This window comes from Seonamhaeicola sp. ABD4_340, from assembly GCF_056312135.1.
In genome coordinates, this window is record NZ_CM149981.1 from 2,653,358 (window position 1) to 2,711,028 (window position 57,671).

Genomic DNA, 57,671 nt, shown 5'->3' on the forward strand with positions numbered 1-57,671 from the left:
TTCCGTCTATCAGTACCAAAGTTGTTGAACCATTCAAGTTATTTGCATATTCAATCGCTCCTTTTGAATAATAAGAAGTCGTAATAAAAACTCCTTTATTTGATTGAGCAACAGCTAATGCACCAACAAATTTTTGAATTTCCTCACGTCCGATTGAACTGTCAATTCTGTAACGTTTAGCTTGAATATGAATCCGTCCAAGTCCAAGAACATCCTCTTTTATTATTCCATCAATTCCGCCATCATTCGAAACTTTTGTCACAAGTCCAGAATTTTCAATTTCTCCGCCATACCCCATTTTTTGAAGTAGTAAAACCACTAATTTCTCAAAAGCAGTTGGTGTTTTGGTCAAAATTGTATTTAGAATTTCTGTATAAACAGATTTTCTTATGTTCGAAAATGAAGAGTAAAGTTTTTCTTGTGGCGTAAGTTCTGAAGAAGATTCATCAATTGTTAATTGTTCTTCTGTTGTTTTTTTCTTTTGTCGTGTTGGCTCTCTTTTTTCAAGTTGTTCCTCAATGTATTTATCAACTTTTTCAGGTGTTTTTAATAATTGAATTCCTGAATCATTGATTTTATACATTCCTCGTTTTGGCTTGTCTAAAAGTCCTGCCATATTCAGATAACTCAACGCCCAAGAAATTCGGTCATAAAAAATATGTCCATTTCCAGAAGGATACATTTCGTTAACTTCCTCATCAGTAAGTCCGAAATGTTCAGATAAAGGTTCAATGAAATCTCGAAGTTTCATTGTTCCGTTTTTATTCAATAATTCCATCACTGGAACTCTTATTTTATCGTGTTTTGGTATTGCCATTTAGTTTGGTCTTAAATGCATTACAACGGTTCGTATATGGAAAGTTGCGTGTTTGTGAGCGGCGATTTTCCGGAGGAAAATCGGAAGCAAGCAAACGAGCAACTTCCATTTGTTTAAGGTAAAACTAGCAATTTTTTATATACAATGTTAGTTTTAGTGCTTTTTTTTGATTGAAAATCAGTCGGTAACCAAATCCGCTCAATTTATTTTTTTTATCAGATTTTGATTGGTTAATCCGCAAGGTTTTTCCAATCCGCAAAAAGCTCAAAATCCGATATAATTTTTTTTTATTCAGCAGAGTGGAAGTCCACAGTAAATTTTATTCATAATTTTAGGGTTTCCGCAACGTTTGTCAAAATCCGCACAGTTATTCACTCCAATTTTAGAGTTTTTAATCCGCAAAATTTTGAAACTCGGCAGTAATCTTTTTCGGAATTGTCTATCTTAAAATTCAAAAAAAAAATTCGAATCTAAGCACCAGGCATTTTTCTAACCGCAAACTTGCTCCAGCATTGAAACTAACGGTCTAGTGTATGAAACGTAGCGTGTAAAAATGTACGAACTTTTCGAATTAGCACAGAGCCGAATTTTTATATTTTGTTTTTAATTTATCATTTTTAAAAGCCAAATTAAAAATTTGGCGGTCTTTGCAAATAAGCACAAACCTTTGGGTTAAGCACTTACTAGCTATGTTTTATACACCGTGTTAGCAGTTGTTTTTATTTTCCAAAAAGTCTTGATAAAAAGCCTTTTTTCTTATTTTTTATTACCCAAACTAATTCGGTTGGATGTCTTTCCGTAAATTGATTCGCACCAAACTTTCCCCAAGCAAAACCATCTTTATTTTTTCCCTTTCTCAAGTCAGCAACAGTCCATTCGTCTCCGTCAAATTTTTTCAGAAAATCTCTAAATTCAGGATTTTTATTTTCAAATTCAGTTTTGGATGAACACAAGTTGTTTTCGTCCCAAATTGTCATAACTGTTTTGTCGTGAATTTCATTCATATGGCATTTGTCTGGGCTTTCATAAAATTCCAACAAATGCTTTAGATATTCATTCAAGTTTTGTGAGTGGACAACAAATACCGCTGGGTCGTGACAAGCAAAGAATACTTTATTCGGTTTTCCATTATCATTCAAGTCCAAAATCCAATGATTTCCAAATCCATCGTGTCCAAGTGTAAGAGAATTTGCGGATAATTCCCAAAATCCGAATTGTCCAATTGAGTCGAAATAAACCATTTCAGGTCCATAACCATCCCAACCTTTGGTTTCTTTAAGTATTTCGATTATTTCGCTGTCAATATTTTTATTTGGGAATTGTTCTTTTAGTTGTTCAATTTCCGAATCAGATAATCCATCTTGAAATTCAAGTTGGTATTTTTCTCCATCTTCGTCTGTAAAGGTGGATTCTTTTAATTTTCCTATTATTTCAAGATTTGTCATATCGTTTTTCTCAAATAACTGCTAACGTGTTTGTATATGGTTTGTTGCGTGGTTTAAACACCTAATTTAGCAAATAAAAACCGAATAGAAAATCCGCGAGGATTTTCGTAAGTAGGCTAGAACTAGCAATAAATTATATACGGTGTTAGCCACTGTGTTTTTTATTCAGTTGTAAATTCTTTTATGTGTTCTCGAATATATTTAATTCGTAAATCGCTAATACTTTCTATGTTTCCTAATTCGTAAAATTCATCATCAAGTTTATTCAAAGGATTGTCTTTATAAGATTCACTGAAACTTTCCATAGTTCCATCATCAAATTCTGCAAGTCGCTCTTTATTTTCTGCATAAATATTATTCGCACGAGAAGTTAGTTCCGCATACTTTTTCGCTCCAATTGTTTTAAATCCGATTTCAGCCATTTTTGCGTACTGTCCACTCGAATTAAAATAGAATTGATTAAATCCACCATTATTCACTTCTCCTTCTATAATCCAAGTCGCCCAAAACCCTTGTTGTCCATTAGTCAGTTTTTGGATATTTGAGAGTTCATTTTCGTAATCGTCTCCAATTATTTCGTAAATATTATCGAAAACAGATTGTTCAAGTTCATCGTCAGGAATGGAATCCAATATTTCTTTAGTCAGAACTTTATGTATTTTTCTGTTTTTCCAATCATCCACAGAATTCAATACTTTTTCGATTTCAAGGTCAACTTCAGATTTCTCTTTTTCTTTTTTACAGCCGAAAAAACTTAATATGGAAGATAGAATCATTATCGTTATTATCTTTTTGTTCATTGGATGGTTACATTGTGGCTAACGGTCTCGTATAACCGATAGTTACGGGATTAAAGTTAATGATTTTCGGTTTAGCACTGACGTTAGCAATTCCGAGTGGATTCGGACGTAGTCGAATCCGCCGTAATTGCGGTTATACATTGTTGTGCATAGTTATTTTTTCCATATGCCAAATTCATTTCTTATCAAACTTAAAAGTTCATTGAAATAAATCAGTTCGTCTATGTCTGGATAATATTTTAAATAACTTTCAGGGTTTCCATAATCAAGTTCGTTTGATGTATTTTCCGTTTTAATTTGAACTCGATAACCAATTCCGTCCATTATTTGTTTAGATTTCCACATTAATTGATATTCTCCGTTAACTAATTCAACATTTCCACGCTCTTTCATTTTATATTTTATTTCAGACATATTCGGCAAGAACTCTACATTGGTTCTTAAAATACTATTCCAAACGAATTCCATATCGTTTTCCGATTTCAGGATTCGTTTTTCAGTTCTTAGTTCCGCTTGTCCTTGAACCTTTGCGTAATGCTGATAAAATTCCGCTGTCCATTTTTTAGATTCGTCTTTGAACATTCTAAAAAGTGATGAATAATTGGTTATTCCACCACCTGCATAAATTCGGATTTCAGAGTCCAAATTCAAGGAATCAGATAGTTTTAAATCAGAATTAATTCCGCTTGTATTTTGTGCAGAAATTTCAATCGAAAATAGAAGTATTAGTAAAATCTGGATGTTTTTCATAATTATGCACAACGGGTTTGTATAAGATTAGTTGCGTGGTTTAAGCACTAAAGTTAGCAAATAAATCACAGATAGAAAGTCCGCGAGGACTTTCGTAAGTAAGCTAGAACTAGCAATTAATTTTATACGGTGTTGTGCACAGTATTTTTCTTTTATTTTCTAGCGTTCAATAACCCTCCAAGAATTACGCAAGACATTCCAATTAGGTATGCTGTATGAAATGGCTCATTGAAAAAAACAATCAAAAATATTGAGGACAAAACTGGTGTTAAGAAAACAAATGGTGCTATAAATGAGGCTTCTCCCATTTTGAGAGCTTTAATCCAAAATATATATGAAAGTCCATTCACTAAAAAACCATTTATAAGAATTGGAATTATAGTGTTTATTTCAGGTATTTTAAACCCCGAAAATATGTTCATAGATATAAATGAAGCAACAGTTGCAGTCAAAAAATATATTGTTAATAGTGAATTATCGTCCATTTCGATTTTTTTACTTAAAACAGAAAATAAGGCAAAGGCGAATGCTCCAAAGAATACGATTAAATCAATATTTAAATTTTCAAATTTAAGTTGCTGGAAATTTCCTTTCGTTAACACAATAAAGACTCCAAAAAAGCCTAAAAGAATGGACGTGGTTTTTGGGAAAGTAAGTTTTTCTTTTAAAATGATAAGCGATAATATAGCAATTAAAATAGGCCAAGAATATTGGACGATGAGAACTTCCATTCCTGGTGCATTCGCATAACCTAAATATAGTAGAACGTAATAAAGATAAGTGCCCAAAAAGCCTAATAATATGGCTTTTAGCCATTTTTTTTTAGAAATTTTACCTAAATGGTTTATCTTTTTTTTATAAATGCCTATTCCTAAAAAAAACAATAATGATGATAGACTAGACCAAAAAAGAAATTGATGGTTATCCAATCCATCTTGCCCTAATTTAGATACAACAGGAATTAATGCCCATAAAAACACACAAACTAAAACGTAAAAGATAGATTTGTTCATACTAGAAAACTTAAGGTTTGAATTTTTTACAAATTTCAGTTTTCAGTAGGACTATAAATATGACAATTAAGGATAGTTATGGTATTATTTGGTATTTAAGTTTAATTCAGCCGATTTTCTATATTCTATTGGTGTTTTTTTAAACTGTTTTTTAAAAGCTTTTATAAAATATGAACTATCAGAATAGCCAAGCTCTGCTACTATTTCTTTAATGCTTAAATTGCTATAACGCAGTATTCTAGAGGCTTCATTTAGTATATAGATTTCCAGAAATTTAGCAGGTGTAAGTCCAGTAATGTTACGAATTGCTAGATTAAGTTTTTTTTGAGAAATTGCCAATGTAGAAGTATAAAAGCTCAACTGTTTCTCGTTGGTGTAATGTACCCTAACAAGTTGCACAAATTGCTCCAATAATTTAGTATTATTTGTATGAGATTGTACAGTGCTTTTTTCTTTTATGTTATTAAATGCATTTATTTTGGTTAGAATAATATGCAGATAATTCTGTATTATGCTTGGTGATGTACTTGTGTTTGTTTTTGAATAATGATTTAATAAATTAAATTCGTCATTTAAGAGACTAATTTCATTAGCAGAAACTTTGATATATGCTTTGTCTATGTTATGAAAAAGAAGTGTAGATCTGTTTTGAAACCTGTCTAATAAACTATCGCAAAAACTAACAACATAACCTTGAACGTCTTTATTGTATGTTATTTTGTGTAAGTAATAAGGTGCTAAAAGAAAAATAGTTCCGCTTGTATAATCATACTTTTTGTTCTCTATTATATGCACTCCTGAACCGTTTTCAATCCAGACAATTTGATAAAAAATATGGCGATGTAGTGATGTTCCATCATTATTTAAGGTTTGGTATCTACCATCAATAATTTTGTCTATTACAATTTTTTTATCATACTTCTTAAGTAATTTTTCAAACTCCTTTTTTATCACTTATTGGTGTTTTTATATTGTGCACAACGGTCTCGTATAACCGTCAGTTACGGATAAATATACGAAGTTTTTCGGTTTAGCACTGACGTTAGCAATTCCGAGTGGATTCGGACGTAGTCGAATCCGCCGTAATTGCGGTTATACATTGTTGTAAAACGTTTTTATTCCACAATAATCGCTTTAGGCAATATTCCTCTACTTTCAAACATAAAACCGAAGTTAGGCTTATTTTCAATTCCATTTAATTCCTCAATTATATTCAGTAATAGTTTTTTCGTTTCGTTTATTTTTTTTGTGCTATCAACATTTATACTAATCAGCTTTTTCTCGTTTTTTAGTGAGTAATTCCTATCATTTGTTGGGTTGAAAAGATGATTTTTCAGAGCAAATTTCAAACTATCAATTGGGAATTTTAGGTTGTAATTTACAGTAATACTATCAGTATTTACATAAAGTACTTCTCTTAATTTGTAATCAAATATACTTTCGCAAAATTGTAATGGTTGGATTTTATAAACTTTGTCTTCAGTTTCCAATTTAAACATAGCATATTCACTTAAACAGTCAGTTTCATCCAAAATTTTTATAACTGCATTGTAATTCTTAAGTGTATCAATATCGTATTCAACTAATTCGTTATCGACCAAACGAAAAGTCATAAAACGTTGAATTGGTTTTTCAATCGCAACTCGTTTTTTTCCGTTATTGTTTTGTCCACAAGCAGTCAGCAGAAGAATTAAAATCAGTATGGATAATGTTGCTCTCAAATGTTTTACAACGGTTCGTATATGGAAAGTTGCGTGTTTGTGAGCGGCGATTTTCCGAAGGAAAATCGGAAGCAAGCAAACGAGCAACTTCCATTTGTTTAAGGTAAAACTAGCAATTTTTTATATACAATGTTAGTTTTAGTGCTTTTTTTTGATTGAAAATCAGTCGGTAACCAAATCCGCTCAATTTATTTTTTTTATCAGATTATGATTGGTTAATCCGCAAGGTTTTTTTAATCCACAAAAAGCTCAAAATCCGATATAGTTTTTGTTTATTCAGCAGAGTGGAAGTCCACTGTAAATTTTATTCATAATTTTAGGGTTTCCGCAACGTTTGTCAAAATCCGCACAGTTATTCACTTTAATTTTAGAGTTTTTAATTTGCAAAATTTTGAAACTCGGCAGCAATCTTTTTCGGAATTGTCTATCTTAAAATTCAAAAAAAAAAATCGAATCTAAGCACTAGGCATTTTTCTAACCGCAAACTTGCTCCAGCATTGAAACTAACGTGTTTGTATAAGATTAGTTGCGTGAATTAAATATTAACTTTAAAAATAAGCAATACAAAAGAAGCACGCAATAAGTTTCCAAAGAGGAAATTATTAGCAATTGATTTTATACTGTGTTGTGTGGCGTTATTATTATGGGTTCTTATGATGAGTCAAAAATGTTTTTAAAAAAAACCGATTTTACATTGGATGAGTGGATATTAAAAATGAAAGCTTGTAATTTTACAGAGTCGTCTGCTATTAAATATTATAGTTCAGAAGATGAGCTTACTAATGAATCTTTGCATAATCCGCAGTCAATACATTTGTATTCTCACGAACAGAACTTAATTATTAACGATTTTATGTTATTGTTCTTTGAAATAAATAATCCAGTACAAATTAAAGATTTAGAAAGAGCTTTTGAAATAGTTAAACGTAAAAAGAAATCCAAATAGGTGATTCTGAATTAATATTATCTGTTTTAATAATTTTTTTAGTTAATTTTAGTTCTAAATCAAACTTTTTGGTCGATGTTTTGTAGTCATGCGTATCGAAGTCAGAAATAACATCTATTGCTTCATTCATGTTTTTAAAATACACGCAATATCTATTTTCAATTTCTTTATATTTCTCGTAAACATCAAAATCAAAAGTCAGATTGTCAATCCGTTTTAATTTTTCGTTTTGGCAGAATAAAAAATATTCAATATCTGCTTTTATTTGTTCTTTTCGGCTTATTATTTTCATAAGTTCAAAATGTTATTATTAACGTGTCTTAAATGACACACAACGGTCTCGGCTATGAGTAGTTGCGTGGTTTAGCGGTTAACTTTGCAAGTACACACCAAACTGAAAATCCGCGAGGATTTTCAGAAATAGGCGAGAACAAGCAATTACTTATAGCCATTGTTAGGCAACGTTATTTTGTTTTAATCGGAATCGACAATTCAATATTTGTTCCTACAGCTTTTTTGTCAGCAGTTTTGGTAGGAATAAATTTAGGCAGTGATTCTATTATTTTTTTAATTTCTTTTCTCGCTTGGTTTCCACCTGGAATTGAGTTCAAGGTTTCCACGTTAGTTACATATCCAGTTTTCGCAATGTTTACCTTATATTTTAGGATTCCGTCTTCTTTTGGTGGTTTGATATTTGCAGTTTTCAATTTCTCAATAACATAGGAATGAATAGATTTCATTGTACATTCAGTTATTTTATCCTTATCTGCTTCATTTTCACAACCGACGTATGATAATGGTTGAACAAGTGATTCAGCTTCTTCTTTGTTCGGTAAGCAAATTCCTTTAATCCCTTGTTTGCTTGTTATAGCAACAAGTCCCAATCCTTTTTTGTAATAACGTTTTTCTTTAGTGCCATTTGAGTATTTGTTTTCAACTACAATTAGGTTTTCATAGTTACAATAAGGCGTCTCAAAACTTCCGTCAATTTCGGCAACTTTTCCAGTCTCCCATTTGATTCCTTTTTGAGGTTTTGCAATTAAAAGTATCTGTTCTGTTTTCTTAACCTCGTTATACATAAAAATTGTGTCATTTTGATTTCTCAACAATAGGTCATATACGGTTCCATTTCTAAAATCTTGCTCATATTTGAAATATTCTTTTCCGTCGATTTCTATTTTTTCAGTTACTTTTTCCACATAAAATGCATTTCCCCAAGTGATATGTTTTTCAAATCCGATTTGAAGTGGAAAATAACTTTCTCCGAAACTTTTGTCACAAAATTCGCTTTGTCCGAAAATCAAAATAGGTAGAATTACTAATAATAAAAATATTGTTCTTTTCATTCGTTGATTTGGTTTTAATGTTGCCTAACGGTTAACGGCTAGAAATTCGTTGCGGAAAAATCCGCAGGATTATTCCGCCGTAGAACGAATTTAGTAAAAAGAAATGAATTTTCGGAAGAAAATTCAGTCGCAATGATTTTTAGCCAATGTTGTTTTTAGTAGCGGCCCACAAGAGTGAGCAGAGTCAGTTTGCGTGTCTGTTATTTTATCCGCAGCGTTTATTTAGTCGGCAATTTATTGGTCGGCTACATTTTTTATCCAAAACTTTAATTTTTAGCTTTCAGATTTGTTTTTTTTAAAATCCGCAACAGTAGTTTTTCGCGCAAAATTTTAAGTTTTAAAGAATCCGAGTGATTATCGGTTGCAGTTTTTTTCAGCGTTTTGCTGAAAGTCGGTCGCAGTTGAGTGATCAAGTTTTAACCGGCATTTTGTGAATCGGATTTTTTTTAAAGAGTTCGAGTGAGCGTCGGCCGCTATTGAAAGCAACGGTTACGTATATGAAATGTTGCGTGTTTGAGTGCGAGGATTTTCCGAAGGAAAATCAGACGCTAGAAAACAAAGCAACTTCCATTGGTTAAGCACAAAATAGCAATTTTTTATATACAATGTTGCCAACCGTTTTTTATTTATCAGATTTAATATTATCAATTATGGAATCAGTTTTTAAATTTTTATCAGTTGTTTGGTCATTAGTTTGTTCAAAGGATTTTTGGCTTTCGTTATTTTCTGGTGCATTAGGTTTTTGGTTATCGACTTTATTTTTTTGAAATAAAACACCACCTATGAAACCTAATAAAGCAATTAATAGATATTTTAAAATTCCAAGTTTTATTTCTCGGGATTGTATTAAATATTTTTTAGTTCCCCACTTAAATTTTAATAGTTGAAATGGATTTAGACTTAAATATATTTTTCTCGGTTCGTTATGTTGTCCGATGTAATTCAGAACGTAATTATGTTTTACAGGAACAAACTCGATTGGGTCAGAAGATATTTTTTCTAAATCAAAATCCGATTTGTTTTTGGGATTAGAAGTGTTAAAAATCTGTCGTGAATTAAATTTCACACGTTGCAGTTTTCCATATTCGATTAGGATTTCACAATCTGTAAATCCAACTACGTCTTTTGCATATTTTCCTTTAAATTTCAATTCAGATTACGGTTTTCTCAAATGGTTGGCAACGGTCTCGTATAACCGTCAGTTACGGGTTAAAGTACGCAAATTTTTCGGTTTAGCACAGACGTTAGCAATTCCGAGTGGATTCGGACGTAGTCGAATCCGCCGTAATTGCGGTTATACATTGTTGTGTGTAGTTTTTTTTAATCGGTTAATTATTTTTCTTACTCTACTTTCTACATTTTTCCAATCCCATAATTCTGGGTTCCCGAATTCAGGGTATGTACTTTTCCAACCCTCAGCTCGTTTTTTTGAATTTACAGAAACTCTGCATTCGATTTCGTTCTCTCCTTGTCGCAAGTCAAGTTGAATAAAGATTATAGCCCAACCATCTATTTTATATCGAAAAGTTTTTCCGTTACAATATTTTGGATTAAGCTCTATTTTTGTCGTAAAGAACTTGCCTTTTGATTCAGGGTTATAAATTCCAAACCCAAAATGTTTTTTTCCATTCGTGATTCCATTGTCAAAATAGCTTTGAAATTCAGATGTAGAGTTTATCCGAATAATTTCTTTTTCCATTTCAGAATCAGATTCATAGAATTCGGTTTTTGAGTCCGAAAGAATGTATTCAATCAGTTCAAAAAGTTGGGTTTTATCTATGATATCTGTTCTCTGCATTAGTTTTTCTCAAATTACACACAACGGTTTGTATATGGTTTGTTGCGTGGTAAGGTAACAAATTTAGCAAGTACAAACTTAATAGAAAATCCACAAGGATTTTCGTAAGCAAGCTATAACTAGCAATAAATTATATACGTTGTTACCACACGTTTTTTTATTATAATTCTATTTTAAAAATAACTTTAATTAAATACAAAATCAAAGCAAGAATGACACCTCTAATAATAAGCCACATTTCTTTTGATATAGTTGATTTAGTGCTTCTTTCGAGTATTATTTTCAACCTAGGAAGATTGTACCAACTATCAAAAAAACCTAAACAATCATAAACAAATTCACGTTTACTTATGTCAGTTAAAGATTTAGCCCATTTTTTAAGTCCGACAACACTCGCTTTACGACCTTCAGTCGTTAATGAGTATTTATTTTGTCCGATTTTTTCCGCTAATCCGCACGCAATTAGTTTGTCCATCGATTCCTTTTGTTTTTCGTGCCAAGGTCTTTCTTCTGGAAAACTAGCTTTAGTAAAAGAAAAGTCATATTCTTTTAATTGGTTAAATAATTCTATTACTGTCATTTGTTAAATGTGTGGTAACGGTCTCGTATAACCGTCAGTTACGGTTTTAAAGTTAATAATTTTCGGTTAAGCACAGACGTTAGCAATTCCGAGTGGATTCGGACGTAGTCGAATCCGCCGTAATTGCGGTTATACATTGTTGTAGGTAGTTTTTTATTTTTCATTCAGTTTGTCAAAATATTTTTTCCGATAAAACTTATTCACATCTCTTTTTATAGTGTCTGTTTGTGATTTTACAATATAAAATTCAAAATCAGAGTCAGTTTTCTTAAACAAAGAATCGCCAACATTCAGTTTTTCGTGTATAAAAAAAGGAACTTGTTTTTCCCATTTATTGTCAATTAGAATCGGTCTTGTTCGTCCGTTATCTTTTTCAGGTAATAAGCTTGTTATTTTTCCAGAGTACGAGTTATTTCTGATTTTTTTATATTCTTTTTCAAGAAAGCTTTCCGAATTGTTCTGAATTAATGAGATAGAAATAATTACAATAAAAATTGGAATAAACACCAATGCAAGACTTTTTCGTATTGTCCTTTCTTGTTTTTTCAATTCATTCTTGTTTTCCATTCTCGTTGGTCAAATTACCTACAACGGTTCGTATATGGAAAGTTGCGTGTTCGTGAGCGGCGATTTTCCGAAGGAAAATCGGAAGCAAGCAAACGAGCAATTTCCATATGTTTTAGGTAAAACTAGCAATTTTTTATATACAATGTTGGTTTTAGTGCTTTTTTTTGATTGAAAATCAGTCGGCAATCAAATCGGCACAATTTATTTTTTTTATCAGATTATGATTGGTTAATCCGCAAGGTTTTCCAATCCGTAAAAAGCTCAAAAACCGATTGAATTTTTGTTTATTCCGTAGAGTGGAAGTCCACAGTAAATTTTATTCACAATTTTAGGGTTTCCGCAACGTTTGTCAAAATCCACACAGTTATTCACTCCGATTTTAGAGTTTTTATCTGCAAAATTTTGAAACTCGGCAGCAATCTTTTTCGGAATTATCTATCTTAAAATTCTAAAAAAAATTTCGAATCTAAGCACCAGGCATTTTTCTAACCGCAAACTTGCTTCAGCATTGAAACCAACGGTCTCGGCTATGGTTTCGTTGCGTGAAAATCCGCGAGGATTTTCCGATTAAGAAACCAAGATAGTACAAGTGCGAGGATTTTCGGCAGAAAATCCGAAGCAATGAACTATAGCCATTGTTGTGCATAGTTTTTATTATTTCAATAGTTTTTCAGTTCTATTCATATTTGGATATTCACGAACAAACTTAATCAGAACAGAATCCCCTAATTTGATAGTTTCAAATTTTCTTGAGTCAGGTATTGTCAGACTGGATTTGTAGTTCAATCCATTATAATTAAATCTAGTTATTACGTAAGGCGATGTTTTGGCTCCATATTTTTTTTCAACTACACTTCCATTTGTCAAGATTCCATCGTCGTCAATCCAATTTTGAATTCGGGAAGAGTTGAAATAAAGAATCAGAAAGAAAGATATCGCTATACCTAGCGATAAATTCACTATCAATTTCCTTTTCTTTTTTGGTAATATTTCAGTCAGAATACCGAAAATAATTGCAGTATTCGCTAAATGGCAAATTCCAAGTAAAACAAAGAATTTCATAAATTCCAATTCTTTGTACCAGAAAAAGTATAGAGCTAATTCTAAACTAATTATTATAATTCCGAATACAATTAATACTTTTTTCAATTAGTTCAGGTTTTGATTGGGTCAAATTATGCACAACGGTTCGTATATGGAAAGTTGCGTGTTTGTGAGCGGCGATTTTCCGTAGGAAAATCGGAAGCAAGCAAATGGGCAATTTCCATTTAGTTTAAGTAAAACTAGCAATTTTTTATATACAATGTTAGTTTTAGTGCTTTTTTTTGACTGAAAATCAGTCGGCAACCAAATCCGCTCAATTTATTTTTTTTATCAGATTTTGATTGGTTAATCCGCAAGGTTTTTCCAATCCGCAAAAAGCTCAAAATCCGATATAATTTTTTTTTATTCAGCAGAGTGGAAGTCCACAGTAAATTTTATTCATAATTTTAGGGTTTCCGCAACGTTTGTCAAAATCCGCACAGTTATTCACTCCAATTTTAGAGTTTTTAATCCGCAAAATTTTGAAACTCGGCAGTAATCTTTTTCGGAATTATCTAACTTAAAATTCTAAAAAAATTTCGAATCTAAGCACCAGGCATTTTTCTAACCGCAAACTTGCTCCAGCATTGAAACTAACGGTTTAGGCTATGAGTAGTTGCGTGGGTTAGCACTTAACTTAGCAAGTATACACCAAACTGAAAATCCGCAAGGATTTTCAGAAGTAGGCGAGAACAAGCAATTACTTATAGCCATTGTTGTGCATAGTTTTATTCATTACAATTTGCAATAAGAAATTTCAAATTAGCACTTTCAAAGCAATTTAATACTCTCTTCTCGCCTTTATAGCCATTACTAGAACCAATTATATTAAATTTTTTGTTATTGGTAGAGTAAACGAATTGCATATCTGTAATCAATTTAGAAAAACCCATATTCCAAACTTCTTTTTTAAGTTTGACACTTACTATGATAACAGAATCAGATGGAAAACCAAGATTCTCAGTATAAACAAAATTTCCGTTATGTTTTCTATTAAGTGCGCTAATAGATTCGATGAAAATATCTTTATAGTTCAATTTTTTTCCTTTCCAAAAAGACGCATAACTATCTTTATGATCTCCTCTTTTTTCCGATTTTGCTAAATTACTTTCATTATCCCAAACAAAGTAAACTTTTTTATCACAGTTTACTTGAGACGATAGTCTTCTAATTTCCTTATTTGATTTACATCCTAATAAAAAGATAACAAATAAATATAAAAATGTATTTTTAAGTTTAGTGGCGTTATTCAATGCTATATTAAGTTAAAATTATGAATTACTCTATTATTTAGAATCATATCATTTTATGTGCGATGTATTCAAATTATGCACAACGGTCTTGGCTATGATTAGTACGGGATTAAATTAGCATTTAATTTCGGATTAAGCGATTAGCCAAAACTTTTTATTTTGTTTTATCTTTTTCTGTTTTAAAGCCAAATCAGAAGATTTGGCGGACTCTTTAAAAATACACTAAACTTTAGATTAAAAACCAAAACCCGTATTAATTATAGCCTTTGTTGTAAAACGTATTTTTTCATCCGATGTTATGAATTCGACCTTTCAGTTTACTCCGATTGAATGAACTCACTCTCGTTTGGTCTTGTTTTTTTATAATTCCATATACAATAACAGGGACGAGTAAAAATCCGCCAACAATATAAATCACATAATGATTCCGACTTCCAGAAAATATTGGATTCAAAAAAAAGAACATTAATGGAGTTCCAATTAAAAAAATCAGTCCCGCTCCAATTTGAGCTAATTTTGATTCTTTCGTGTATAATTCGTCAACGTGAAATTCCGTTTTGATTCCGCAATTTTTACAATTCAGAGTTTTCTTTTCTCCATCTTGCATTGCGAATTCAACTCTCGTATTCGCAATTGTCGAGTATCCAATTTCAGTTTTACATTTTTCACATTTTCCGTAAACTTTCATTTGTTTTCGAGTTCGGTTTTATATGTTTTACAACGGTTCGTATATGGAAAGTTGCGTGTTTGTGAGCGGCGATTTTCCGGAGGAAAATCGGAAGCAAGCAAAGGAGCAATTTCCATATGTTTTAGGTAAAACTAGCAATTTTTTATATACAATGTTGGTTTTAGTGCTTTTTTTTGATTGAAAATCAGTCGGTAACCAAACCCGCTCAATTTATTTTTTTATCAGATTATGATTGGTTAATCCGCAAGGTTTTTTTAATCCACAAAAAGCTCAAAATCCGATTAATTTTTTTTATTCAGCAGAGTAGAAGTCCACTGTAAATTTTATTCATAATTTTAGGGTTTCCGCAACGTTTGTCAAAATCCGCACAGTTATTCACTCCAATTTTAGAGTTTTTAATCCGCAAAATTTTGAAACTCGACAGCAATCTTTTTCGGAATTATTTATCTTAAAATTCTAAAAAAAAAATTCGAATCTAAGCACCAGGCATTTTTCTAACCGCAAACTTGCTTCAGCATTGAAACCAACGGTTCGTATATGGAAAGTTGCGTGTTTGTGAGCGGCGATTTTCCGAAGGAAAATCGGAAGCAAGCAAACGGGAAATTTCCATTTGATTTAGGTAAAACTAGCAATTTTTTATATACAATGTTGGCAATAGTTTTATTCTTCGATTAGTGAATTTCTGTAATTTTTTCTACTTATTCCATTACCTATTTTCCATTTTCCATTAATTTTATAACAGGATTTTAAATGGATTTTATAATCTATATAATCGTATGTGAATTTTAAATAAATCTGAGCTCGTTCAACTTTGTTAAATTTATCATATTCGAAGTCAATATAATTTAGATTACATTTTGTTAAATCAATATTTTTTTTGTCAAAATAGTCAATCGTATATTTATAACTTTTTTTCAAATCAATAATACTATTATCATAGTTTTCTGTAAAATATCTAATTTTTGAAACCTTTCTTTTGGTTGGCCAATCTGAGTTCTCATAAACGTCTACATAATCTTTATATTTAGGAGAATATTTCAAAATACTATCTAAATTTTTAGTCTGTAGAAGTTTAAATATTTTCTCACCAAATTTTTCAATATTTTCATTTCCAAACGTTATTTTTTGTTCTTGTTTTTGGTCCGGGTTAGTATTTTGTTTGTCATAGTTACAAGATATTATTAATGATGTTAAAAGTAGGATTGTTAATTTTTTCATTGTTTTTGTTTAATTATTGCCAACGGTCTCGTATAACCGTCAGTTACGGATAAATATACGAAGTTTTTCGGTTTAGCACAGACGTTAGCAATTCCGAGTGGATTCGGACGTAGTCGAATCCGCCGTAATTGCGGTTATACATTGTTGGCAAACGTTTTATTTAAATTCATTATGAGTTTTTAGTACATTAGATTTTCGATATTCACCAATTTTCAGGAAATAATTGCCATTCGGTTTAATTATCACGAAACCGCCGTTGAGTCCGTCATATTTGAAAAATAATTCCCTGATTAAGTTATTTTTATCAACAATCCAATTAATTTTATTTCCGTGGTAATAGTGCAAGTCTTTAACTCTTTTGTTTATAATCCAAAAGTGATTAGATTGACCAAATTTAGCCAAATCATTTTCCATATTTCCGTAAAAGATGTCCCAAGGAACTTGATAGTTTTTTTTGTGTATTCTTGGGTCATTGTCAATGAAGTTTATGATAATTTTTTTGTCAAAATCTATTTCCTTGTCAGAAATATTATTTAGGTGATTTTTTAGGGTTTCATAATCCTCATTAACAAGTCTGTCAGTCAAATGACTTTTTACTTTAATTTGTGAGCCGTCAGGATTTTTTATTGTGTATAAATATGGTTCTTTCTCAATCAAACTATTAGAAGAAGAACATCCCATCATTGATATAATTAGGAAAATTTGTAGTAAGTTTTTCATAATGTTTGCCAACGGTTTTGTATATGAAAAGTAGCGGATTTTTTAACACGAACTTTTCGAATTATAACTGACCTTAAATTTATAAAATTCATTTTCGTTTAAGCCCTAAAACCGCTATTTTTTATATACGTTGTTGTGTTTTCGTACTTTATTTTCCGTTCTGCTGATAGCGTTGGCAAAGACATACTCTTTTGCAATTTTTGGCTTGTGTGTTGGCTGTAGCGAATTGCAAATGTGTATGGCTTTTAGCGTTGGCTTATTTCAGGTATATTTCGTCTTTCACATAACTTGCGTTTAACCAAAAACAATGTTTTGTGTATTCAGTCAATCCCGTTAATTTATCTGCAACAGGTAATTCATAAGTATCTGCTGCATTTCTTGCGTGTGGTCTAACGTGACTCACTTTATTTTCAGTTTTCTTTGGGAAATAAGTTTTCCTTACACCACTTTCAGTTACTTCTTTTACGATTTCTCCGTTTGAAACTGTTTTTACCATTTCTTCCCAAACATTTTTTGCTTCAAGAATATCAGAGTAAGGCATATTCCAAAATTTCACTTTTCTTAAAATTAAATTCTCTCCCTCAAATTGATAAAACACGAAGAAAAATTTACTTTCCAAAATGTTCTTAAAATCTGAATCTTCCCAATCTGTTTCTACAAGTTCTTGATATTCAAATGTAGGAAACGAAATATCTTCTTTTGGTAAGTCATTTTCTTTAAGTCGAATAGTTTTGACTTGAATATCGGCTTTTTCAAATTCCTCAATTTTTTGACCGAGTTGAAGACCAAGAATTGCATTTGTAAGATTTGCAAAATAACTTTTGGCTTTTTGATTTAATTCTAAACCTAATTCTTTTTCAATTTGTTCTGCGGATTTTCCATAAAATGGATGAAACTTTAGAATGACTATTTCTTCTATTGAGCGTACTTTTTCTAAAATTTCAGGTCGTTCAATTATTTTTCCATAAACAGCACTTTCCTCTTGAGCAATATTTGCAATTATGTGATTTACATAACCTTGTTTTAAAGAATAGGCTCTTTGTTTCGCTTTTTCTTCATTAAAGGGTTGATCTCTGAACGATTTTAAAGCGGTTGATCCTTTAGTACAAGCACCAAGATAAAAAGTGTCTCCTTCTGATAATTCGTGAGCTTTTCCATCTTTAATTTTTTGATTGATAAATTCCCAATCTTGCTTTATGATTTTTAAATCTTCATTTGGATACTGCCAACCGTCAACTAACTTTATTAAGTAGTCAAGTAAATCTAAATTTCTGTCGTGTAGATAGAATACTAACAGCAAATGTGCATTTTTCTTCCAAAAAGAACTAGTTTCAAACTCTTCTTTGTGAACTTCTAAATAGTTTATAATATTTAAAACAAGTCTTTCTTTTGAACGATATTCTCCATTTTTTAAAGTTTTTAAAGGACTTGATTTTAGTTCAATTCCTGCTTCTCTAAAATCTGGTTCTGCATCAGAATTGGGTTCGTAACCAAAATAGAATTTCTCTAAAATCTGACCAAAATTTCCCTTTCCTTTATAACCGTGTTTTTCAATTTCAACTCCACAAGCTTGTCTTAAAGTTTGGTTTTTAAGTTGTTTTGCAAATTCAATTATTGAATCTGCCGAAGTTATATCAAGCATATTCAAATTGGTTTATTTGTTTATAAAGTTCTTCTCCAATTTTTTCAATTATACCTACAACTAATGCATTTCCCATAAAAAAGGCTCGTTTAGTATCTGTAATTCCTTCCAATTTGGTGTGATTATCTGGAAACATATTTAATCTCTCTAATTCAATTGGTGTCAATCTTCTTAAACCTCTATCAGAAACAACTACGTGTTTAAACCTTGAAGGTGATTTTCCACCTTCTCCTGTTATTATTGTTCTTGAAGCATTATCTAGAGCATCAGGATAAATCATTCCGCCTTCACTATAATTGTATTCAAAACCTTCTTTTGTTTTTCTTTTTTCTTTTTTAGCACCTTTTAAATATTCCCATTTTGGTTTGTCGTTTTCATCAATGAAAAATTCAGGTGTTACTTCTCCGTTTTGTAATACGTCTGCTAAAACAGTTTTCTTTCCATCATAATTTGGCTCTGTTTTAGTTGTGTAAACTTTACCTTTTACGAGTAAACCTGTATTTTGAAAAGGTGATAATTTTCCATCTTTATTGAAATTATTGGTTATTTCTACTAAATCTCCTTTCAATTCAACTTCTTGAATTGAATTTGTTTTTGAAACAGGAAAAGCATTTGCAATTGTTCCTTCTTCTGTTAACCAATTTATTTTTTTTGATTTTTGAAGTCTTTTGTAAACTTCAGTTGATTTATGATAACCAATAAAGAAAACTCTACGTCTTCTTTGTGGCATTCCATATTCAGCTGCATTTATAACTCGCCATTCTACTGCATAACCTAAATCATTTAAACTTTGTAACATAACAGCAAAATCACGACCTCTTTGTTTTGCTGGTGATTTTAAAAGTCTATCAACATTTTCTAAAAACAGATATTTTGGCTTGTTCTTTTTGTTCTCTAAAATTTTATGAATTGACCACCAAAGAACACCTTTTTTACCTTTTAAACCTTTTGAATTATGCAATGTTGTGGCAACTGAATAATCTTGACAAGGAAAACCACCAACTAATAAATCGTGATCTGGAATTTCTTCTACATTTCTTGTTACTACTTCGTTTATATCTTCGTTAGAATGATTTTCATTTCCAAAGCGAGCTTCATAAACCATTGATGCGTGTTGCGTTTTGGTTGACGGTTCCCATTGATTACTCCAAACAACTTCGTAATTGCTTTTTTCAAGTCCAAGACGAAATCCTCCAACTCCTGCAAATAATTCTGCAACTTTCATTTTCTTATTTTCCATTTTCTTGAGCTTTATAATAGTTAATTTTTTCTTCTGCTACTTTTAATATTTCGGAAGTCGATTCCGTGTATTTTAGTTCGTCTGCAATTTTTTCCGAATACCAATTAATGATAAGTTCATTTTCGGGAAGTCCATAAAACTTTGCAAGTCTTACGATTTGTTCCATTGTCGGTTTTCTTTCGTTTTTCTCGAATTTGCTAATCAGAGATTGGTCAATATCTACTTCAGCCGCAACTTTTCGCAGTATTAATTCTTTTTCCTCTCTAGCACATTTTAAAGTGTCACCTAATGTTTTCATTGGTCAAAATTGTTTTAGACAAATATTGTCCAAATTTATAAAAACATTTTGGATATACAATTTTTAATTCAGATTATTTCGAGCGTTGGGAAATTTTAGCTCTTTTGGTTTTTAGAGCGTTGGAAATTAGGGTTGGCAAAAACCAAAAGTGCTAAAATATGCGGCTGGGTCAGTATGAAACACAACGGTTAACGGCTAGAAATTCGTTGCGGAAAAATCCGCAGGATTATTCCGCCGTATAACGAATTTAGTAAAAAGAAATGAATTTTCGGAAGAAAATTCAGTCGCAATGATTTTTAGCCAATGTTGTTTTTAGTAGCGGCCCACAAGAGTGAGCAGAGTCAGTTTGCGTGTCTGTTATTTTATCCGCAGCGTTTATTTAGTCGGCAATTTATTGGTCGGCTAAATTTTTATCCAAAACGTTAATTTTTAGCTTTCAGAATTAATTTTTTTTTTTTAATCCGCAACAGTAGTTTTTCGAGCAAAGTTTTAAATTTTAAAGAATCCGAGTGATTATCGGTTGCAGTTTTTTTTCAGCGTTTTGCTGAAAGTCGGTCGCAGTTGAGTGATCAAGTTTTAACCGGCATTTTGTGAATCGGATTTTTTTAAAGAGTTCGAGTGAGCGTCGGCCGCTATTGAAAGCAACGGTTTGGGCTATGGTTTCGTTGCGGAATGATTCGGCAGAATTATTCCGCCGTAAACCAGACATTGCAAACACGCAGGAATTTCCGCGAGGAAATTCCGCCGCAATGAACTATAGCCGTTGTTGTGTTTTAGTGCTTTTTTTATTTATAAGTTGTTTTAATTCAGTCCATTTTTTATCCATAAAATGAAAATTCGGCAATTTCAATTTCGATTCAATTCCGTTTGTCTCGTATAAAATCCGATTTCTTTTTATTCCAGTAATTTTGTCCAACTCAATTCGTTCAATTCCGTTTTTCAGATAAATATAGTTTTCGTCAAATTCAATTTCGTTTGGTTTGTCAAAAGTCCTTTTCATTAGAATCAGGACATAAACCACAAATAATGAACAGAATATAATCGCTCCAATTTTTTGAGTCCAAATGCTATAAATCAGAAATCCGATAACGACTATTAAACCGAATCGAGCTCCTAAATATTGAGCATAATGTAAACTTGTGTCAATTCGTTTTTTTGTCATTATTCTTTTTCGCTATAGTTTTTTCAGCATTAAACACAACTTATTTATATAAAGAACTTTTTTCCTACTTCAATAACCATTTGGTGTGCTATGCGGAATTTTTGGGTCTTTTTGTTACTTTTATATTTCCTCATTTTTAAAGGTGAAAATTCTTATATTAATGCAATGTAAGAATCATTTATAAATTATCAAACGGATTTTTAATGTTTCTAATACTAGTTTCAGAAACATGAGTGTAAATCATGGTTGTTTTTGGACTGCTATGGCCTAAAAGCTCTTGTATATATCTTATATCTGTGCCTTCTTCTAGTAAATGTGTAGCAAAACTATGCCTTAGCGTGTGTAGTGTTATTGGTTTTGTAATTCCAGATTTATATGCGGCCGATTTTAATATTTTTTGTGCACTTGAACTTGTATACTGCTGTCCGCTACTGCCTTCAAATAAATAATATGATGGTTTGTATTGTTGGTAATAAAGCCTTAATAATTCTAAAAAAGATGCTGATAATAGGGTATACCTGTCTTTTTTTCCTTTGGCACTTTTTATGTGTATTAACATGCGTTTACTGTCTATATCATTAACTTTTAAGTTGATGGCTTCACCTATGCGTAAGCCTGCAGAATATATTAAACTTAGTAAAGTTTTGTGTTTTAAATTGAAGGTATTATTAAAAATAAGTTTAACTTCGTCTGTACTTAAAACAGTGGGTAGTTTCTTTTCTTTTCTTGGTCGTTTAATATCAAGTGTTTCTAATTCATAGTTCTTATAATTTAAAAACTTTTTTATACCGTTTATGCATTGGTTTTGGTATGAAATTGATTTGTTAGGTTTCACTATAAAATCATAGTTAAATGCTTCAACTAAACGGGCAGAGTAGGTGTTTATACCTTTTAAATTGCTGTATCTTAAAAAAAACGTAGTTACTTCAATGTAAGTGTTTATGGTGTTTTTACTAAGTCTTTTTTCTTGCATCCATTTTTCAAATTTTAATAAATCAGATTGCTGATTATCTCGTAGCGCAGGAAGTTTTATTTCAGTAAAAATAGGTGCTTCAATGGTTTTTTTTACCGTTAAAGCAGAATAATCTACATAACAGTTTATAGCTCTTAAATGATCATAAATTAGACGTTTGTTTTCTGAAGAATATTCTAAATAAAATACCTTGTGGGTGTTACTCCATTTTACTTCATCTAACTTTTTTAGGTGAATTCTTAATTTGTAATTGTATTTAAACCTTACAGCTATTTGTTGGGTATTATTGTGTTGCAAGGGCGTAAGTTTAACTTCGTTCATCTTTTAAGGGCATAAAAAAATTATAACCTTTAAAGATAACTCTTACATTTTAAATTTCAAAATGAAGTTGATTATAAAAAAACTGTTTGAAAAAGATTTTTAAGATTTTAAATCTTTTTCAAACAGTTGATGTGTTTGTTTTATGAAGTTTTTTATTTAAACAGTATAAAAAAACTGTTCAGAAATAATTTGTGAGTTTTTAACCTCAAACACACAAATTTCTTCCATTTTAATGCGTTGTTTGTTTTTAAAAGTTACATCTAACAGCATTTTACTGCTAAAATGATTGCCTGCAACTAAAGGCTGTGTAACAGAGCAGTTGTGAATGGTTTCAACAGTGTTTAACCAATCATAGCTTTTTTGCATTACATTTTTTTTGCCTTTAGTAATTTCGGTATCTGGTCCACCCGGCATTTCTTTACATACAATAGTGTCTGCATAGAGCATTTCAGCACATTCAATAAGTTTTGTGTTATTACACATTTTAGCCCATAAATTGGCAACTTCTTGAGTATTCATAATTTTAAAGTTTTGTGCTAAAACAAATACTTATTTGTGTTAAGAACGGCCTTTTAAACGTTTTTCAATTTTCTGTTTAATAGCTGTTAAGCGTTTCATAATATCCATTAATTTAGGATCTTTGTTTTCTTTGTAAACATCATTAATATCTAATATAAGTGCTTTAACCTCGCGTGAAGATTCTATGCGTTCACTAGTGGTTTTAAAGGTGTGTTTACGTTGCTCAAATTCTAAAGCTTTATCTATCAGTGTCATATTCAAAATGCATTTTAGTTCAACTAACAATTTTTCAATTTTCGCAATATAATAAAATTGAACAAATTAACATTTTAAAGCTTTTTAATTAGGTAAATATTAACATTTTAAAGCTAAACTGCTTAAATTTTGTTAAAAGTTGAATTAAAATGACCCAAACAAATCATCTAACTTTTTAGTTCTGTAATTAAAAATTTCTTCAAGCTTAGGTTTTACTAAAACAGGTTGAACTAATTGACCAAGTAAACCAAATGGTATTTTATAATGAATAATGTCTTCCATTTCAATACCACCTTCAATTTCTTTTATAAAATGCTTATGATGCCATAATGCATAAGGGCCAAAGCGTTGTTCATCAACAAAATAATGTTTATCAATAACATGGGTTATTTCTGTAACCCATTTGGTTTTTATGCCTAAAACTGGTGTAACAATATATTCTATAATTTGGCCTGCATACATGGGTCTATCTGCTCCAGAAAGTATATTAAACCCCATATAATCTGGCGTTATGGTTTTTAAATTTTGTGGTGAAGATAAAAAATCCCAAGCCTCGTTTATAGTGGTTTTAAGGTTTTGTTTTTTATGGAGCGTGTAAATTTTCATAGTACTAATTATGTTAAACTAATGGTTTTCCTTTTAAGCGCTTTTCAACTTTACGTTTTATAGCTGTTAAGCGTTTCATGATATCCATTATTTTTTGATCTTTTTTTGCCTTATAAATTTTGTTTAAATCTAAAATTAAGGCTTTGGCTTCTCTAGAAATTTCAATTCTATCACTGTTTGATAAACCTCTCATTTTGCGTTGTTCAAACTCTAATGCTTTGTTAATTAATTCTAATTCCATAGTGTTAATTTTTAAGATAGTTTTGTAATTCTGCAATTTTTTCAGATGTATTAAATTTGCCACCATAATAGGCTGTAACCGTAGTTGATGTATCATCTTTTATGCCTCTAGAAGAAACACATAAGTGTTTAGCATCAATTATTACAGCTACATCTTCAGTGTTTAAAATGCTTTTAAGTTCATTGGCTATTTGGTTTGTTAAACGCTCTTGCACTTGTGGCCTTTTGGCATAATATTGTACAATTCTATTTAGTTTTGATAAGCCAATAACTTTACCAGATGATATATAGGCTACATGAGCTTTACCAATTATTGGTACAAAATGATGCTCACAATTTGAGTAGAATGTTATGTTTTTTTCAACCAACATTTGGTTGTACTGGTATTTATTATCAAACAATGCAACTTTAGGTTTATTTTCAGGATTTAAACCAGAGAAAATTTCATCAATATACATTTTGGCAACACGTTGCGGTGTTCCTTTTAGTGAGTCATCAGTTAAATCTAAGCCCATGACTTGCATAATTTCTTCAAAAAGTATGGCAATGCGCTCTTTTTTTTCGGTATCATTAAGTTTAAAAGCATCTTCACGTAACGGTGTTTCAATACTTGTAAATAAGTGCTCATCACCAATATCTTCAACCGTTAAACCGTTTAAATAATTGTTTTTAATTTCAAAATTTTCTTTTTGCATGGCTTCTTTTTTATGTGCTGTTTTAATAAAAATTGTACTAACCAAAGCACGTTTATACATCAAATATACAAAATGTTTAATGTTTATTAAAAAAGAATAAACAAAAAATGATATAGAGGTATAAGTAAACTCTATAATTAGCTTTTGTATTTTTTTAAAAGCATTATTGCTAATTATAATGGGTACAGTTTTTTAAGGTTTTATTAACAAATACAGTTGTTTTAATAGTTAATTTTGAATTGTGAACATAAACAATCAAAACAAATGAAAAAGTTAGTATTATTATTTGTAGCCTTTGCAACGTTAACAGTTGTAAATGCACAAGTTGAAACGCCTCAACCAAGTCCGTCTGCCACTTTAAAACAAAAAGTAGGTTTAACAGATGTAACTATTGAATATTCTAGACCAGGCGTAAAAGGAAGAACCATTTTTGGTGGTTTAGAGCCATGGGGAACTATTTGGAGAACAGGTGCCAACAAAAACACTACAATTACCTTTAGTGATGATGTAACCTTTGCAGGACAAGAAGTTAAAGCCGGTACATATGCTATTTTTACAAAACTTAACTCTGCAAAACAATGGGATATTATGTTGTATGCAGATACAAACAACTGGGGAACACCACAAAATTGGGACGACAGCAAAGTAGTTGCCACCGCAAAAACCGAAGTACACGAAGTGCCTTTTAATGTAGAAACCATGGCAATAGATGTAAACAACATTAAAAATGATAGCGCTGTTTTAGAAATTATTTGGGAAAAATCATACGCAGCAGTACCATTCACCGTACCAACCGATGCAAAAGTTTCTGCAAATATTGATGGTGTAATGAACGGACCAACTGCCGATGATTATTTTGCATCTGCCGTGTATTATTTAGAAGCGGGAAAAGACATAAAAACTGCCGAAAAATGGATTGACAAAGCTGTTGAAATGAATAAAGCAAATCCTAAATTTTGGGTTATTCACCAACAAGCCTTAATAAAAGCCAAAGCTGGCGATAAAAAAGGCGCTATTGTAGCTGCAAAATCATCATTAGCATTAGCAAAAGCAGCAAAATATGATGCCTATATTAGAAAAAACGAAGAAGTTTTAAAACAATGGGGCGCATTGTAAAAGCAAAAAAAGAAAAAGTAAATTTTAAAAGCGAAGCTAATTTAGTTTCGCTTTTTTATTTTTAATTAGGGCGTTACCCTAACGGGTCGCGCTTTCCGCTTGTAGTTTTAGCTCGTACCTCACTAAAAGCTATCGCTGCAATCGCTAACGCACATGTTTGTGGTGTTGTTTTATTATAAAATGTAATAAGCGCTTTCTAGTTATTCTTTTCCTAATTTTTTCACTTCATAAAAAAGTAAAAAAAATTAATACTCTAAGTTTATATTGTTTCTAACCTTATCAAGAAGCGATATAAGTTGTTGGCTAAATTCAAAAGTCATAATATCACTTTCCGTTTTACCAGCTCTAATTAGGTTATTAAAATGTATAGCTTCAAAATTATAGCCAATGGTATTGTAATTAAAATCTTTAACGGTTTCATTACCATTTTTTATAATTGATACCGTTGTTGGCTTATGAAATTGCGTGTTTATTTTAATTGTAGCCTGTTCACAATAAAAAATAGCTTCGGTTTTAGTATCTTCAATTAAAGTACTTTTTAATGAAGCCGTAACACCTTCATTGTAAACAAAGGTCATGTGGCATGAAGCATCTGCGCCATTATCAAAAAAAGACGCATTAGCAATAATATCTTCAGGGTTACCTAGTGTTGACAGTGCTGCAAAAATGGGGTATATGCCAATATCTAGCAAGCTTCCGCCACCCAAATTTTTATTAAAAAGTCTAGAATCATTATTAAAAATGCGGTAAAAACCAAAATCGGCTTCAAGTTTTAAAAGCTTTCCGTAGGTTTCAGTTTTAATGAGGTTAGCAGTGTATTGGTAGTGTGGTAAAAAGGCTGTCCAGAGAGCTTCCATTAAAAGCGTATTTTTTGCTTTAGCTTTAGAAATCATGGTGTTAACCTCGCTAATACTCATAGCAAAAGGCTTTTCGCATAAAACAGCAATACCATGTTCTAAACAAAGTAGTGTGTTTTCTTTGTGTAATGCATGTGGTGTAGCAATGTAAACAGCATCAATATTAGGGTCTTTTGCTAAAGCCTCATAACTATTATAGGCTTTTACAGCGTTGTATTTTTTTGCAAATTCATTGGCTTTGGCTTGGTTTCTAGAGCCTACAGCGTATAACCTTGCATCTTTAATGGTTAGTAAATCTGTTGCAAATTTGTTGGCAATACTTCCTAGGCCAATAATGCCCCAATTAATGGTTTTGTGCTGTTTTGTTGTCATTAATATTAAACATTTGAAGTAATATGGCTATGGTTATTACAATTAAGCAACCTACAAAATTTAGCCATAAAAATGGAAGGTTAATAATTTCGTATTCATTTAAAAAATATAGTGCAATTACTAATATTTGGGTAACAATAGCGCCAAAAAATACGGCATTACTTTTAACAAACTTAAAAAAGAAAGCTAACAAAAATACCCCTAAAACATTACCATAAAATATAGAGCCAATAATATTTACTAACTGAATTAAATTTTCGGCAAGATTAGCAACACACGCCACACCAATGGCTAAAATTCCCCAAGTAAAAGTAAACCAACGTGAGGCTTTAACTTTTTGCTCTTCGGTTTTATTGCCAGTATTTCTAATGTATAAATCTATTGTTGTGGTAGAGCCTAAAGCATTTAATTCACTAGCGGTGCTAGACATGGCTGCACTTAAAATAACAGCCAAAAGCAAGCCTATGAGTCCGCGTGGTAGGTTATTCAAAATAAAATGAATAAAAACATAATCTTTATCATTACTTTCAACTTTAATATCTTGTGTTTTTCCTGCTTTATCAATTAAAATTTTAGCTTCTTCGCGTAATTCGTTGTGTGCATTGTTAGCTATAGATAAATAACCTTTAGCATTTGGGTTTTCATCGTTAATAAACGCTTTTATAAGTGTTTGTTTATCATTAAAAATTTTGGCTTGTTCGGTTTGTAAGGCTTTGTATTCTTCAGCATATTCGGAATTTAAAACAACTTCTGTTGCGGTAGGATTAAAATTAATGGGCGCTTTATTAAATTGATAAAAAACAAACACCATAACACCCACTAAAAGAATAAAAAACTGCATGGGTACTTTTAATAATCCGTTAAAAATAAGACCTAATTGCATTTCCTTTACAGATTTGCCCGATAGGTAACGTTGCACTTGGCTTTGGTCTGTGCCAAAATACGATAGCATTAAAAACGTACCACCAATAATACCGCTCCAAAATGTATATCTATTATTTAAACTGAAAGAGAAATCTAAAATGTTCATTTTTCCGCTAGCACCAGCAATACTTAAAGCTTTACTAAAAGTTATGTCTTCGGGAAGTTTACTGAAAATTATAAAAAAGGCCGTTAACATACCAAAGAAAATAACAACCATTTGGTGTTTTTGTGTAACGTTAACAGCGCGCGTTCCGCCAGAAACTGTGTAAATTATTACTAATAAACCAATTGAAATATTTAGTGTTAATAAATCCCAACCTAATACAACCGATAGAATTATGGCCGGTGCAAAAATGGTAATACCTGCTGCTAAACCACGTTGAATTAAAAATAGAATAGCAGTTAGGGTTCTGGTTTTTAAGTCGAATCTACTTTCTAAAAATTCATAAGCGGTATAAACTTTTAGCTTGTGGTACAACGGAATAAACACCATACAAATTACTACCATGGCTATGGGTAAGCCAAAGTAAAATTGCACAAAACCCATACCGTCATTAAAAGCTTGTCCTGGTGTAGATAGAAATGTAATAGCACTGGCTTGTGTAGCCATAACAGACAAGCCAATAGTCCACCATTTAGATTTGTTACCGCCTCTTAAATAGTCTTTTACGTTTTTACTTCCTCTTGTTTGCCAAGTGCCGTAAGCAACTATTAAAAAAAGTGTAATGCTTAAAACCGTCCAATCTATCCAACTTAATTGCATATTAAAAGGCTTTCATTATTAAGTAAAACAATATAAAATATACGGCATTAGCTATTAAAACCAAAGAGTATAACTTTAGCCATGGTTGTTTGGGTTGGTTGTTGTCTTGCATTATTAGTGTTTTATTTTGGCTTCTAATTTTAAATCGTCTTTACCTAATGATAGCATATTGGCAAACAATCTGTAAGCACCCGAAATACCCGCAGGAAACTCTCTAAAAAAGCTTAAACCTGTATAAATATAATGGCCTTTACCGTATTTGGCAACAAGTAAACTACCGTTTTTAGGACTTTCGTTTTTATCGTGCATTGATAGAATAGGGGTAAACTCCTTTGCCCAATTATTTGGAAAATACAAGCCACGTTCTTGTGTCCACCCTTCAAAATCTTTTTGGGTTATTTTATTTGGAAAATTTAATACTTCGTGTTGCGGATTTAAAAACGTAACTTTAGCATTTTCATCGGTTACTCTATCGCGTGATAATGTTAAATCATAAGGCGCTAACTGTTTGGTTTTTAATCTGTGTGATGTGTTGTATTGCACAATCATATTGCCGCCTTTGGCCACAAAATCAAAAAGCGTTTGTTGTTTAAAATCTAACTCATCTAAGGTGTTGTAAGCTCTAATGCCAACAACAACAGCATCAAAATTGCTTAATAATTCGGCGGTGATTTCTTCGGTTTTAATAATACGAACGTTGTAGCCAATTTGCTCTAAACTTTCAGGAACCACATCGCCAGCACCTTGAATGTACGCAATATTTTCACCACGTTTTTTTATGTTTAATCTAACAACTTTACTTTCGCTTGGTAATAAAACGGTTTGGTGTGGTATGTGTTCATAACTTATATCAATAAGTTCTTTGGTGTAACTTTTGTCTCCAACATGCACAATAGGACTTATAAAACCTTCGCTTTCATTTTTTGGCGGAATAATAGTAAATACTAAGGTTTGCGCTTCGCCTTTATGCTTTATATTAATTTTTTGATTTTTTGGAAACACGCTCCAACCATCTGGATGGCATACTTCAACATGGCCCTCTAAATCATCTTTTCCGGCTTTTACAATTACAGATACATCGTGTTGCTTGTTATTGTTGAAAATGATGACTTTTTCTGATATTTTAGCTGAAGCTTCAGGAATAATTTCAAACGGACGATACAGTTCGCCTTTATCTGGTTTTGAATATCGATGCACAACATCTTTTTCAAAATTAATGGTGTAACCATCAAAATCTACTTCAAAATTGGCTTGAAGCGCTCTTTTGGTTTCGGGGTTTCCAATTATTGTTTTATCATCAACCTTGTACATGCCTAAACTTCCTTTTTCATTTAACCAATACGCATTAGTTGTAGCTGTGTTTTTAGGTATAATACTGTTAAAAGTATAGGTGAATTTTTTATTGTTTTGAAGTGAAACATCGGTATGTTCTGCTTGGTTTAATGGCGAAATGCTAATGTTTTTAAGTGTAATATTTGCCGTACTTCGGTTTAAGGCTTCAATGTCTATTTTAACATTGTTATTGGCTGCAATAGCAGGTGTAGATGCCGATGCTTCTAAATATAAACCAGCACACATTTCAATAATACGTTTAAGTTCTTTGGTTTTTATAGTTTTCCAATGTTGATTTTCTATATTTTGAAGCAGTTTGAAAGCGTTTATTAACGCAGGTAAATGTGCTGAAGGATTAGTGAAATTAAAGTTATTTTCAATTTCGTATAAGATAGCTCCAATAGCTTTGCCGCCTTTAACACGGTTCCAAGAGGTATCAACACCCGAAAAAATATCATTATTTTCAACAGGTTCACCTTTAATTAATTCAACATATTCTTCTTTTGATCCGCGTTGTGATAATCTGCCAAATCCTTGGCATAAATGCTGGCTACTAGCAAGTGCTGCCACCTCATTATTTGACAAGCCTTTTAACGGATAATATACACCAATATCAAAATGAAGCATGTTGCTTTTGTCTACTTTATCAAATTTTTCTTGGCTACCATAAAACCACCAATTAGTATTAAAAAACAAGCGTTTAGGTTGCCATGTGCTTGTATATTGTAATAATTCTGGGAATGCATTTTTATTAGCAGCCAAATCAAAAGCTTCAAAACTTAACATAGCCGATGTTGTGTGGTGTCCGTGTGTTGTGCCCGGTGTTCTGTGGTCAAACCTGTTTATAATTACATCGGGTTTAAATTTTCTAATAGCCAAAACAACATCACTTAAAACTTGTTTTTCGTCCCAAATAGACAAGGTTTCTTCAGGGTGTTTTGAGTAACCAAAATCATTAGCTCTAGAGAATATTTGCTCGCCACCATCTACACGTCTTGCTGCCAGTAATTCTTGGGTTCTTATAACGCCTAAAAGCTCTCTAATTTCTGGTCCAATTAGGTTTTGGCCGCCATCACCACGTGTTAAAGAAAGGTAAGCAGTACGCGCTTTAACTTGGTTAGCCATGTATGCAATTAACCGTGTGTTTTCATCATCGGGGTGAGCTGCAACATACAATACAGAACCTAAAAAGTTTAGTTTTTGAATAGATTCATAAATTTGTGTAGATGTTGGTGTTTGTGGTTTTTGCGCGTTTATTTTTAACACGCTAATACTTAATGAAATGTATAAAAAAAAGAATATGCGTTTTGGCATGATGTGAATTTTTGCTCAGCCAAATATAAAAAACAAACCAGCGCTAGGGCTGGTTTTAAATTTTATTTAACGGTTTTGTAAAACTTTTAAATACCCTTTTTATATTTTTTTTGAGTATTAATGAATAGTTTTTTCTGGCTCTGCAGGAATTAATGGTGCATTACCGTAGTTGAAAAATTGTTGTTGAATAGAATCCATATACTTCATCATGTTGTTTATATGGTTGTTATTTTCAAACTGATTAAAAAAGAACTTTGGATGTTTTAAGTTATTAAATGTAGAATCTTCTTCAAAAAAATCTTCAAAATACGAATATTTAAAAATTGAGTTTTCAGATATGAGCTTTCCAAATTTTTGGTGTAAACTATCGTGTAATTTTTCATGTGATGAATAGCTGTAACTGTAAACAGAATCATAGCGTTTTAGGTTGCCAAATTCATCAAACTCTTTATTTACTGTAATGTTTTCTTTGGGTTTGTTTTCGGTTTTGTTTTTTTGCTTGGTTTGTGCTGAACAATTAAAAAATAACAGACAAAACAAGGGTATAATTTTTAGTGTTTTCATCTTTATATATTTTTTGAATTATACATAATAAGTTATGCGTTTATATATTTTCAAAAAACATACCAAAACAAAGGTGTTAATTTGAGGAGTTTTCATTATGTCATTTTGACATAATTGGTTGTTTTAAGTAATATTACAACCACTTTTTTCTTTTAAAATAGTAAAGTAAAATTATAAAAAGGAGTACCATAACGCCCCAAAACACAAAGTAAGCATATTTGTATTGCAGCTCTGGTATGTAGGCAAAGTTCATACCGTAAACACCAGCTATAAAGGTTAAAGGAATAAAAATAGAAGCCATAATGGTTAGCACCTTCATAACTTCATTCATTTTATTACTAATACTGGTTAAATACATGCCCATTAAACCGCCAATAACTTCGCGGTGTAGCTCAATATTTTCAGATACTTGTGTTAAATGGTCATACACATCTTTAAAATAATGTATGGTTTTGTTGTTAATTAAAGCGGTATCATTTTTTTCTATTTTATTAATGATATCGCGTAGCGGAAATACAGCACGCCTAACACGTAAAACTTCGCGCTTTAAATCTTGTATTTCAATGCTTAAATCGTCACTGGTTTTATTGGCAAAAACAGCAGTTTCCAAGTCTTCAATTTTATCACCTAAAATTTCAATAATACTAAAATAATGATCAACAATAGCATCAATGAGTGTGTATAAAAGGTAATCGGCCTGCATGTTTCGTATTCTGCCTTTGGCGTTTCTAATACGGTCTCTTATGGGATCAAAAACATCACCTTCGGCTTCTTGAAATGTAAACACATAATTTTTACCAAGTATAAAGCTAACTTGTTCAGATACTAGTTGGTTTTCACTATTGTAATACAACATTTTTAATACGAAAAACAAATAGTTTTCATGGTCATCTACTTTGGGGCGTTGTGCAATGTTTACAATATCTTCTAAAACTAAGTGATGAAATTCATAGTGTTTACCTAAGTTTTCAATAGCTTCAACATGGTTAAGGCCGTTTAAATTTACCCAACTAACGGTGTTAGTGTTTTTGTAGTTGAAACAATCTTCAATTGTAGCAAGTTGTTTTTCTGTGTAGGCCTCTTTATCAAAATCAAAAGCCTCTAAAGATAGTTGTTCTTTAGCGCGCTCACCAGTGTAAACAACAGTGCCAGGTATTTGTCCTAACTTTTTTTTAGAACGGTATAAACGTTTTCTTGCCATAAATTAAAAGTATAGATTTTAAACTATATCTGAGCCATCATCATATGCAATCTCTTCAATAGCATCTTTTTGAACAAGTGTTACGGCTTTTTGAAGCATTAAGTTGTTGGGGTAAGTAACCAAATCGCCATTCTCTAAACGCAAGTGTAATTGAAAAGAGCGGATGTCTTCAATAATGGCTGTTACAGGAAAATCTTTATCATGAATTTCAATTTTATCGCCTACTTTATAAGGGAAATTAAAAAACATTATAATGCCCGATGTTACATTGCTTAAAATAGACCAAATAGCAAAAAGAGCAATGCCAAGTATTGTGAAAACAGATGTGAAAACAAGCGCCAAATCTTTAAACTCTGCACCTAATATAAACGCTTCAATAAGTAAAGCAATTAAAAATAAAGTAACAGCAACATACCTGCGCATTAACCTAATTCTGGCTAAATTAATACTGTTTTTTTCGGCAACTTTTGTTATTGTGAAATTAGCAATAAACCTAACAACTAAAAGTGATACTAAGAGTATGCCAGATGCAATGAGTTCATGTTTGTAATTAGTAAAAAACATACAAATTATTTTATGTAAAGATAAAGCAGAAGCTTAAATAATTTTAATTTAAAAACAGTGTATCTCTAAGAATTTCGTGCTTATTTTGGTTTTTATTCCAATAGTCTGTTTTTAAGGTTTTTAGCTTTGTGGCTTTGGTGGTTAATATTTGTGCATTTGTGCTAAAGCCACTTTTAAATGTTTCCGTCCAACTTAAAATTTCGTAGGGAAAATTACTATTGAAATTAATGGTTAATTGGCGTTGTAATTCTGGGTAATTTATGGTGTAATTATCAGTATTTAAGGTGGCCGTTGCTTTGTAAGTTTTAATAGGAATGTGGCGCATTCTAGTAAATTCAAAAGCAGGAATAATATTTAAATTGCCGGTTGGTAATGTTTTTGGGTTTATACGAAGCTGTGTCCATAATTCATTTTCTAGAATGGCTTTTTTAAGTGTGAAATTTTTATCGGCTTCACCTTCAAAATATGAATGCGATGTTATTTCAAAATCATTTTTATTGTTTAATTGAGCATATACGTGGCCACACCATTCTTGCATAGAATTTGAAACTTTTATAGCGTGTTGGTTGTTTGAAACGGGGTAAAAAACACTTTGCATTACAGAATATGGGTAAATACCCGTGTTAAATGTTTTAGTAGCGTTTAGTTTTAAAACAGGAATGTTTGATGGGTTTTGGTTATTGGCTTTTACTTGTGCTTTGGGCAAAAAATCTTCAGTAACATAAATTAAAACGGCATGTCCTTTTCTAATTTCTCCATAGCGGGCTTGCTCTAAAGTGTACGATGTAATTTCGGCTTCACCGGCATACCAATAGTTTTTAAAATTATCAGATAGTTTTTGTGGTTCTTTTTTTACTTCCGAAGTTATATTATTTGCTAATATTTTATTTTTGGGTTGTTTGTTGCATGCGTTTAAACACAAACAAATTATTACAAATTGTAAAAAGACTTTCATTTTAAGTGTTTTAGACTTAAAAATACAAAGTTATTGGCTGTTGGCAATGTCATTTAACGTTTTATAAACAAGATGAACCGGCAAACCAACAACATTAAAAAATGAGCCTTCAATTTTAGTAACGGCAATTTCACCAATCCATTCTTGTATGCCGTAAGCGCCTGCTTTATCAAAAGGTTTGCAGGTATTTATGTAATACCAAATTTCGTCATCGGTAAGTGTTTTAAAGGTTACTTTAGTTGTGTTATGAAGTGTTTTTTCAAAGTTTTTTGAAGTAAAATAAACCGATGTTATAACCTCATGTGTTTGGTTGCTTAAAGATTTTAAAATAGCATAAGCATCTTGCGCGTCTTTTGGTTTGCCTAAAGCTTTATTGTTGTGCCACACAATGGTGTCACTTGTAATTAAAATATCGTTTTCTTTTAATTCGTTTTTAAATGGTAAGGCTTTTAATTGGGCAAAATAGTTACTAATTTCAAAATGTATTAGCCTGTTAGGGTATTCTTCTTTAACGGGTTTTAGGCGTATTTCAAAATCTAAATTTAAACCTTTAAAAAAGGCTTGTCTTCTTGGTGAACCTGAAGCTAAAATTATGTGATGGTTTTTTAGTTTTTCGTTAAGCATAGTTGTATAAAAGTAAAGAAAGCACACCAAAAAACATAACTATTTTAAGCATATTACTTACATGTGAGTAGTGTGTTTTTGTTTTAGCATTAAATATTTTAATTGCTGTGTAAATTAATGGACCTAAAACGGTTAATAAAAAGTAAATTACCAAATATTGATGTTTGTATATTTTGTAGACTAAGTAATAAGTTACAGCAACAATGGGTATAATAATTAGGGCAAATAATAGATTTTTAGCTCGTGTTCTACCAATAGCAATGGGTAATGTGTTCATCCCTGCTTTAAAATCGCCGTTAATATCTTCTATGTCTTTAGCTATTTCGCGTGTAAGGTTTATTAAAAAAGCAAAAAAAGCATAGTTTAAAATAGTTTTAAAATATACTAATTGTAGAGACATATTGTATTTGTTAATGGCCGGAAGTAAATCAAAAACACCAACAATTACAAGGCTTAGTGCTACTAACAACGAAACAACAATGTTGCCAATTAAAATGGTTTGTTTTAGGTAGCTAGCATACACATAAAGTAATACTGAAATGACTACAAATAAGGAAAAGAAAGCTGGTTTATCAACCAAAAACGATGTGTAATACCCTAAACCAACACCAATAATATTGAAAACAATAAATAGGGTGAAAGCAGTTTTTTCTGAAATTAATTTACCAACAATTACCTTTTTAGGTTTGTTAATTAAATCGGTTTCCACATCAAAAATATCATTAATAATATTGCCAGCAGCTGCTATAAAAATGGTAGCTAATATTAGTGACATAAACCCAATGGTACTTAAACTTATAGCGGCGCCCAAAGGTTGTAAAAAAGTATATTTAATAAGTAATTGCACAATGGCAATCATGATGAGGTTTTTATAACGGATAAGCTTTAATAAAGGCATTTTAAAGCATTATAAATAAGACATCACACTGTTTATTAAGTAAATAATTGCCCCTAAAATTAGGCTAAAAACAATTAAAAAACCTAATATGGTTTTGCGGGTTCTTATTTTTTCATCATTTCGTATTTTATCTTTAATAAGTTGTTTTTCGGCCTTTGTTAATGTGTGGTGTGTAAAATTTAATTTGAAATGATAATGGGTTTCATCATCTAACTTTTCTTTTAAAGAAGAAAACGCACGGTTTGTACTTTGGTTAAATACATTTTGGTTATTACCAAAACCAATGTAACCAAAACCAGTGGTATGTCTTCTTTTGTTTCTGGCCAAAGCTTTAATTTATTAGTCGTATTTAGCATGGAAATTACCATACCATTTGTTGTGTATTTTTAATACTTGTTCAATAACATCACGTACAGCGCCTTTACCACCGCTTTTATGCGAAATGTATTTTGAAATACCTTTAATTTCTTGAACAGCATCTTGTGGGCAACATGGTAAACCTACCAGTTTCATCACAGGGTAATCAGGAATATCATCACCCATATAAAGCACGTTTTCTAAATTAACATTTTTATTTTGGGTGTAGGTGTTAAGTTGTTCAATTTTATTGTGAGCGCCTAAAAAAATATCTTTTATGCCTAAGCCTTCTAAACGTTTGCGTACGCCTTCATTTGATCCGCCCGAAATAATACACACATTAAAACCTGCATCAACTGCAGTTTTTAAAGCATAACCATCTTTTATATTCATGGTTCTAAGCATGTCACCGTTAGTCATAACAGTAACGCTACCATCGGTTAAAACGCCATCAACATCAAAAATAAAGGTGTTAATGTTTTCAAGGTATTCTTTATAACTTTTATCTTCCATTATGTATTTTTTGAATAGATTTAGTAAGTAAATTATAAATAGCCTCGTGCTCTGGGTTATTCAATATACTTAAATGTTTTTTTATTGTTTTTTTATCGTTACGTTTAGCAGGACCCGTTTGTGCTTTGTAAGGTGATAAATGTTGAACTTTTTTAGCTGTTTCTAAAATTAATGGTTTTAGTAAATCAAATTCGGCACCTTCGCTTTCTGTAATTTCATGGCCAATGCGGTATAATTGATTAGTAAAATTATTAACAAAAACAGCCGCTAAATGCAATACTTGCCTTTGGTCACTATTAACCTTTTTAACAGGACTACCAATAGCCAAAGCCAAAGCTTTTAATATGTGATAGTCGGGTTTGTTAACAGTTTCAATACAAATGGGTACGTTGGCAAAATCTAATTGAGCCGTTTTACTAAAACTTTGCAAAGGGTAAAATACACCGCGTTTGTGTTTTCTGTCTAAATCATGCACATTTACGCTGCCCGATGTGTGTACAACAATTTTATTTTCAAAAGGTAATTGTTCCGATAATTGGGCTACAGCATCATCACTAACCGCTAAAATATACACATCGGCTTCTTTTAAATCATTCAAATTATTGGTAATACTAACGTTATTTTTGTAATGTGTTATAGCATTTAAATTACGATTATACCATTGCTTAACCGTTACATCATTAGCTTTTGTAAAAGCGTTGTATAAATGTGTGGCAACATTGCCTGCACCTAAAATAGTTACTGAAATCATGACGCAAAAATAACTAATAATAGCTAAAATAAAACCGTATTCCCGTATCTTTGTTAATCATGAAAAAAACAGATATTAAAAACAGAAGCGATGTATTCTTATTAGTAGTTTCATTTTATAAAAAAGTAAGAAATAATGAAACATTAGCTCCTTTTTTTAACGAAGCTATTAAAGATTGGGATGCCCATTTACAAAACTTAACCAGCTTTTGGGAATCTAGCTTGTTTTTAAAAACCAAATATTACGGTAATCCATTAAAAGCGCATATTACGGTAGATAAAAACAATAATAATAGCATAACAGAATTACATTTTGGTATTTGGTTAAATCTATGGTTGCAAACGGTAGATGAACTTTTTGAAGGTGATTATGCTGAAAACGCAAAAAGGCGTGCCAGAAAAATGAGCACATTTCTATACATGCATATTTTTCAAGCACGAACACTTAAATAAACAGCGTTTCTTTAAGCAAACTTTAACACTATAAAGTAAACATAAATACGTAAATTTGCAGCACCTTAAAAAAGGGTACAATTATGCAAAAAAAACTCGCTAATATTCTATTTTCAACACGTCTTACTGGTGTATTATTTATTGTTTTTGCCGCCGCTATGATTACAGGCACTTTTTTAGATGCTGGCCAAGAAACTTCACCAACACCCTACACAAGAAATTTAATTTATAACGCTTGGTGGTTTGAGGCTATCATGGGGCTTTTTGTTATAAATTTTGTTGGAAATATATTTAGATACAGGTTATACAAAAAAGAAAAATGGTCAGTTTTACTACTGCATTTAGCTTTCATATTCATTTTTTTAGGCGCTTTTATAACTAGATATATAAGTTTTGAAGGTATGATGTCTATACCCGAAGGCGGTACAGAAAACACTTTTCTTTCACAAAAAACATACGTTACAGCTTACATTGATGGCGATTATGAAATTAACGGTGTTCAACAACGGTTACCATTGCAATATGAAGTAGATTTTTCTAAACGATTGCAAAATAATTTTAAAATTGAAACGCAATACAACAAACAACCGGTTACCATTGCATTAGAAAAGTTTATTGCAGGTGCAGAAGAAGATGTTATACCCAACGAAAATGGCGAATCATATTTAAAAATAGTAGAATCTGGCGGTGGCGGAGCCCATAACCATTTTTTAAAAGTAGGCGAGCAGGCCAGTATTCATAATGTTATTTTTACTTTAAATAACCCCGCTAAAGGTGCGGTTAATTTGTATTTTGAAAATGATATGTTGTCTATAGAGTCGCCTTTTGAAGGCACATACATGACTATGGCCACCCAAGAGCAAGGTGCTTTAATAAAAGACAGTATTCAGCCCTTAAAATTACGCTCATTATACCGTATTGGTAATATGCAAATGGTGTTTCCAAAACCTGTTGTAAAAGGTGTTTTTGATGTGGTTAAAAAACCACAAGTACTTAAAAATGATGAAGATGGTATTGTGTTGAAAGTGACAACTAACGGCGAAACTAAGCGCATTGGCGTTTTAGGAGGCCAAGGTATGTCGCGTCCATTCAAACAAATACAAGTAGGTGGTTTAGACTTTGCATTTCAATACGGCGCAAAAGTTTTAGAGTTGCCTTTTAGTATAAAATTAAACGATTTTAAAGCCGATAAATTTCCTGGTTCAGATATTAATTCAGCATACTCAAGTCAAGTAACCGTTATTGATGATGAAAGCGGTAGTTTCGATTATAAAATATACATGAACAATATTTTAAACCATAAAGGTTACAGGTTCTTTCAATCTAGCTTTTTTCCTGATGAAAGCGGCACAATACTATCTGTAAATCATGATTATTGGGGTACTTTATTCACTTACATAGGTTATTTTATGCTTTATCTTGGCATGCTTGCAATTCTATTTGTAAAAGGTACACGTTTTTCAGATTTAAGAAAGCAATTAAATAAAGTTAAAGAAAAGAAAACTAAGCTTTTAACAGTTTTGTTTTTAAGCTTAGCATTGGCAGGTTTCTCACAAACAACACAACATAATGAGCATGAAGAACATAACCATAATGCGCATACTGCTACACAAACAAAACCAACAAAAGCACAAATAGATTCTATTTTAGCAGCCAATATAACACCAAAAGCACATGCCGAAGATTTTGCACATTTGGTAATTCAAGATTTAGATGGCCGTATGAAACCAGTAAGCACCTACGCCTCAGAAATGTTGCGTAAAATAAGTAAATTAGATACTTATGAAGGTTTTGATGCGCACCAAATTTTCTTATCAATGCAAGAAAGCCCTAGGCTTTGGTATAATGTGCCTGTTATTTATTTAGCTAAAAAGAAAGCCGATACCATTAGGCATATAATTGGTACAAGTGTAGATGATAAATATGTAGCCTTAGCCGATTTTTTTACAGATAAAGGCGCTTACAAACTAGAACCTTTTTTAGAAGATGCCTTTAGTACCAACAAACCAAATGGTTACCAAAAAGAATTGCAAGAGGCGCATAAGCGTGTTAATCTTTTATATAATACGGTTGAAGGTGCATCGTTACGTTTATTTCCGTTACCAAATGATGAAAAGAATACTTGGATTTCATCATACGATTATAAATTTGGTCAGCATAAAATACAAGATTCTTTATACGGAAATTTTATAAAAAACGGATTTCAAGCCTATTTATACACATTGAATAATGCTAAACAATCGGGTGATTTTTCAGAGGCGGAAAAACTTCTTAAAGCCTTTAAAAAAACCCAACATAAATATGGTAGTGAAGTTATGTTGAGTGATGATAAAATTCACACTGAAGTACTATACAACAAATACGATATTTTCAAAAAACTATTTAGTTGGTATATGTACGCAGGTTCATTAATGTTCATTTTACTAATTGTTCAAATATTTAAAGATAAAAGTAAGGTTATAAACCGTTTAATAGCCTTTTTTAAATGGGTAATAGTGGCTTTGTTTTTTGTGCATTTGGGTGGTTTAATTATGCGTTGGTATGTATCTGGTCACGCTCCTTGGAGTGATGCTTATGAATCTATGATTTATGTGGCGTGGTCTACCATGTTGTTTGGTTTAATTACCGGTATAAGCAGAAAAAAAGGTGCTTCAGTTTTAAGTTTAAACAAATCAGGATCAGATTTAACCATTGCAGCAGCAGCGTTTGTAACAGCCATGTTATTAATGATAGCGCATTGGCAATGGATGGATCCTTCAATAGCCAACTTACAACCCGTATTAAATAGTTATTGGTTAATGATTCACGTAGCGGTTATTGTAGCAAGTTACGGGCCTTTTACATTAGGTATGGTTTTAGGTGTAGTATCTCTATTTTTAATGGCGGTAACTAATACCAATAACAAAGCTAAAATGGATTTAAACATAAAAGAGCTTACCATTATTAATGAAATGGCTTTAACAGTTGGTTTAGTAATGCTAACCATTGGTAACTTTTTGGGCGGTATGTGGGCCAATGAAAGTTGGGGGCGTTATTGGGGCTGGGACCCCAAAGAAACTTGGGCACTTATAAGTATCATGATGTATGCCTTTGTTATTCATATGCGTTTAATACCCGGTTTACGTGGCCGTTGGATGTTCAATTTCTCATCGGTAATAGCAATTTCATTTATAATATTTACATATTTTGGCGTTAATTTCTACCTATCTGGTTTGCACTCATACCAATCTGGCCAACAAATAGCAAGTTTTCAAACTATAGCAATAGCATTAGGGTTTGTGGCGCTACTAGGTTATTTTGGGTACAGAGGGTATAATAAGCATTATAAAAAGTAAATTTTTTAATAAGTAAATATGGCAACAGTTCTTTTTTGTGAAGAAAATTCGTAGGTTTGAATAAGAGGTTTTTTATAAAACTTTAATACTAACCATTTTCAACTCAACAACATGAAAAAACTGTTATTTTCAGTATTATTTATTACAAGTTTATGCGCTTTTTCGCAAGAAGCAGTAGATTCTTTAGCATTGCAAGAAGCTCGTTACGCCTTTGTTTTAGATAGTATAAACAAATCATTTACTTATCAAACAGGTACTATTGAATTAGGCGAAGGTTTAGTTACCTTACATGTACCGCAAGGCTTTAAATTTTTAGATAGCCAACAAAGTCAGCGCGTTTTAACCGATTTATGGGGAAACCCACCAAGCAAATCTATGGGGTTATTATTCCCTGAAGATATGACACCTATGCACGATCATTTTACATTTTGTGTTGAAATTGATTATGCTGAAGAAGGTTATATTGATGATGAAGATGCTGAAGATTTAGACTATGATGATTTACTTGAAGAAATGCAGGAAGATACAAATGCCACTAACAACGAGCGCAAAGAACTTGGTTACCCAACTGTACAGCTTGTTGGTTGGGCATCAGCACCGTATTATGATCAAGAAAACAAAAAATTACACTGGGCTAAAGAACTTAAGTTTGATGATGCCGATGTAAACACATTAAATTACAATATTCGTGTTTTAGGCCGTAAAGGATACCTTAATTTAAATGCCATTGGCGATATTTCAATGCTTAACAATTTTAATTCAGATAGAGATAAAATTATTAAAAGTGTTGAGTTTACTCCAGGAAATCGTTATTCAGATTTTAACCCAGATATAGACCAAGTTGCAGCATACGGTATTGGCGGTTTAATTGCCGGTAAAATATTAGCAAAAGCAGGCTTTTTTGCCATAATTTTAAAATTTTGGAAATTTATTGCCATTGGTGCAGTAGCGCTTTTTAGTGGTTTCAGAAAAAAAATATTTGGAGAAAGAAAAGAAGTTTAATTACCTGTAAATCAGATAAAAATAAAAAATAACAGAAATATTATTAATAATAAGTGACCTATAATAAAAACAAGTGTCTTAATTCATAACAAACCAAATAGCTGTAGGCTAAATTTTGAAAACCCTAAAAAACATTAATAAGCTATCCGATGAGGATTTGGTAAAAGCAATTGTGAAAAACAATGACACGTTGCTTTTTGAAATACTGTACGACAGGTATTCACACCTGGTGTACAATAAATGTTTTGGGTTTGCAAAAGATGCAGATGAAGCTAAAGATTTAACGCAAGATGTGTTTTTAAAACTCTTTGTTAAATTAGCTAGCTTTAAAGGAACCTCAAAATTTTCAACATGGTTGTATGCCTTCACATATAATCATTGTGTTAATTTTGTAACCAGAAATACAGCTAAAAAGTTTGAAAAACAAGCTGTTGATTACGCTGATATTGAAAATGTATCAGAAGATGAAGAAGATGATAACAGTTTTGTAAATATGAAAGTTGAGCAATTAAAAGTAGCTTTAGAAGAAATTTCACCCGATGAAAAAATGATATTGCTACTTAAATACCAAGATGGCCTTTCTATAAAAGATTTAGTAAGTGCCTTAGGTATTGGTGAGAGTGCCGTTAAAATGAGAATTAAACGAGCAAAAGATAAGCTAATAACCGTTTATAACGAATTGTATGGATAATCCATTTAAATACGTAAATACACCCCTAAAAGAAGTTCCAACGGAACTTAAAGGGAAGGTTATGAATGATATTGCCATGGCAAAATTGTTAATGGAATTAGCTGCTCTATTCTCATATAATATTGGCGATATTATAGAGTCTGTTATTAATCAAAGAGATAAAAACACCAAAAAATAACCTTAACTTAATTTAATAGCATGAACAAAGTAACAGAATACAAAAACATAGCCATGGAATCTTTAAGAGCTATGTGGTTAGAAATAACTAAAATGTTTCCAAGTATTATTGGAGCATTAATAATATTAATAGTAGGTTTAATTGCCACAAAATTAGTAGTTAAACTCATCAAAAAAGCGTTAAAATTAGCCAAAGCAGATAAGCTTGATGATAAATTAAATGAAATTGAAATAGTTGAAGGCAAAAAATTAAACTTCAACACCGTAAAAATAGTGTCAAATTTTGTTAAATGGGTAATGTATATCATGCTCATAATCATGGTGTCTGATATTTTAAATCTTACCATGATATCACAACAAATAAGTGATTTATTAGCCTATTTACCTCAATTATTTGCTGCTGTTGTAATTTTTACCATAGGTTTAATTTTAGCAAATACCATAAAAAAAGCATTAAAATCATTTTTTGAATCTATGGATTTGTCTGGTGGTAAAATGCTAAGTCAAATAGTATTTTTTATCATTTTAATTTTTACATCAATAACAGCCTTAAACCAAGCAGGTGTAGATACTGAAATTATAACAAGTAACTTAACATTAATACTAGGCGCATTATTATTTGCTTTTGCTTTAGCGTTTGGTTTAGGTGCACAAAAAGTAGTTGGCGATTTATTAAAAACATTCTACGCCCGTAAAACATACGAAGTTGGTCAAATAATTGAATTTAAAGACATTAAAGGTGAAGTTGAAGCTATAGACAATATGTGTATTACCTTAAAAACACCCGAAGGTAAATTAATTATACCAATAAAAGATATTACAGAGAGTCAAGTAAAAGTGCAAAAATAGCTTTAAGTTAGGGTTAAAATTTGGTTGGTTACTTTTTGTAATTTGAAAGACTCTCTATAATTCCCTTTCTATTAATTTAGAAAGGGATTTTTTTATTTCTTCATATAAAACAGTAATTTCATAAACTATAAAATTGTTTTAAATGAAGTTTATAACATCCATAATTTTAGTTTTATTAGTTTGTTTTACAGCAAATACCCAAGCAACAATACCTTCAAATTACAAACTAGTATATGTTCAAGATTTTGAACAACCCCAAGCAATACATGATTTTGAAATGACTGATGCTGAGGTTTGGCGTGTTTCAAAAGAAAATAATAATAGTGTTTTAGAACTTTTTAATCAAAGTAACTACAAGCCAACAGTTCGTTCGCCATTTAACATAGCTTTGCTTAAAACAATTCATTTTGAAGATTTTATTTTAGAAGTGAAAATGAATCAAAATGGGCGTGAATATCCGCACAGAGATTTATGTTTAATTTTTGGCTTTAATGATGCTTCAAATTTTTATTATACACATATAGCATCAAAAGCAGATAAACATGCGAATAGTATTTTTATTGTGAATGATGCCCCACGCATAAGTATTGCTAAACAAAGAACAAATGGAACTAATTGGGGAACAGAAAATTCATGGCACTCTGTTAGAGTAGTTAGAAAAGTAAAAGAAGGAGTAATTGAAATTTATTTTGATAATATTGAAACTCCCATAATGCGTGCCACAGACACTCATTTTAAAAAGGGTTATATTGGTTTAGGTTCTTTTGATGATGTTGGCAAATTTGACGATGTTAAAATTTGGGCGCCAAAACTTGCAAAAGAAAAGTAAGGTGTTTTTAAATAAAATGATAACAACAAAAAACTACAGTTACAATTCATCAAATAGAACGACTTTAATATCTGGAAAGTGAAGGTTTAATTCTTCTTTTAAACCAACAATATGAGAAGCTCCAACAAATAAAACATTTTTTTCAAAACCATTATTTTTTATTTGATTACCCAGATTCATAGCAAAACGCCTGTTTCTTTGGTTGAAATAGTCTACAGCTTTTACACAGTTTGTGTTTTTTTGATTTGAAAACTTTAGTCCACTTAAACTATCAAGTAATTTTAAGTGCTTCATTTTATTGTTTATAATTCCATATCTACCAACTATAGAAGGAAATATTTCTCTGAAAAATATTTTTTTGCTTAGTTTTTTTTCTCGTTTTTCAAATTTAGAATTAGCCATTTCTTTATCACAGGCATACCAATATTTATGGAATTCACCGTTGGTTTGTTGGTCATCGGCGCTGTATATTTTTTTATGATGTAATTTTAAGGCTAATTTCCTAGATAGTTCGTAATCTTCATTTCTTTTAGATTTTTTGTGTCCCTCAGGATAATATTTTTGAAGATACTGATAATAAAAATAGTTAGCATAGTCGCATTGGTGAGCAAATGATAGTAATATGTTTTTATAATTTTCAGTGGTTAATTTGTCAAAATCTATTGTAAGCCAATAATGTAAAGAGTCTTTGTTAAAATTAAATGTTTGTTTTACTTTTTGCGAATACTTGTAAAAATTTTTTAAACTTTTACTGTAACCATTTTTTAAATATGCCCAACTTAAGGAATCATCAGGCATTGCATTTTCAACAAAAATTGCATCGGGCTTATATTCTAATGTTTTTTTAAAAAGAGGTTTGTAACTGTTTTTTAACAGTTTTGGAACTTCATGCATTGTTGCAACAAGAAGAATTTCTTTTTTTTGAGCGTTTAGGTTTGTGATAATTAAAATAAAAAATAACAATAAAAGCTTTCTCATTACATAATAATTAAATGGTGTTGATGGCTTAAAAAATGTAATCTTTTACATTTACCTAAATTTAAAAAATATGCTTAAAAATTAGTATATCTTATATGAAATTTAATATTGTATGTTGTTTAAAACAAATCATTTAAAATTTTAGCCAACCTTATACCTGCAATTTGTAATTGTGATCTTACGGTGCTAAAGTTTTTGTATGAATAGCTATATTTTAAATTAGCATTTGGCGATACGTTATTGTAAATTTCTCTTGTTAGTTTATGTGTTTGGTTAACCCAATCTATAATTGTGCCTTTTTGTATGTTTTTAATGGTTTCCTTTGGTAGGTAACTAGCGTTATCTGCTAGCTCAGAATAACTCATGCCATAATGTTCAATCATTTCGGTGTCCCAAACTTTATGTAGATTAGAGTCTTCATAAAACCATTGCACTTTAAAATCGTTTCCGCCTTTATCTTCGGCTAAACCAACGTGCATTGGTTGGTGTAAATCTCCAACTAAATGTATGAGTAATTTTAAATAAAATGCCTTGTCTTCATTACTTGAAGTTTTATTTTTAATAACAGAAATGCATTGCTCAATACCGCTAACTAAATCGCCTTTAGGGTTACGTTTAGTAGCATCATAATCGGCATCCATTGGCATGTTAATATAATGCCAGGTGTAAAATGCATCATATCTGCGGTCAGATTTAATTTCATCGGCAAATGTTGATGTGAAGGCTAAAGATTCTCTATTTAATAATTTCTTAATGGCTTTTTTAGTTTTATGCTTTAAATATTTACTTGCAATTTCGCCAACAACTCTGTGTCCTTTAGCTCCCCATTTTGGTTCATGTGTAGCGTATATGTTAGTGTTTAAGCAAACTAATAAAGCAAAGGATGTAAATAGTTTTAATGTCATAATGAAATATTAAATGGGTTTTTTAACGCTTTTTTCTTCGGTTAGCATTTTTATCGCCGCGTGTTTTAGGTTTTTTATATTTTTTAGCAATTTCTCGTCGGTATTTGCCGCCTAAGTTTTCTTTTCTGTTTTTGTCTTTTTTTTCATGAAAAGCAGGCCCAGGAGCATCATCATCGGTTTTTTTAGTTGGGTTATTGCGTTCTCGTATTTGTGGGCGTTCTTCTTCAATTAATTCTGTAGAAATTTCAACCATTTCAGGAATTTCAATCAAAGGAATTTCCATGTTCATTAAAGCCTCAATGTTTTCAATAGCTTCTTGCTCTTTTTCCGTAGAAAACACGAATGCTGTTCCTTTACGTTCGGCTCTACCAGTTCTTCCAATGCGGTGCATGTAGTTTTCAGGATAGTCTGGAGTATCAAAATTTATTACATGCGATACGTTATCAATATCTAACCCGCGCGCCATAACATCGGTCGCTATTAAAATTCTATTGTGTCCTTCTTTAAACTGTTCTATACTTCGTAATCTGTAGTTTTGGGTTTTGTTAGAATGAATTACACATAATTCTTCTTTAAAATGTTCATCTAATTTTTCAAATAAACGGTCTGCCATTCGTTTATAAGCCACAAAAATTAAAACTTTATTAAATGTTTCGGTATCATTTAAAAGGTGTATTAATAAATTTACTTTAGTGTAAAAGTTTGGTACCTTGTATTTGTTTTGTGAAATATTTTCTAAAGGTGTACCAGAAACGGCTATAGAAATGCGTTCTGGATTTCTAAAAAAATCAGTTATAAGTTCATCAACATCTTGCGTCATGGTTGCAGAAAACATGATGTTTTGTCGACGTTCAGGCAGCAAATCAAAAATATTAATGAGTTGATGTCTAAACCCTAAATCTAGCATAACATCAACCTCGTCAATAACTAATTTTTGAATAGACTTTAGTTGTAATACACGGCTTAAAGCTAAATCATACAACCTACCAGGAGTGGCTACTAAAATATCTAAACCTTGTGCAATAGCTTGTTTTTGTGTGTTAATATTTGTGCCGCCATACACACCTAAAACCCTATTGTTAATGTATTTTGAAAGCTTTTCAATTTCTTCAACAACCTGTACCACTAACTCTCTTGTTGGTACTAAAATTAAAACTCTAGGATTTTCTTGTTTTGAAAACTTTAAATTTTTCAAAATAGGTAACATATAAGCAAACGTTTTACCGGTACCCGTTTGCGCAATACCAACCACATCTCTACCAGAGCTTACTACGTTAAAAGCTTTGGCTTGAATGGGTGTTGGTGTTGTAAAGCCTAAATCATCTAAGGCATTAAATAAAGGTGTGTTTAAATTTAAATCTTGAAACGTCACAGTTTGTTGTTTTAGGCAACAAAGATAGGTATTATAAATGCTTTTTGTTTATTTCAATGAAATATGATGCTGTAAAGGTTTTGTTGACTTCTAAAGGAATGATGCCTTCCTTTTCAGTTAATTGTTGGTTGGTGGTTTCATTATCACCAACACCAAGCCAAGGTTCAATACAAACAAAATTACCGTTGGTTTTTGCCCAAATGCCTAAATAATCAAAATTGTTGTAGTTTACAGTTAAAACATCCCCATTTTTAGAACTTTTTAGTGTTACTTTTCTAGATGTTAAATCTTTAAAAACTAGCGCATCTTCAGCAAATAAATTGTGAGTTAGCGGCAGCGTTTTTGAATTGTTTAATACCATTTTGGTATTATTAGTCATTAAACTGTTTTCAGTATTTAAAAGGTAAGATTTTGAGTTTTCGGTATGCTCAAACTCTAAGCTGTAATCGTTATAAGTTTCGTTTTCAAAAACCGGACAATTAAATGCAGGGTGCCCACCAAGTGAAAAATAAAGTGTTTTATCATCTATATTTTTTACCGTATGTTTTACTTCAATAATATTATCATTTAAGGTAAAAGTAATATCAAAACTAAATTTAAACGGATACATTTTAAGCAGCACATCATTATACTTAATACCAAAAGTTAAACTGTTTTTACTGCTTTTAATACATGTAATATCACTATTGTTTCTAATAAATCCGTGCTTTGTTAAGTTATATTTTTCGTCTTCAAAAATAAAAGCACCATCTTTTAAAACACCAATAATAGGGAATAGGTTAGGTGCGTGGCTTCCCCATATATTAGGGTTAGCTTGCCACATAAATTGGGTGTTGTTTTTGGTAGATTTAATACTGCATAACTCGGCGCCCTTTTGTTTTACTGAAATTTCAAGAAAATTGTTCTTTAAATGATGCATAATAAAACGTTTTTAAAGTATTACACAAAACTCTTAATTTTTTAAGTAAACTCACTAAATTTGCACATAAATTTTTTTGTTGAGAACTACACAAATTTACAAACCGCAAAATGTTTTGGCTTTTAAAAAGCAAGTATTGCTTTGGGCGCAACAATTTAATGAAGTTGTTTGGTTAGATTCAAACAATTACAAACAAACTCATAGCAATTTTGATGCGGTTTTGGCGGTTAATGCTTCGTCAAGTATTCAAACTAATTACAAAAATGCTTTTAGTAAGCTTAAAACTTACCAGACTGAAGTAAACGACTGGATTTTTGGCTATTTAACATACGATTTAAAAAACGGTATTGAAGCGCTAACATCAAATAATTTTGATGGCTTACAGTTTCCAGATTTGTATTTTTTTCAACCTAAAAAACTCTTTTTATTTAAAGGTGAAACCGTTGAAATTAAATACTTAAATTACCTAAAACATGATATTAAACAAGATTTAAAAGCTATTGGTAGTTTTGAGAATGAAGAATTTAAACAAGTTGAAAAGCATGAAAAAAAGGATAATCAAGTAAAAATTAAACTGCGCATTCACAAAGATGCATATTTTAAGAAAGTTTCAAAAATGCTAAAACATATAAAACATGGTAGTATTTATGAGGCTAATTTTTGTCAAGAATTTTATGCTGAAAACACAACAATTAATCCTTTAGAAACTTATTGTAAGCTCAATGCAATTAGTAGTCCGCCATTTGCTACTTTTGTTAAATTTCACAATAAATATGTATTGAGTGCATCACCCGAGCGTTATATAAAAAAGGAAGGAACTACTGTTATTTCGCAACCTATAAAAGGTACCGCAAAACGCTCAAAAAACAAACAAGAAGATAATACGCTAAAAACCAATTTGAGTAATGATGAAAAAGAGCGTAGTGAAAATATTATGATTGTAGATTTGGTACGAAATGATCTTTCAAAAACCGCAAAAAAAGGTAGTGTTAAAGTAAAAGAATTATGTAAAATATATACTTTTGAACAGGTGCATCAAATGATTTCTACCGTAACATCGCAGGTAGAAACTACCACTCATCCTGTTGATATTATAAAAACAACATTCCCAATGGGAAGCATGACGGGCGCACCAAAAATTTCGGCCATGAAAATTATTGAAACCCTAGAAGAAACCAAACGTGGTTTATATTCTGGCGCCATTGGTTATTTTACACCCAATAATGATTTCGATTTTAACGTAGTTATTAGAAGTATTTTATACAACGCCACAAAAAAATACGTATCTTATTCTGTTGGTGGTGCCATTACAGCAAAAAGCGATCCGCTTAAAGAATACGAAGAATGTTTGGTAAAAGCCAAAGCTATGCGCGAAGTGCTTGAGGGATAGAATTTAACAGTTTTTTCAAGCGGTTATAGTTATAAAAGTAATTGTATTTAAAAATTAATTTTAAACACTACCACTTGCCAACGTTAAAATAAAAACTAAATTTGAGTATGTTAGAAAAACTACAACAACATATAACTCAAAACCTGCCATTTTTAAAAGAAAGTAGACTGTTAATAGCCATTTCTGGTGGTGTAGACAGTGTTGTTTTGGTACACTTATGTTATAATTTGGGCTTAGATGTTTCATTAGCACATTGCAATTTTAATTTACGAGGAAATGAAAGTGATGCCGATGAACAATTTGTAATTGAACTGGCTAATAAACTTGATATTGAAGCTTTTACTGAAAGTTTTGATACCGAAGGCTATTCAGTTTTAAATAAAGTATCCATTCAAATGGCTGCGCGCGAACTGCGCTATTTCTGGTTTGATGAATTAGCCCAACAATTAGAGTTCGATTATATTTTAACAGCACACCATGCCGATGATAATTTAGAAACATTTCTTATAAATTTTTCAAGAGGCACAGGTTTAGATGGGTTAACGGGCATACCCGAAGTGAACAACAAATTTGTGCGTCCGTTACTGCCTTTTTCTCGAGAAAACGTAATAGATTATGCCAAAAGTAATAGTTTAGAATGGCGGGTTGATAGCAGTAATGCCTCAACAAAATATTTAAGAAACAAGTTACGCCACGAAATTATTCCTATTTTAAAAGAAATAAACCCAAGCTTATTACAAAGTTACCAAGGCACCATTAGTAATTTAAGCGATACAGCCGATATTGTTGAAGATTATATGGAACTCTTTTTTGCTGAAGCCATAAATACCATTGAAGATAACAAAATAGTATTTAATATTTCAGCATTTAAAAAGCATAACAACCCCAAAGCTTATTTGTTTGAAACGTTAAAAGAATACGGATTTACAGAGTGGAATGATGTGGTTAATTTACTAGACGCTCAATCTGGTAAATACGTTTTAAGTAACACGCATAGGCTTATAAAACATGGCGAAACTTTATTATTAAGTCACATAGAAACCAACGCCATAAAAACCATTACTATAAATTCATTTTCTGAAGTAATTGAAACTCCTTTTGGTAATATATCATTTACGCAAGTTGATGCCATAGCACACAACGAAGCCAATACAATTTTTGTAGATAAAGCACTTTTAAAACTACCTTTAACTATTAGAAAATGGGAAGTTGGCGATGTATTTTTTCCTTTCGGAATGGTAGGTAAAAAACGTGTTAGCAAATACTTTAAAGACGAAAAATTATCACTTTTAGATAAAGAAAGTTCACTGCTACTATGCTCAGGCGAAGACATTGTTTGGATTTTAAACCGAAGAGCAGATAACCGTTTTAGAGTTACAGATGAAACTAATGAAATTCTAAAAATAGAATTAAAATAGCTTGTATTATTTTAGAGTTTTTTTAATATAATTTTAGGTGTTGATTTTACAAAAACAGATAAAATTTGAAATTACAAGGCAACATAGTAGATATTAAAAACAAACGTATTTTTAAAGGTGAAATTACGGTTGAAAATAATAAAATTATAGCAATAACACCAACAGAACATCATGTAGAAAACTACATTATACCTGGGTTTATAGATGCACATATTCATATTGAAAGTTCAATGCTTGTGCCAAGTGAATTTGCAAAAATAGCAGTAAAACATGGTACAGTAGCCACCGTTTCAGATCCGCATGAAATTGCAAATGTGTGCGGATTAGAAGGTGTTAATTTTATGATTGAAAATGGAAAACAGGTACCGCTTAAATTTAATTTTGGTGCCCCATCTTGTGTGCCCGCTACTGCTTTTGAAACTGCCGGAGCTATTATAAATTCTAATGATATTGAACAATTGCTTCAAAATCCTGATATAAAATATCTCACAGAAATGATGAATTACCCAGGTGTAATTTATAATGACAATGAAGTACATGAAAAACTACGCTTAGCAAAACAATACAACAAACCTATTGATGGGCACGCACCTGGTGTTACAGGTACAGATCTAGACGCATACATAGCGGCGGGTATAACAACAGATCATGAATGTTTTACGTTTGAAGAAGGTTTAGAGAAACTTCAAAAAGGCATGAAATTACTAATTCGTGAGGGTAGTGCAGCAAAAAATTTTGAAGCCTTAATAGATTTATTACCAGAACATTTTGAAAATATTATGTTTTGTAGTGATGATAAACACCCAGACGATTTAATGTTAGGCCACATTAACCAATTATGTGCTAGAGCCGTTGCTAAAAATATAGATGTTTTTAAGGTGTTACAAGCCGCTTGTGTTAATCCTGTAAAACATTACGGATTAGAGGTTGGTTTGTTACAACAAGGTGATTTAGCAGATTTTATTGTGGTTGAAGATTTAGTGCATTTTAAAACATTACAAACCTATATAAATGGAGAATTGGTGTTTGATAATGGTGTGTCTAAAATAGCTTCGGTAACATTTAATACTATTAATAATTTTAATTGTAAACCTAAAAATACAACCGATTTTAAAGTTGAAGCATCATCAAAAAACATACGAGTTATTGAAGCTTTAGAAGGGCAATTAGTAACAAACGAGCTTATTGAAGAAGCTACCATAAAAAACGGGTTTTTAGAATCGAATACCGATAAAGATATTTTAAAAATGACGGTGGTAAACCGATATCAAAACCAAGCACCAGCCATGGCCTTTATTAAGAACTTTGGTTTAAAAACTGGTGCAATAGCATCATCGGTGGGGCATGATTCGCATAACATTATTGCTGTTGGCACAACAGATGAGGCTATTTGTAAAGCAGTAAACTTAATTATTGAAAATAAAGGCGGCATTTGTGCTGTATCACCTTCACAAGAAAATATTTTACCACTACCAATTGCTGGCATAATTAGTGATAAACCAGTTGAAAATGTAGCCAAAGCCTATCAAAATATTGACGCTATGGCAAAAAAAATGGGTAGTAAACTGCATGCACCTTACATGACCTTGTCGTTTATGGCCTTGTTGGTAATTCCGTCGTTAAAATTAAGTGATAAAGGCCTGTTTAATGGCAATATGTTTAAGTTTACTTCTTTATTTTCTGAATAAATGCCTGTAATTAATTCTACTTACAAAGCGCCATTTTTGTTTAAAAATGGGTTTATTTCAACAGTGTATTCTGGTTTGGTAAGGCGTGTGAATGGTGTTATACAAAAACGCGAACGTATTAATTTATCAGATGGTGATTTTTTGGATTTAGATTGGAGCTTTTCCGAAGAAAAAACTAATAAACTCATTATTATTTTACACGGTTTAGAGGGCGATGCCCAAAGGCCTTATATGCTTGGTACAGCTAAACTTTTTAACACTAATAATTTTGATGCCGTTTGTGTTAATTTTAGAGGGTGTAGTGGCGAGGATAATAAACTTTACAGAAGTTATCATTCGGGCGCAACCGAAGATTTACATGCTGTTGTTAAACATGTAATTTCAAAATATAATTACAGCCATATTTATTTAAAAGGAATAAGTTTGGGCGCTAATATTATATTAAAATATTTAGGAGAACAATTGACAGTGCCAGAAATAAAAGGCGCAGTTACAGCTTCGGTGCCATGTTTTTTAAGTGGCTCTAGTGCAGAACTTCACAAACTGAAAAACAAAGCCTACGCTATTAGGTTTTTAAAACATTTAAAAGAGCGTTTAAAATTAAAACTACAAACATTTCCAGAAGAGTTGTCAATTCACGATTTTAATAACATTAAAACCTTAAAAGATTTTGATAATGTTTACACTGCCAAAGCTCATGGTTTTATTAATGCCGAAGATTACTACGCAAAATGCAGTAGTTTGCAATTTATACCCAATATTAAAGTGCCAACACTAATTATAAATGCTTTAAACGATTCGTTTTTATCAGCAGAATGTTACCCCGTTAAAGAAGCCAAATCTTCAGAATTTATTTTTTTAGAAATGCCTAACCATGGCGGTCATGTTGCATTTATTGATAAAAATAATGTGTATTATAATGAGCGCAGAGCTTTAGATTTTTTAATGCAACACACTTAAATATAAAATGCCGAAGAGTGCTTAATATCTTTTAAAACAAAGGTGCTGTTTAGTACGCCAATATTATCAATTTTAGATAGTTTATATTTTACAAAGTTGTGGTAATCTTCTAAATCACGGGTATTAATTTTTAAAATAAAATCTACCTGTCCTGCCATGTGGTAGCATTCTTGTACTTCTTCTAAATTTTGAACTTGAGCTTCAAAATGCTCAATAAACTCTTTGCTATGGTAGCGCATTGAAACTTGGCAAATGGTTGTTACAGGACGTTTAATAAGTTTTTTGTCTAAAATGGCTACATACTTTTTTATAAAACCTTGGTTTTCTAAGCGTCTAATGCGTTCATAAACTGGCGAGGTTGTTAAGTTTAGTTTTTTTGCTATTTCTTTAGCTGTTTTTTTAGAATCTTGTTGTAAAATTCTTAAAATGGTTAAGTCGGTTTCATCTAAATGTTCCATCATTTGACAATAAAATTTGTGTTTTACTAAATAAAAAATAGTATTTCAAAAGTAATAATAATTTTAAAACAATTAATATGAAGTAAAAATTACTTAATTATAGTTAATATTCGGTTTTATAAATTGCATATATTAATTTTGTTGATAATAAAAGCTGAACGAAATGATTTTGATTATTGGTGCAAACGGACAATTAGGAACTGTACTTACAGAAGCCTTAATAGAAAAGTATGGCAATGATAATGTGTTAGCTACCGATGTTTCTAAAAAAGAAATCAATACAGGTTTGTTTGAAGTGGTTGATGCTATAAACATAGATGTTTTGCAGGCTATTGTAAAAAAATATAAAGTATCTCAAATTTATCATTTAGCAGCTATTTTATCGGCAAAAGGTGAGCAAAACCCACTTTTAAGCTGGGATATTAACACTAAAACTTTATTAAACGTTTTAGAGGTTTCAAGATTAAATAACGTTAAAAAAGTTTTTTACCCAAGTTCAATAGCTGTTTTTGGTAGTAATGCATCCAAAAGGCTCACCCCAAATAATGCCGTTTTAAATCCAGAAACGGTTTACGGCATTAGTAAAGTTGCTGGCGAAAATTGGGCGCAGTATTATTATAAGAAATATAATTTAGATGTACGCTCATTGCGTTATCCGGGTATTATTGGTTACCAATCTTTACCCGGTGGTGGTACAACAGATTATGCGGTTGATATTTTTCATAAAGCCGTTATTGGGCAACCGTTTTCATGTTTTTTAAAAGCAGATACGGCGTTGCCAATGATGTTTATTGATGATGCTATTAGAGCTACTATTGAATTGATGGAAGCTCCTTCACATAAAATAAAAACGCGTACATCATATAACATTGCAGGTGTAAGTTTTACGCCCAAGCAAATCGCTACGGTTATTAAAGAAAGAATAACTAATTTTAGTATTAATTATAACCCAGATTTCAGACAAAATATTGCTAATAGTTGGCCAGAAAGTATTGATGACTCTGAAGCTAAAAAAGATTGGGGTTGGCAACCACAATTTAACCTAAAAGCTTTAACTGATATTATGTTAGAAAAACTTAAAGAACACTATAAACAAGCCGTTTAAACACCATAAAAAAACACATTATGTACACAAATATTAAAGCACAATTACAAGAAGAAATAAATGCTATAAAAACAGCAGGTTTGTATAAAAATGAACGTGTAATTACAACACCTCAAGGTTCACAAATTTCAACAACTAAATCTTCTGAAGTTTTAAATTTTTGTGCTAATAATTATTTAGGGTTATCATCACACCCAGAAGTAATTGCAGCAGGAAAAGCAGCTATTGATAGTCATGGGTACGGTTTATCTTCAGTGCGTTTTATTTGTGGTACACAAGATATTCACAAAGAATTAGAGCGTAAAACAGCTGCCTTTTTAGGTATGGAAGATTGTATTTTATATGCTGCTGCTTTTGATGCTAACGGAGGAGTTTTTGAGCCTATTTTAAATGCGGAAGATGCTATCATTTCTGATGCTTTAAACCACGCATCTATTATTGATGGTATTCGTTTGTGTAAAGCGCAAAGATTTAGATACAATCATAATGATATGAACGCTTTAGAGGCTAAGTTAATTGAAGCTAAAGATGCCAGAAGAAAATTGATTGTAACAGATGGTTCTTTCTCAATGGACGGTACCATAGCTCAATTAGATAAAATTTGTGATTTAGCCGATAAATACGGTGCTATGGTTATGGTTGACGAGTGTCATTCTACTGGTTTTTTAGGAAAAACAGGCCGTGGAACACATGAGTACAGAAACGTAATGGGTAGAGTTGATATTATTACCGGTACCTACGGTAAAGCGCTGGGTGGTGCTTCGGGCGGATTTACGGCAGCAAGAAAAGAAATTGTTGATTTATTAAGGCAACGCTCTAGGCCTTATTTATTTTCAAATACTGTAGCACCGTCCATTGTTGGTGCTTCTATTAAAGTGTTAGATATTTTAAGCGAATCAACGCATTTAAGAGATACATTAGAGGAAAATACAAAGTATTTTAGAACAGAAATGACCAATGCTGGTTTTGATATTGTTCCTGGTGATCATCCTATTGTACCCGTTATGCTATATGAAGCAACTTTGGCTCAAGAATTTGCTTCAAAATTATTAGAAGAAGGTATTTATGTTATAGGTTTTTTCTATCCTGTTGTGCCAAAAGGCAAAGCTAGAATTAGAGTGCAATTATCTGCTGCACATAATAAAACACAATTAGATAAGGCCATTGCAGCTTTTTCAAAAGTAGGAAAAATATTAAACGTTATATAAGTAAATAAAAATTAGTTAAAGCTAAAATAGTGGTTGCTACAGGTAATTTTGCCTACGTTAAGTGCTTGTTAAAATTATAGGTTTGGTGTTTTTGTAATTACATTTTTAGTAATTTAATACCAAAATATTAACTA

60 protein-coding genes (2 of these 60 running past the window's edge) are annotated in these 57,671 nt (G+C 31.4%); 16 read left to right on the top strand and 44 right to left on the bottom strand.

From position 1 onward, the window contains the following. The 7 genes from ACYX4H_RS11475 to ACYX4H_RS11505 all read right to left on the bottom strand — a co-directional run. Positions 1–817, bottom strand: partial view of a restriction endonuclease gene (locus ACYX4H_RS11475; protein WP_476236399.1) — the 5' portion only. 113 nt of this gene lie to the left of the window's left edge; only the first 817 of its 930 coding nucleotides appear in the window; it begins with the start codon at positions 815–817; its stop codon lies off the left edge, out of view. Between the two features lie 719 nt (positions 818–1,536). Beyond that, positions 1,537–2,262, bottom strand: a complete 726-nt coding sequence (locus ACYX4H_RS11480) for an SMI1/KNR4 family protein (RefSeq protein WP_476236401.1) — start codon at positions 2,260–2,262, stop codon at positions 1,537–1,539. Between the two features lie 161 nt (positions 2,263–2,423). Beyond that, the gene (locus ACYX4H_RS11485) at positions 2,424–3,062 is read right to left on the bottom strand and encodes a DMP19 family protein (protein ID WP_476236402.1); all 639 of its coding nucleotides are present in this window, start codon (positions 3,060–3,062) and stop codon (positions 2,424–2,426) included. Between the two features lie 153 nt (positions 3,063–3,215). Next, positions 3,216–3,812, bottom strand: coding sequence for a hypothetical protein (locus ACYX4H_RS11490; RefSeq protein WP_476236403.1), 597 nt, complete (start codon positions 3,810–3,812; stop codon positions 3,216–3,218). A 152-nt stretch (positions 3,813–3,964) separates the two neighbouring features. Further along, the gene (locus ACYX4H_RS11495) at positions 3,965–4,825 is read right to left on the bottom strand and encodes a DMT family transporter (RefSeq protein WP_476236405.1); all 861 of its coding nucleotides are present in this window, start codon (positions 4,823–4,825) and stop codon (positions 3,965–3,967) included. 84 nt (positions 4,826–4,909) lie between these two features. After that, a complete protein-coding gene (locus ACYX4H_RS11500) occupies positions 4,910–5,779 on the bottom strand; it encodes an AraC family transcriptional regulator (RefSeq protein WP_159303973.1) in 870 nt (289 codons plus the stop codon). Positions 5,780–5,940: 161 nt separating this feature from the next. Continuing rightward, positions 5,941–6,546: a hypothetical protein gene (locus tag ACYX4H_RS11505; RefSeq protein ID WP_476236316.1), complete on the bottom strand. Its 606-nt coding sequence runs from the start codon at positions 6,544–6,546 to the stop codon at positions 5,941–5,943. Positions 6,547–7,189: 643 nt separating this feature from the next. Between ACYX4H_RS11505 and ACYX4H_RS11510 the strand changes: the two genes are divergently transcribed. Further along, entirely contained in the window at positions 7,190–7,492 is a 303-nt protein-coding gene (locus ACYX4H_RS11510; RefSeq protein ID WP_476236406.1) for a hypothetical protein, read from the top strand. On the opposite strand, the gene ACYX4H_RS11515 is transcribed toward ACYX4H_RS11510, so the two are convergent. From ACYX4H_RS11515 to folE, 20 genes are all read right to left on the bottom strand, one after another. Then, complete coding sequence (locus ACYX4H_RS11515; RefSeq protein ID WP_476236408.1) at positions 7,467–7,784, bottom strand: hypothetical protein; 318 nt, start codon at positions 7,782–7,784, stop codon at positions 7,467–7,469. The two genes, ACYX4H_RS11510 and ACYX4H_RS11515, sit on opposite strands and share 26 nt — an antisense overlap. 172 nt (positions 7,785–7,956) lie before the next feature. Next, on the bottom strand, positions 7,957–8,838 hold the full coding sequence (locus ACYX4H_RS11520; protein WP_476236394.1) for a hypothetical protein: 882 nt from the start codon (positions 8,836–8,838) through the stop codon (positions 7,957–7,959). A 622-nt stretch (positions 8,839–9,460) separates the two neighbouring features. Next, a complete protein-coding gene (locus ACYX4H_RS11525; RefSeq protein ID WP_476236353.1) occupies positions 9,461–9,988 on the bottom strand; it encodes a hypothetical protein in 528 nt (175 codons plus the stop codon). A 144-nt stretch (positions 9,989–10,132) separates the two neighbouring features. Continuing rightward, a complete protein-coding gene (locus ACYX4H_RS11530; protein WP_476236354.1) occupies positions 10,133–10,636 on the bottom strand; it encodes a hypothetical protein in 504 nt (167 codons plus the stop codon). Positions 10,637–10,796: 160 nt separating this feature from the next. Next, the gene (locus ACYX4H_RS11535; RefSeq protein WP_476236409.1) at positions 10,797–11,216 is read right to left on the bottom strand and encodes a hypothetical protein; all 420 of its coding nucleotides are present in this window, start codon (positions 11,214–11,216) and stop codon (positions 10,797–10,799) included. 153 nt (positions 11,217–11,369) lie between these two features. After that, positions 11,370–11,765 carry a hypothetical protein gene (locus ACYX4H_RS11540; protein ID WP_476236411.1) on the bottom strand — a complete coding sequence of 132 codons (396 nt, stop codon included), beginning with the start codon at positions 11,763–11,765 and terminating at the stop codon, positions 11,370–11,372. A gap of 672 nt (positions 11,766–12,437) precedes the next feature. Next, a complete protein-coding gene (locus ACYX4H_RS11545) occupies positions 12,438–12,932 on the bottom strand; it encodes a hypothetical protein (protein ID WP_476236413.1) in 495 nt (164 codons plus the stop codon). 662 nt (positions 12,933–13,594) lie between these two features. After that, positions 13,595–14,119, bottom strand: coding sequence for a hypothetical protein (locus ACYX4H_RS11550; RefSeq protein WP_476236414.1), 525 nt, complete (start codon positions 14,117–14,119; stop codon positions 13,595–13,597). 1,348 nt (positions 14,120–15,467) lie between these two features. Then, positions 15,468–16,025: a hypothetical protein gene (locus ACYX4H_RS11555; protein WP_476236415.1), complete on the bottom strand. Its 558-nt coding sequence runs from the start codon at positions 16,023–16,025 to the stop codon at positions 15,468–15,470. Positions 16,026–16,181: 156 nt separating this feature from the next. Continuing rightward, the gene (locus ACYX4H_RS11560) at positions 16,182–16,745 is read right to left on the bottom strand and encodes a hypothetical protein (RefSeq protein WP_476236416.1); all 564 of its coding nucleotides are present in this window, start codon (positions 16,743–16,745) and stop codon (positions 16,182–16,184) included. A gap of 256 nt (positions 16,746–17,001) precedes the next feature. Continuing rightward, positions 17,002–18,387 (bottom strand): Sau3AI family type II restriction endonuclease, encoded by a 1,386-nt coding sequence (locus ACYX4H_RS11565; RefSeq protein ID WP_476236418.1) that lies wholly within the window; start codon positions 18,385–18,387, stop codon positions 17,002–17,004. Beyond that, positions 18,380–19,627 carry a DNA cytosine methyltransferase gene (locus tag ACYX4H_RS11570; protein ID WP_144710226.1) on the bottom strand — a complete coding sequence of 416 codons (1,248 nt, stop codon included), beginning with the start codon at positions 19,625–19,627 and terminating at the stop codon, positions 18,380–18,382. Before ACYX4H_RS11570 ends, ACYX4H_RS11565 begins: the two co-directional genes overlap by 8 nt. Beyond that, positions 19,617–19,925, bottom strand: a complete 309-nt coding sequence (locus ACYX4H_RS11575) for a helix-turn-helix domain-containing protein (RefSeq protein WP_092205614.1) — start codon at positions 19,923–19,925, stop codon at positions 19,617–19,619. The genes ACYX4H_RS11570 and ACYX4H_RS11575 overlap by 11 nt, the downstream gene beginning before the upstream one ends. A gap of 754 nt (positions 19,926–20,679) precedes the next feature. Beyond that, positions 20,680–21,087: a hypothetical protein gene (locus ACYX4H_RS11580; RefSeq protein ID WP_476236420.1), complete on the bottom strand. Its 408-nt coding sequence runs from the start codon at positions 21,085–21,087 to the stop codon at positions 20,680–20,682. 178 nt (positions 21,088–21,265) lie between these two features. Continuing rightward, a complete protein-coding gene (locus ACYX4H_RS11585) occupies positions 21,266–22,381 on the bottom strand; it encodes a tyrosine-type recombinase/integrase (protein ID WP_476236421.1) in 1,116 nt (371 codons plus the stop codon). A gap of 156 nt (positions 22,382–22,537) precedes the next feature. Further along, on the bottom strand, positions 22,538–22,900 hold the full coding sequence (locus ACYX4H_RS11590; protein ID WP_476236422.1) for a SnoaL-like domain-containing protein: 363 nt from the start codon (positions 22,898–22,900) through the stop codon (positions 22,538–22,540). 39 nt (positions 22,901–22,939) lie between these two features. Continuing rightward, positions 22,940–23,155 carry a hypothetical protein gene (locus ACYX4H_RS11595; RefSeq protein ID WP_147130240.1) on the bottom strand — a complete coding sequence of 72 codons (216 nt, stop codon included), beginning with the start codon at positions 23,153–23,155 and terminating at the stop codon, positions 22,940–22,942. A gap of 144 nt (positions 23,156–23,299) precedes the next feature. Further along, positions 23,300–23,761 (bottom strand): SRPBCC family protein, encoded by a 462-nt coding sequence (locus ACYX4H_RS11600; RefSeq protein ID WP_476236424.1) that lies wholly within the window; start codon positions 23,759–23,761, stop codon positions 23,300–23,302. 13 nt (positions 23,762–23,774) lie between these two features. Then, the gene (locus tag ACYX4H_RS11605) at positions 23,775–24,002 is read right to left on the bottom strand and encodes a hypothetical protein (RefSeq protein ID WP_475295942.1); all 228 of its coding nucleotides are present in this window, start codon (positions 24,000–24,002) and stop codon (positions 23,775–23,777) included. Between the two features lie 4 nt (positions 24,003–24,006). Next, a complete protein-coding gene (gene folE / locus ACYX4H_RS11610) occupies positions 24,007–24,696 on the bottom strand; it encodes a GTP cyclohydrolase I FolE (protein ID WP_476238662.1) in 690 nt (229 codons plus the stop codon). A 264-nt stretch (positions 24,697–24,960) separates the two neighbouring features. Between folE and ACYX4H_RS11615 the strand changes: the two genes are divergently transcribed. Further along, a complete protein-coding gene (locus ACYX4H_RS11615) occupies positions 24,961–25,812 on the top strand; it encodes a DUF2911 domain-containing protein (RefSeq protein ID WP_476236425.1) in 852 nt (283 codons plus the stop codon). A 245-nt stretch (positions 25,813–26,057) separates the two neighbouring features. Here ACYX4H_RS11615 and ACYX4H_RS11620 read toward each other — a convergent pair whose 3' ends face one another. The 12 genes from ACYX4H_RS11620 to ACYX4H_RS11675 form a co-directional block, all read right to left on the bottom strand. Next, complete coding sequence (locus ACYX4H_RS11620; protein WP_476236426.1) at positions 26,058–27,041, bottom strand: Gfo/Idh/MocA family protein; 984 nt, start codon at positions 27,039–27,041, stop codon at positions 26,058–26,060. Beyond that, on the bottom strand, positions 27,013–28,728 hold the full coding sequence (locus tag ACYX4H_RS11625; protein WP_476236428.1) for a sodium:solute symporter family protein: 1,716 nt from the start codon (positions 28,726–28,728) through the stop codon (positions 27,013–27,015). Before ACYX4H_RS11625 ends, ACYX4H_RS11620 begins: the two co-directional genes overlap by 29 nt. Before the next feature lie 114 nt (positions 28,729–28,842). After that, the gene (locus ACYX4H_RS11630; RefSeq protein WP_476236430.1) at positions 28,843–31,374 is read right to left on the bottom strand and encodes a PIG-L family deacetylase; all 2,532 of its coding nucleotides are present in this window, start codon (positions 31,372–31,374) and stop codon (positions 28,843–28,845) included. A 117-nt stretch (positions 31,375–31,491) separates the two neighbouring features. Further along, the gene (locus tag ACYX4H_RS11635) at positions 31,492–31,938 is read right to left on the bottom strand and encodes a hypothetical protein (RefSeq protein ID WP_476236431.1); all 447 of its coding nucleotides are present in this window, start codon (positions 31,936–31,938) and stop codon (positions 31,492–31,494) included. Positions 31,939–32,071: 133 nt separating this feature from the next. Next, positions 32,072–33,139 carry a magnesium/cobalt transporter CorA gene (corA, locus tag ACYX4H_RS11640; RefSeq protein WP_476236432.1) on the bottom strand — a complete coding sequence of 356 codons (1,068 nt, stop codon included), beginning with the start codon at positions 33,137–33,139 and terminating at the stop codon, positions 32,072–32,074. A gap of 18 nt (positions 33,140–33,157) precedes the next feature. Continuing rightward, positions 33,158–33,703, bottom strand: a complete 546-nt coding sequence (locus tag ACYX4H_RS11645; protein ID WP_475295950.1) for a mechanosensitive ion channel domain-containing protein — start codon at positions 33,701–33,703, stop codon at positions 33,158–33,160. A gap of 43 nt (positions 33,704–33,746) precedes the next feature. After that, on the bottom strand, positions 33,747–34,658 hold the full coding sequence (locus ACYX4H_RS11650; protein ID WP_476236434.1) for a septum formation inhibitor Maf: 912 nt from the start codon (positions 34,656–34,658) through the stop codon (positions 33,747–33,749). A 30-nt stretch (positions 34,659–34,688) separates the two neighbouring features. Then, complete coding sequence (locus tag ACYX4H_RS11655; RefSeq protein WP_476236436.1) at positions 34,689–35,282, bottom strand: Maf-like protein; 594 nt, start codon at positions 35,280–35,282, stop codon at positions 34,689–34,691. Continuing rightward, positions 35,275–36,180: a geranylgeranylglycerol-phosphate geranylgeranyltransferase gene (locus ACYX4H_RS11660; RefSeq protein ID WP_476236438.1), complete on the bottom strand. Its 906-nt coding sequence runs from the start codon at positions 36,178–36,180 to the stop codon at positions 35,275–35,277. Before ACYX4H_RS11660 ends, ACYX4H_RS11655 begins: the two co-directional genes overlap by 8 nt. 9 nt (positions 36,181–36,189) lie before the next feature. After that, on the bottom strand, positions 36,190–36,507 hold the full coding sequence (locus ACYX4H_RS11665; protein WP_476236440.1) for a hypothetical protein: 318 nt from the start codon (positions 36,505–36,507) through the stop codon (positions 36,190–36,192). Between the two features lie 12 nt (positions 36,508–36,519). Further along, positions 36,520–37,050: a KdsC family phosphatase gene (locus ACYX4H_RS11670; protein WP_475295955.1), complete on the bottom strand. Its 531-nt coding sequence runs from the start codon at positions 37,048–37,050 to the stop codon at positions 36,520–36,522. Next, positions 37,040–37,801: a Rossmann-like and DUF2520 domain-containing protein gene (locus ACYX4H_RS11675; protein WP_476236442.1), complete on the bottom strand. Its 762-nt coding sequence runs from the start codon at positions 37,799–37,801 to the stop codon at positions 37,040–37,042. Before ACYX4H_RS11675 ends, ACYX4H_RS11670 begins: the two co-directional genes overlap by 11 nt. 59 nt (positions 37,802–37,860) lie before the next feature. On the opposite strand from ACYX4H_RS11675, the gene ACYX4H_RS11680 reads away from it, so the two are divergent. From ACYX4H_RS11680 to ACYX4H_RS11710, 7 genes are all read left to right on the top strand, one after another. Further along, a complete protein-coding gene (locus ACYX4H_RS11680) occupies positions 37,861–38,253 on the top strand; it encodes a group III truncated hemoglobin (RefSeq protein WP_476236444.1) in 393 nt (130 codons plus the stop codon). Positions 38,254–38,336: 83 nt separating this feature from the next. Further along, a complete protein-coding gene (ccsA, locus tag ACYX4H_RS11685) occupies positions 38,337–41,588 on the top strand; it encodes a cytochrome c biogenesis protein CcsA (RefSeq protein ID WP_476236446.1) in 3,252 nt (1,083 codons plus the stop codon). A gap of 111 nt (positions 41,589–41,699) precedes the next feature. Continuing rightward, positions 41,700–42,590: a DUF2167 domain-containing protein gene (locus ACYX4H_RS11690; RefSeq protein ID WP_476236447.1), complete on the top strand. Its 891-nt coding sequence runs from the start codon at positions 41,700–41,702 to the stop codon at positions 42,588–42,590. A 115-nt stretch (positions 42,591–42,705) separates the two neighbouring features. Beyond that, positions 42,706–43,281, top strand: a complete 576-nt coding sequence (locus ACYX4H_RS11695) for an RNA polymerase sigma factor (protein ID WP_476236448.1) — start codon at positions 42,706–42,708, stop codon at positions 43,279–43,281. Further along, entirely contained in the window at positions 43,274–43,459 is a 186-nt protein-coding gene (locus ACYX4H_RS11700; RefSeq protein WP_475295961.1) for a hypothetical protein, read from the top strand. Before ACYX4H_RS11695 ends, ACYX4H_RS11700 begins: the two co-directional genes overlap by 8 nt. A 20-nt stretch (positions 43,460–43,479) precedes the next feature. Then, on the top strand, positions 43,480–44,307 hold the full coding sequence (locus ACYX4H_RS11705; protein ID WP_476236449.1) for a mechanosensitive ion channel family protein: 828 nt from the start codon (positions 43,480–43,482) through the stop codon (positions 44,305–44,307). 142 nt (positions 44,308–44,449) lie between these two features. After that, positions 44,450–45,136 carry a hypothetical protein gene (locus ACYX4H_RS11710; protein ID WP_476236450.1) on the top strand — a complete coding sequence of 229 codons (687 nt, stop codon included), beginning with the start codon at positions 44,450–44,452 and terminating at the stop codon, positions 45,134–45,136. A gap of 39 nt (positions 45,137–45,175) precedes the next feature. Here the strand turns inward: ACYX4H_RS11710 and ACYX4H_RS11715 are convergent, their stop codons facing one another. The 4 genes from ACYX4H_RS11715 to ACYX4H_RS11730 all read right to left on the bottom strand — a co-directional run bounded on the left by ACYX4H_RS11715 (position 45,176) and on the right by ACYX4H_RS11730 (position 49,310). Further along, positions 45,176–46,114 (bottom strand): DUF5694 domain-containing protein, encoded by a 939-nt coding sequence (locus ACYX4H_RS11715; protein WP_476236452.1) that lies wholly within the window; start codon positions 46,112–46,114, stop codon positions 45,176–45,178. Positions 46,115–46,233: 119 nt separating this feature from the next. Beyond that, positions 46,234–47,019: a S1/P1 nuclease gene (locus ACYX4H_RS11720; RefSeq protein WP_476236453.1), complete on the bottom strand. Its 786-nt coding sequence runs from the start codon at positions 47,017–47,019 to the stop codon at positions 46,234–46,236. Positions 47,020–47,041: 22 nt separating this feature from the next. Next, positions 47,042–48,391: a DEAD/DEAH box helicase gene (locus tag ACYX4H_RS11725; RefSeq protein ID WP_476236454.1), complete on the bottom strand. Its 1,350-nt coding sequence runs from the start codon at positions 48,389–48,391 to the stop codon at positions 47,042–47,044. 31 nt (positions 48,392–48,422) lie between these two features. Beyond that, complete coding sequence (locus ACYX4H_RS11730; protein ID WP_476236455.1) at positions 48,423–49,310, bottom strand: aldose 1-epimerase family protein; 888 nt, start codon at positions 49,308–49,310, stop codon at positions 48,423–48,425. 115 nt (positions 49,311–49,425) lie between these two features. Here ACYX4H_RS11730 and pabB point away from each other — a divergent pair, with 115 nt between their 5' ends. The 4 genes from pabB (at position 49,426) to ACYX4H_RS11750 (ending at position 54,766) form a co-directional block, all read left to right on the top strand. Beyond that, positions 49,426–50,700 carry an aminodeoxychorismate synthase component I gene (gene pabB / locus ACYX4H_RS11735; protein ID WP_476236456.1) on the top strand — a complete coding sequence of 425 codons (1,275 nt, stop codon included), beginning with the start codon at positions 49,426–49,428 and terminating at the stop codon, positions 50,698–50,700. A gap of 107 nt (positions 50,701–50,807) precedes the next feature. Then, complete coding sequence (gene tilS / locus ACYX4H_RS11740; RefSeq protein WP_476236457.1) at positions 50,808–52,118, top strand: tRNA lysidine(34) synthetase TilS; 1,311 nt, start codon at positions 50,808–50,810, stop codon at positions 52,116–52,118. Positions 52,119–52,183: 65 nt separating this feature from the next. Beyond that, positions 52,184–53,806 (top strand): adenine deaminase, encoded by a 1,623-nt coding sequence (gene ade / locus ACYX4H_RS11745; protein ID WP_476236458.1) that lies wholly within the window; start codon positions 52,184–52,186, stop codon positions 53,804–53,806. Further along, positions 53,807–54,766 carry a YheT family hydrolase gene (locus ACYX4H_RS11750; RefSeq protein WP_476236460.1) on the top strand — a complete coding sequence of 320 codons (960 nt, stop codon included), beginning with the start codon at positions 53,807–53,809 and terminating at the stop codon, positions 54,764–54,766. Here ACYX4H_RS11750 and ACYX4H_RS11755 read toward each other — a convergent pair. Next, a complete protein-coding gene (locus tag ACYX4H_RS11755) occupies positions 54,763–55,227 on the bottom strand; it encodes an Lrp/AsnC family transcriptional regulator (RefSeq protein ID WP_475295972.1) in 465 nt (154 codons plus the stop codon). The genes ACYX4H_RS11750 and ACYX4H_RS11755 overlap by 4 nt on opposite strands. A gap of 160 nt (positions 55,228–55,387) precedes the next feature. Here ACYX4H_RS11755 and ACYX4H_RS11760 point away from each other — a divergent pair, with 160 nt between their 5' ends. The 3 genes from ACYX4H_RS11760 to ACYX4H_RS11770 form a co-directional block, all read left to right on the top strand. Next, positions 55,388–56,329, top strand: coding sequence for an NAD-dependent epimerase/dehydratase family protein (locus ACYX4H_RS11760; RefSeq protein ID WP_476236462.1), 942 nt, complete (start codon positions 55,388–55,390; stop codon positions 56,327–56,329). Positions 56,330–56,349: 20 nt separating this feature from the next. Further along, positions 56,350–57,537 carry a glycine C-acetyltransferase gene (kbl, locus tag ACYX4H_RS11765; protein WP_476236463.1) on the top strand — a complete coding sequence of 396 codons (1,188 nt, stop codon included), beginning with the start codon at positions 56,350–56,352 and terminating at the stop codon, positions 57,535–57,537. Between the two features lie 133 nt (positions 57,538–57,670). Then, position 57,671: a 1-nt sliver of a (2Fe-2S)-binding protein gene (locus tag ACYX4H_RS11770; protein ID WP_475295975.1), read on the top strand. Its footprint extends 461 nt past the window's final position; a 1-nt sliver of its 462-nt coding sequence is all that appears in the window; the start codon is cut by the window's right edge — 1 of its three bases falls inside, at position 57,671; its stop codon lies beyond the right edge, outside the window.

What these genes read in the sequence shown, in the direction of transcription:
- ACYX4H_RS11490 (WP_476236403.1), bottom strand. Translation starts at nt 3,812, where the DNA reads ATGAAAAACATCCAGATTTTACTAATACTTCTATTTTCGATTGAAATT.
- ACYX4H_RS11615 (WP_476236425.1), top strand. Translation starts at nt 24,961, where the DNA reads ATGAAAAAGTTAGTATTATTATTTGTAGCCTTTGCAACGTTAACAGTT.
- ACYX4H_RS11595 (WP_147130240.1), bottom strand. Translation starts at nt 23,155, where the DNA reads ATGACACTGATAGATAAAGCTTTAGAATTTGAGCAACGTAAACACACC.
- ACYX4H_RS11560 (WP_476236416.1), bottom strand. Translation starts at nt 16,745, where the DNA reads ATGAAAAACTTACTACAAATTTTCCTAATTATATCAATGATGGGATGT.
- ACYX4H_RS11520 (WP_476236394.1), bottom strand. Translation starts at nt 8,838, where the DNA reads ATGAAAAGAACAATATTTTTATTATTAGTAATTCTACCTATTTTGATT.
- ACYX4H_RS11585 (WP_476236421.1), bottom strand. Translation starts at nt 22,381, where the DNA reads ATGAACGAAGTTAAACTTACGCCCTTGCAACACAATAATACCCAACAA.
- ACYX4H_RS11495 (WP_476236405.1), bottom strand. Translation starts at nt 4,825, where the DNA reads ATGAACAAATCTATCTTTTACGTTTTAGTTTGTGTGTTTTTATGGGCA.
- corA (WP_476236432.1), bottom strand. Translation starts at nt 33,139, where the DNA reads ATGGCAAGAAAACGTTTATACCGTTCTAAAAAAAAGTTAGGACAAATA.
- ACYX4H_RS11605 (WP_475295942.1), bottom strand. Translation starts at nt 24,002, where the DNA reads ATGGAATTAGAATTAATTAACAAAGCATTAGAGTTTGAACAACGCAAA.
- ACYX4H_RS11620 (WP_476236426.1), bottom strand. Translation starts at nt 27,041, where the DNA reads ATGACAACAAAACAGCACAAAACCATTAATTGGGGCATTATTGGCCTA.
- tilS (WP_476236457.1), top strand. Translation starts at nt 50,808, where the DNA reads ATGTTAGAAAAACTACAACAACATATAACTCAAAACCTGCCATTTTTA.
- ACYX4H_RS11755 (WP_475295972.1), bottom strand. Translation starts at nt 55,227, where the DNA reads ATGATGGAACATTTAGATGAAACCGACTTAACCATTTTAAGAATTTTA.
- ACYX4H_RS11730 (WP_476236455.1), bottom strand. Translation starts at nt 49,310, where the DNA reads ATGCATCATTTAAAGAACAATTTTCTTGAAATTTCAGTAAAACAAAAG.
- ccsA (WP_476236446.1), top strand. Translation starts at nt 38,337, where the DNA reads ATGCAAAAAAAACTCGCTAATATTCTATTTTCAACACGTCTTACTGGT.
- ACYX4H_RS11675 (WP_476236442.1), bottom strand. Translation starts at nt 37,801, where the DNA reads ATGATTTCAGTAACTATTTTAGGTGCAGGCAATGTTGCCACACATTTA.
- ACYX4H_RS11515 (WP_476236408.1), bottom strand. Translation starts at nt 7,784, where the DNA reads ATGAAAATAATAAGCCGAAAAGAACAAATAAAAGCAGATATTGAATAT.
- ACYX4H_RS11555 (WP_476236415.1), bottom strand. Translation starts at nt 16,025, where the DNA reads ATGAAAAAATTAACAATCCTACTTTTAACATCATTAATAATATCTTGT.
- ACYX4H_RS11630 (WP_476236430.1), bottom strand. Translation starts at nt 31,374, where the DNA reads ATGCCAAAACGCATATTCTTTTTTTTATACATTTCATTAAGTATTAGC.
- ACYX4H_RS11575 (WP_092205614.1), bottom strand. Translation starts at nt 19,925, where the DNA reads ATGAAAACATTAGGTGACACTTTAAAATGTGCTAGAGAGGAAAAAGAA.
- ACYX4H_RS11480 (WP_476236401.1), bottom strand. Translation starts at nt 2,262, where the DNA reads ATGACAAATCTTGAAATAATAGGAAAATTAAAAGAATCCACCTTTACA.
- ACYX4H_RS11570 (WP_144710226.1), bottom strand. Translation starts at nt 19,627, where the DNA reads ATGGAAAATAAGAAAATGAAAGTTGCAGAATTATTTGCAGGAGTTGGA.
- ACYX4H_RS11660 (WP_476236438.1), bottom strand. Translation starts at nt 36,180, where the DNA reads ATGCCTTTATTAAAGCTTATCCGTTATAAAAACCTCATCATGATTGCC.
- ACYX4H_RS11625 (WP_476236428.1), bottom strand. Translation starts at nt 28,728, where the DNA reads ATGCAATTAAGTTGGATAGATTGGACGGTTTTAAGCATTACACTTTTT.
- ACYX4H_RS11760 (WP_476236462.1), top strand. Translation starts at nt 55,388, where the DNA reads ATGATTTTGATTATTGGTGCAAACGGACAATTAGGAACTGTACTTACA.
- ACYX4H_RS11485 (WP_476236402.1), bottom strand. Translation starts at nt 3,062, where the DNA reads ATGAACAAAAAGATAATAACGATAATGATTCTATCTTCCATATTAAGT.
- ACYX4H_RS11510 (WP_476236406.1), top strand. Translation starts at nt 7,190, where the DNA reads ATGGGTTCTTATGATGAGTCAAAAATGTTTTTAAAAAAAACCGATTTT.
- ACYX4H_RS11600 (WP_476236424.1), bottom strand. Translation starts at nt 23,761, where the DNA reads ATGAAAATTTACACGCTCCATAAAAAACAAAACCTTAAAACCACTATA.
- ACYX4H_RS11670 (WP_475295955.1), bottom strand. Translation starts at nt 37,050, where the DNA reads ATGGAAGATAAAAGTTATAAAGAATACCTTGAAAACATTAACACCTTT.
- ACYX4H_RS11705 (WP_476236449.1), top strand. Translation starts at nt 43,480, where the DNA reads ATGAACAAAGTAACAGAATACAAAAACATAGCCATGGAATCTTTAAGA.
- ACYX4H_RS11720 (WP_476236453.1), bottom strand. Translation starts at nt 47,019, where the DNA reads ATGACATTAAAACTATTTACATCCTTTGCTTTATTAGTTTGCTTAAAC.
- ACYX4H_RS11590 (WP_476236422.1), bottom strand. Translation starts at nt 22,900, where the DNA reads ATGAATACTCAAGAAGTTGCCAATTTATGGGCTAAAATGTGTAATAAC.
- folE (WP_476238662.1), bottom strand. Translation starts at nt 24,696, where the DNA reads ATGCAAAAAGAAAATTTTGAAATTAAAAACAATTATTTAAACGGTTTA.
- ACYX4H_RS11700 (WP_475295961.1), top strand. Translation starts at nt 43,274, where the DNA reads ATGGATAATCCATTTAAATACGTAAATACACCCCTAAAAGAAGTTCCA.
- ACYX4H_RS11565 (WP_476236418.1), bottom strand. Translation starts at nt 18,387, where the DNA reads ATGCTTGATATAACTTCGGCAGATTCAATAATTGAATTTGCAAAACAA.
- ACYX4H_RS11715 (WP_476236452.1), bottom strand. Translation starts at nt 46,114, where the DNA reads ATGAGAAAGCTTTTATTGTTATTTTTTATTTTAATTATCACAAACCTA.
- ACYX4H_RS11580 (WP_476236420.1), bottom strand. Translation starts at nt 21,087, where the DNA reads ATGACAAAAAAACGAATTGACACAAGTTTACATTATGCTCAATATTTA.
- ACYX4H_RS11645 (WP_475295950.1), bottom strand. Translation starts at nt 33,703, where the DNA reads ATGTTTTTTACTAATTACAAACATGAACTCATTGCATCTGGCATACTC.
- kbl (WP_476236463.1), top strand. Translation starts at nt 56,350, where the DNA reads ATGTACACAAATATTAAAGCACAATTACAAGAAGAAATAAATGCTATA.
- ACYX4H_RS11680 (WP_476236444.1), top strand. Translation starts at nt 37,861, where the DNA reads ATGAAAAAAACAGATATTAAAAACAGAAGCGATGTATTCTTATTAGTA.
- ACYX4H_RS11635 (WP_476236431.1), bottom strand. Translation starts at nt 31,938, where the DNA reads ATGAAAACACTAAAAATTATACCCTTGTTTTGTCTGTTATTTTTTAAT.
- ACYX4H_RS11650 (WP_476236434.1), bottom strand. Translation starts at nt 34,658, where the DNA reads ATGAAAGTCTTTTTACAATTTGTAATAATTTGTTTGTGTTTAAACGCA.
- ACYX4H_RS11530 (WP_476236354.1), bottom strand. Translation starts at nt 10,636, where the DNA reads ATGCAGAGAACAGATATCATAGATAAAACCCAACTTTTTGAACTGATT.
- ACYX4H_RS11535 (WP_476236409.1), bottom strand. Translation starts at nt 11,216, where the DNA reads ATGACAGTAATAGAATTATTTAACCAATTAAAAGAATATGACTTTTCT.
- ACYX4H_RS11710 (WP_476236450.1), top strand. Translation starts at nt 44,450, where the DNA reads ATGAAGTTTATAACATCCATAATTTTAGTTTTATTAGTTTGTTTTACA.
- ACYX4H_RS11750 (WP_476236460.1), top strand. Translation starts at nt 53,807, where the DNA reads ATGCCTGTAATTAATTCTACTTACAAAGCGCCATTTTTGTTTAAAAAT.
- ACYX4H_RS11655 (WP_476236436.1), bottom strand. Translation starts at nt 35,282, where the DNA reads ATGCTTAACGAAAAACTAAAAAACCATCACATAATTTTAGCTTCAGGT.
- ACYX4H_RS11690 (WP_476236447.1), top strand. Translation starts at nt 41,700, where the DNA reads ATGAAAAAACTGTTATTTTCAGTATTATTTATTACAAGTTTATGCGCT.